The organism is Devosia faecipullorum, assembly GCF_015158295.1.
In the GTDB taxonomy this organism is placed as follows: Bacteria; Pseudomonadota; Alphaproteobacteria; order Rhizobiales; family Devosiaceae; genus Devosia; species Devosia faecipullorum.
Map to the genome: position 1 here is coordinate 1 of NZ_JACDXV010000002.1, position 55742 is coordinate 55742.

Here is a 55742-nt window from a genome sequence, read left to right on the forward strand (position 1 = left end):
CGGAAAAACCCAGCTGGAAGTTCGAGACGGGTGCAGAACCCGTATTGGTCAGCTCGATCCCATAGCCAAGCGGCTCATGAGCGCTCGCAGGCGACCAGGTGGTGACGAGGGAAAAAGACGGCATGGCAGAAAAGTCCGGTTCTAGCGTGAAGGAAGAAGGGAAGCGCATGGGGCGCGTGGAGGTGTCGAATTTTCCGAACCGGCGGTAATCCTTTTACGGTCCGGTGCTTCAGCGCCGCGCCCGCTCGGCGCTGGCCAGCATGGCCAGGGCGGCGAGCACAGCGTGGAACGGGTAATTGCGACTGGCGACCGGCAGGGGGCCATCGGCGTCGAGGCTACGAATGGCAATCCTGTGGGTCGCCACCGCCGCGAGCGGGGTTTTCGGCGGCGCGATGGCGATGGTCACATTGGAACGGAGCGTCGCGGCCTCGATGGCTTCAAACAGCGCCCCATCGGTGCCGGAGGTGGAAAAGGCAACGATCAACCAATCGGCGGGCCAGTCACGGGCGCGTTGCTGCATCATGCGCCGGTCGACGCAGACGCTGACCGCAAAGCCGAGGCGATAAAAGCGGCTGGTGGCTTCCATGGCCAGGGTACCCGAAGCCCCGGCGCTGCCCAGAAAGACGATATGGCGGCTTTCCGCCAGCAGCCGGGCCACCAGGGCGACGCTGTCGAAATCCAGCGCCTCGACGGCGATGGTGATGGATTTCTGGATGGTGGAGGCCACGCCGCGCACCAGATCGGCCACGGCAGCTGGATCATCGAGGATCAGGGCGTCGCTTGTGGCGGGCGGCATCTGCGCCAGCGCCAGCCTGAAGGACTGGAAACTGGCAAAGCCGAGCCGACGGCAGAACCGCGTCACCGTCGGCGGCGACACACCGGCGCGCCCGGCCAGCTCGGTAATGGTCTGGGTGAGAGCGGCCTGCACGTCCTGGAGCACGATCTCGGCGACCGCGCGCTCGGAGCGCGACAGGGACGGCCCCGGCTCGGCAAGAAGGCCGCGCAGATCGGAATACGCCAATGTCGTCCCCCCTGTTTGTTGCATGTTCAAGGGCTCATGCCGGGGCCGGAGACGGGCATCGGAGCCGGTCGAGACGGCGCAGCCCGTCACCCGCCGCAAAAAGGGCGGCGAAGGACAGGCGCCAATCGTCGGAACTGGCCGGCAGCTGGTCCGGCAGCAAAGCGGCGACAAAGCCGGCGGGCAGGCATTCGAGACGGCGCAGGGCGCGGTCCATTTTCTTGTCGCCGCCGAAATAAAGGCCATTGAGCGCGAAAGCGGACTGGATGAGGCCGTTGCGAACCTGATGATGGATCGATGCCAGGTAATAGGCATCGGCGCGGGCCAGGGCAGTTTCGAGATGCATATTGCCCTGCCAGAAATCCTGGGCGGCAAGGCCGGCGGCAAAGATTTTTTGCCGCAAGGGTTCGGGATAGACCGCGATCCGCTCCAGCAGGCGGAGAAAGTCCGGATCGGCACAGGAGAGGATGTCCATAGCCGCCAGATCGGCCAGCACCGTGCTCGGGTAAAAGCCGTTGGGGGTCCAGAGCCGGTCCTGTCGTTCAAAGCCGCCCTGGAGGGTCGCCTCCACTATGGCGCGCGTCGCGCCGCTATCGCGGAACCATATCTCCACGGGCACGCCGTCGAGGGTGAAATCGATCCCCGCTTCGCCCGATCCCGACCAGGTCTTGAGACCGGAAAGATCGGGCAGCAGCGAAACCAGCGCCTCGCGCAATGACTGGATCGGCGGCAGATCAGAGCAAAAAACGTAAAAATCGAGATCGGAAAGGGCGTCAGCCTCGCCCTTGGCATGTGCGCCACCCAGGCCGATGATTGCGTCCCGGACCGGCAGCGCCGCGAAAGCTGCGCCGAGGCGTCGGACCAGGCCCATGGGTGCCGCGATTGCCTTCATGGCCCGGCAATGGCCTGGCGGACGAAATGGCCCGGCTCCACTTCGGCGATAAGAGGCGCCGGCTGGCGGGCAAGCGCGCGGACAGCATCGGCCGCATGGGAAAAGGCCCGGCTGCGGTCGCCGGTGAGCTTTACCGCCGGATCGGGCACCGCCGAGAGCAGGAGGCGCGTATAGGGGTGCTGAGGATTGGCGATCACCCGGTCGGGGCGGCCCCATTCCACGATCTGGCCCGCATACATGATGGCGATCTGGTCGGCGATGAATTGCGCCGTGGCAATGTCATGGGTGATGTAGAGAAAGGCGATGGACCGCGTTTCCTTCATGCGGCGCATGAGATCAAGCACCGAGCGGCGAATGGACACGTCGAGCATGGACGTGGGCTCATCGGCGATGATCAGCTCGGCCCCCACGGCCAGGGCGCGCGCCAGATTGACGCGCTGGCGCTGACCCCCGGAGAGCTCATGGGGATATTTGTGCAGCGTCACCGCCGGGTCGAGTTCCACATCGGCCAGGATGCCGGCCAGGGCCGAAGCCAGCGCCGCGCCATGCAGGTTCCTGTGCAGCATCAGGGGCCGCTCGAGATGGTGCTGGATGGTATGGGCGGGATTGAGCGCGGAGAAGGGATCCTGGAACACCATCTGCACGCTGCGCAGATAATCGAGCCTTTCGGCGCGCGAACGCAGCAGGGCAATGTCCTTGCCCTTGAAACTGATCCGGCCCGAGCTCAGCGGAAACAGCCGGGTCACGGCGCGGCCGAGCGTCGATTTGCCGGAGCCGCTCTCCCCCACCACGGCCAGCGCCTTGCCGGCCTCAAGGCCGATCGTGATGTCGCTGAGCGCCACCACCTCGTGGGAGGCTCCGAACATCGGGCGGACATGGAAGGACTTGCTGGCGCCCTCGATGCTGAGAAGTTCGCTTGACGTGCTCATGGCCTAGCTCCGCGCCAGCAGCGGCATGGAGGCCCATAGCCGCTTGGTATAATCGTGTTGGGGATGGGCGATCAGCTCGGCCGAGGGCGCCACTTCCACCAGCCGGCCTTCCAGCATGATGGCGATGCGGTCGGCAAACTGGCCCATCAGCGCCAGGTCATGGGTGATGAACAGGATGGCGAAGCCGAATTTTTCCTTGAGCGCCACGATCTCCTCGAGGATTTCGCGCTGCACCACCACGTCGAGGGCGGTGGTCGGCTCGTCCATGATGATGAGCTTGGGATCGAGCACCAGGGCGATGGCCAGCACGACGCGCTGGCGCATGCCGCCCGACAACTGGTGCGGATAATCGTCGAGCCGGCTGGGCGAGATGCCGATCATGGTCAGCAATTGCTCGGCCCGCTCGCGCGCCTGCTGCCGGGTCTTGCCGGTATGCTGCATGATGACGTCGCGGAATTGCTCGAAAATGGTCAGCACCGGATTGAGCGAATTCATGGCGCTCTGAAACACCATGGAGACGCTCGACCAGCGCCATTGGCGCAGGCGCTGTTCGGGCATGGCCAGGACGTCCTCGCCATCGATGACGATGCTGCCCTCCGAAATGATGGCCGGCGGGCGGTGCAGGCGCATCAGCGCCAGGGCGATGGTGCTCTTGCCCGAGCCCGATTCCCCGGCAAGGCCCAGCACTTCGCCGCGCCCGATGCTGAAATCGACGCCCTTGACGGCGGTGAACAGACCCTTGGCGGTGAGAAAATCGACCTTGAGGCCGCGCACCTCGACCAATGGCTTGGCGGAAGAAGAGGTCATGGATTGGTCTCCGCCAGCCGCTGCTGGTCGAGTTTTTTCTGCGCGCGCACGGCGGCGGCCACCGTGCCCAGGGTGCGCAGGCGGGGATTGGAAATCTCGTCGACGCCGAAATTGAGCAGGGACAGGCCCACCCCGATCCCGGCCACGGCCAGAGCCGGCACCAGCACTTCCCACCAGGCGCCGATGGCGATCGCCGAGGTATTCTGGGCGTGATAGAGCATGGTGCCCCAGGACACCGACATCGGATTGCCCAGGCCGAGGAATTCCAGCGTCGCCTGGGTGATGATCGTATAGGTCACCGAGCCGATGAAATTGAAGCCGATGATCGAGAGCAGGTTGGGCAGAAGCTCGACGAAGATCATGCGGATCGGGCGCTCCCCGATCAGTTCGGAGGCAAGGATATATTCGCGATTGCGCAGGGTGAGGGTCTGCGCGCGGGTGACGCGCGCGCCCCAGGCCCAGGAGGTCATGCCGATGATGATGGCGATGACGGCCGGGCTGGTCTGGCCCATGAAGGCGGCGATGACCAGCAGCAGCGGCAATTGCGGGATCACCAGCACCACATTGGTGAAGAAGGTGATGACTTCGTCGATCCAGCCGCCGAAATAGCCGGCGGCGATGCCGAGGCAGGTGCCGATCAAGACGATGATGATGCCGGCAAAGAACCCCACGGCCAGCGAGGTGCGGGTGCCATAGATCACCTGGGCGAAGACGTCGCGGCCCATCCTGGTGGTGCCGAACCATTCATCCGGGCTCGGCGGCTGATGCGGGCGGCCGACGCGCTGCATCGGGTCCAGATTGAGCAGCATGGGACCGAAGACGGCCACGGCGACATAGAGCAGCACGATGACAAGCCCGATGAGGGCCTTGCGATTGCGCAAGAAGACTTTGAGGGTTCCGAGCATGGATCAGGCCTTTCGCAGGCGAGGATCGAGGAACACATAGAGCAGATCCACCGCCAGGTTCGCGAGCAGGGTCGCGAAGGTCATGATCAGCAGCTGTCCCTGGATGAGGGGATAATCGCGGGTGACGATGCCCAGATAGAGCGTCTGGCCGAGGCCGGGATAGTTGAACACCACTTCAGTGACGAGCGAGCCGCCCAGAATGGCGCCCAGGGTCAGGCCGAGCGAGGTGACGGAGGGCAGAAGCGCATTGCGCGCGGCATAGTTGAACTGCACCCGCCGGTCGGTCAGGCCCTTGGCCAGGCCCATGGTGACGTGGTCCTCGCCCAATTGGCCGATCATGTTGTTGCGCATGGTGACGAGATAGCCGCCGACAAAGACGATCATCAGCGAGAAGATCGGCATGAGGCCATGCACGAAGACGCTGCTGATATAGGTCCAGGTCCAGCCCGGATCGAGCGAGGGATTGAAGGCATAGCCGGTGGGCAGCCAGCGCAAGGCCACGCCGAAGATGAACAGCGCGGTCAGCGCGATCACCACGGCCGGCGTCGCCTGCAAGGCCAGCGACAGCGGGGTGGCGACGGCGTCGAGCAGGCCGCCGCGGCGCCATGCGGCATAGGTGCCGACGATCGAGCCGATGCAGAAGGCGAGGAGGGTGGCGGTACCAGCGAGCAGCAGGGTCCAGGGAAAGGCATAGGCCAAAACCTGATTCACCTTCTGGGGATAAAAGCGGATGGAATAGCCCAGATCGCCGGTGAACACCGATTTCATATAGTCGAAAAACTGCAGATGCAGCGGGCCGGAGGCGAAGCCGAAGGTCTCGATCAATGCCTGGCGCGCCTCGGCGGGCAGGGTGGTCGCCTGCTGGGCAAACAGCACGTCGATCGGATTGCCCGGCATCAGGCGGGGCAGGATGAAATTGATCGTGGCGGCAACAAGGAATGCCACGAGATAAAAGGCGACACGGCGAATGATGAAGCTCATCCCACTCCCTCCCAGAAAAACGAGAGGGGCGGCGCGATCGGAAGACCGCGCCGCCCCATTAGCGGTGGATCATTCCACCGGGGAGAGGGCCAGCAGGTGCAGGAGGCGTTCCGGCACGCCGGCATAGACGACCGGGCGGGCTTCAGGATTGTCGGCATTGAAGAAGCCGGTGAAGCGGGACGTGTTGTATTCGTACCAGAGCGGGTTGTTGAACACGTTGATCAGGGGCATGTCGGCCGCGATCAGAGCGAGGATTTCGCTCATCGCTGCGCGCTGTGCCGCTTCGTCGGTGGTCGCGTTGAAATTATCCAGCGCGGCATCGAGCGCGGCATTCTCATAGCGGGCAGAAGCGAAGCGGTTCTGGCCGATATGGCGGGAATGCAGCGACAGGTCGAGGAAGAAATGCGGGCTGACGCCGGTGGTGACCGAGTTGATCGCCGCCTTGTAATTGCCCGACATCAGCGCATCGGTCCAGGCCGGGCTTTCCGGTGTCGCCATGCTGGCATTGATGCCGATCTCGGAGAGACCTTCAACGGCCAGCTGCACGGTGTTGACCCAGTCGGTCCAGCCATTGGGCACGATGATGTCGAAGGCGATCGCCGCGCCGCTCGGGCTTTCGACGAAACCGTCGCCATCGGTGTCGGCATAGCCGGCCTCCGCCAGCAGGGCCTTGGCAGCGTCGATGTCGAACTGGGCGAACTGGCCGAATTCGGCCTCGGCTTCGGCATTGTTCCACACGTCATAGGCCTGACCCAGGCCCGAAGCATATTCGTTGGCGGTGGGATAGCCGTAGCCGGCAATGTCCACCATGGCCTGACGGTCCATAGCCATGGAGAAGGCGCGGCGGAAATCGACGTCGTTGAAGGCTTCGTTGAGGCCGGGATCCTCGCTCGCCATGTTCAGCGAGAAATAGACCGGCGAACCGGCGGGGAACCAATAGCCGCGATGGTCCGGATCACCGGCGAGATAGGTGCGCTCGATGTCGGGAATGAACGAGCCGAACCAATCCAGTTCGCCGTTCGAGGCCATGGTGAGAACCTGGTCGTTATTGGAGACCTGCGGCATGCGCATGCAGTCCACTTCCAGTTCCGCGGCGTCCCAATATTTGGGATTGCGGCACTGGATATATTCCTGCGGCGTGAAGCGGCGGATTTCGGTCAGCGGACCGGAGCCGACCGGATTGGGATTGGTGAAGGTCACCGGATCCTCGACGCCTTCCCAGACATGCTTGGGAACCACATAGGTCTGCACGATCTGGTAGATGAGGCCGGCATTGACCTCCTTGTACTTGAAGCGGACCTGGCTGTCGTCGATGGCCTCGACGCTTTCCAGACCCGGCCAGACGGCGCGCAGGTCGAGCGCCGGATGCTCCTTGACCATGTTGAAGGTGAAGGCCACGTCCTGGGCGGTCAGCGGCGTGCCATCGGACCAGGTGACGCCGGGGCGCATGACGAAGGTCAGCTCGAGCTGATCGTCCGAATAGGAATATTCGCTTGCCAGCCGGTAACTGGCCTCGCCGCCCTTGAGCGCGTTGAAGATGACCAGCGGCTCATAAAGGAAATCCTGAACCGTGGGCAGCACGGTCGTGGCGTTCATCGGATTGTAGTTTTCGACCCAGGCGGTCAGCTGCTGCGGCACCGCAGTCAGCACCGCCTCCTGATCCTGGGCTACGACACCCGACAGGGTGCTCGCGCTGGCCAGCAGCACAAGGGCAGTCTTTTTCAAGCTCATTCGGCTTCCTCCCGATTGTTCCTCCGCACGGGCCACAAAGACCGCGTGCATCGCACGAGTTGCGATTGGTATGTAATTGGCACTAGAATACGAGTGGAGTCAGGACGGCAAAACCGTCAAATTCGCCAGTAAAACCGTAAAAAGCCGACCAATTCGGGGTCAGGTGGTATCATATTGGCATCGCCGCCACATGGCGGGAGGAGGGGGATATGACCGGCTTGCGGTTTTGGCCGTCGACGTTTCGCGGGCGTTTGTTCGTCATCTTCCTGCTGGTCATGGCGCTGCCGCTGTCACTGATCTTCACGGCCCTCATCGTGACGCAGACCTCCAGCCTGCGGGACGAGACCTTCGCCCAATTGCGCTTCGTCAAGGACGCCAAGCAGGCCGAGATCGCGCAATATCTTGAATTCTCGGTACGGCAGGCGGAATCGCTGACCAAATCCAATACGGTGCGCTATTCGATCGGAGATTTCTACGGCTTCTCCCATGGCTTCCGCATGATCGATGCGAGCCCGGACGTGGCGCGCCAGACCTTGCAGGACATTTTCGCCGGGGGCGACGCCTTCGACCCCGCCGGACAGATGGGAGGCCCGCTGCTGCGCAAGGCGCTCGATTATGCCAATGCCCATAACCGCTTCCACGAGGATTACCTCGCCTTCGTGCGCGATTCCGAATTCGACAATGTCTATCTGATCAACCGCGACGGGCGCGTCGTCTATTCGGCCGGCAAGGATGCCTATCTAGGCGCCGACCTGACCGGCACCTTCGCTTCCCCCACCCCCCTGGGCATGCTGGCCAACACCATTTTGGCGACCACGACCCGCTCGGACACCATTTTGAAGGACTTCGCCTTCGATCCGGTGACCGGCACCTTCGCCGCCTATGTGGCGGTGCCGGTGGAATTCCATAACCGCAAGCGCGGCATTGCCGTGTTCCGGCTGCCGGCGGACGCCGTCGGCGCCGTGGTGCAGGGGCAATTCGGCAATCAGGCGGCGGGGCAGCTTTATCTTACCAATGCGGTGGGGCGGGCGATTTCCGGCCCGCCCGGCGAACCCTGGCGTCTGGGCGAGAGGCGGCCCGAAACGGCGGACAAAGCCCTCCCCAAGGGTTCGGAAAGCGCCAGCTATGAGACCGAATCGGCGCTGATCGCTTCAGCGGAACTGCCCTTCGGCCCGCAAAATTGGCAGCTGACCGCCGAAGTGCCCACCAGCCAGGCCTTTGCCAAGATCGAGGCCCTGACCGGGCTGGTGCTGATTCTGGCCGGGATCAGCCTGCCGATGATCTTCTGGACCGCGCTGATGCTGTCGCGCAGCGTCGCCTCCTCGCTCGGCAAATTGACTGATGTGGCCGAAGCCATCGCCGCCGGCAATCTTGACCTCGACGTTCCCAATCTGCGGGGGCCGGCGGAGCTGCGGCGGCTGACCGCCAGTTTCGGGCGGATGCGCAGCGCGCTGCTCGAACAGCTGGCGCTGGTGCGCGACAAGAATGGCGAACTCGAGCAGCAGGTGGCGATCATCGCCGAAAAGAATGCCGAGCTCGAGGAGGCCGACCGGCAGAAGGACGCCTTCGTTGCCAATACCAGCCACGAATTGCGCACGCCGCTCAACGGCATTATCGGGATTTCCGGAACCTTGGCGACCGGGGCGGCGGGCGAATTGACCCCGGCGCAGCGCGGGCAGATGGAAATCATCACCTATTCGGCTCGTCGGTTGTCGCGCCTCGTCGATGACCTGCTTGACCTCTACCGCATCCGCCAGGGCCGTATGCGGCTCGATATTCACGCAGTGCACCTGCCCACCAGTATCCGCAATGTGCTTTCGCTCGCCCAGACGCTGGTCTGGGGCGAGGCGGTCGCCATCAAGGTGGAGCTGGAGGACGACTTGCCCTTTCTCAAGGCCGATCCGGTGCGCCTCGAGCAGATCCTCTACAATCTTTTGGGCAATGCCATCAAATATGCCGGCAATGGCGATATCTGGATCAGCGCCCGGGCGCTGGAGGGGGAAATCGAGATCGCCGTGCACGACAAGGGGACCGGCATCGCCCCGGACAATCTCGAAAGAGTGTTCCAGCCCCTGGAGCGCGCCAGCACCGAAATGGAAGGGTTCGGGCTCGGGCTCACCATTGCCCGGCAGATGGCGCAGGCGATGAATGGGCGGCTCTCGGCCGCCAGTACGCTGGGCGAGGGCTCGACCTTTTGCCTCGTCCTGCCGATGGCGGACGCCGAAACCGAGCGCGTGCCGATGGAATTGCTCGCCGAGCGGGCCAGCGGCCCCATCACGCTGGGCGCGCCCGAGCTGGCCGAGGACAAAAGCCAGGACGACCGGGTGCATGTGCTGGTGGTCGATGACGAGCCGGTCAATATCCAGGTGCTGCGCAATGTGCTGGTGCCGCTCGGCTATTTCGTCGAAGCGGCGCGCAACGGGCATGAAGCGCTCGAACTGATCGGCCGCAACAGGCCCAATCTGGTCATTCTCGACGTGATGATGCCGGGGATGAGCGGGTTCGAAGTGGCGCGGCGGCTGCGCGAGCGCCATTCGCTCTATCAATTGCCGATCATCATGCTGACGGCGCGCAGCCGCACCCGCGATCTGCTGGCTGGCTTCGAGAGCGGGGCCAATGATTATGTGTGCAAGCCCTTCGTCAAGGATGAGCTTCTGGCCCGCATCACCACGCTGCTGGCGGCCTCGCAGGCGCAGCGCCAGGCGACCGAAAACGTCGAATTGCGCGAGGAAATCGAGCGGCGAGCGCTGGTCGAAGATGCGCTGCGCCTCTCCCAGCAACGCATGTCGCGCCTGCTCGACACCGTGGCCCCGGGGGTGATCTGCGCCACCGATGCCGGAAGGGTCATTTTCCGCAACCGCGCCGCCGCGGACCTGCTGGGCATGGAGATCCGCACCGGGGAAAGCCAGATCGACCAGATCCTGCCGCCGGCGCTGATGCGCTCCATCCGCGAAGACATCCGCCTCGCCGGCGAGGCCAATCTCACCGATGTGGTGCTGCCCGCCGCGCCGGGCGAAACGCTGATGATCAGCGGCTTCGAGCTCGAACCGCAGGCCGGGGGCGGCATCGCGCTGGTACTTGACCGGGATTCGGCGGCGGCCCGCTCGGCCGCCTCGACGCTCAACCGCTCGATCCGCGACGTGCTGGACACGGTGGGATCGCGCCTGGCGGCTGCATCGGCAATCGAGGGGGGCGAGGCGGCAGCGGATGCGGACCAGGAGGATTACCGCCGGACCATGGTCGCGGTGATGACGGAAAGCCTGCGGCTCTGGCGGGCGGCGACGGGAAGCTCGAAATACGATCTGGCCGAGCAGAGCGGTATCTGGCGGGTGACGCTCGACCGCTCCTCGCTGCAATCGCGCACTCTCGACAAATATCTGGTGCTCGAAACCCTGCCGAGCCAGCCGCGCTGGCGGGACGTCGTCGGCACCGCCGAATTCGTCATGGACAAGCTGCCCGAAAATCTCGACAGCGTGGCGCTTGCCGCCAATCTCGATCTGCTCAAGCAACTCATCCGCAGGGAACGCCAGGCGGGCGAAAAACTGCGCGGCGCCGAGCGGCAGGACAAAAGGCTGTCCGAAGACCGGGCGCAGGATTGAGCGGGCGATCGGCGCGCTGGGTCGCCCTCAGAGCCTTTCAATGCTTGTTTTGTGGGGTTTCCGAACCGGAAAACCGCCATGCACTGGTTCTCGAAACGCCCTATGGGCTCAGGCGGCCAGATCGGCCACGACGGCGTCGAGCACCGGAAATCCCTTGTCGGTGACGCGGATATTGCCGTTGGGCAGGGTTTCGACAAAACCATAGCCCTTGAGCGCATCGATCTGCCGGGCGGAAATGGCCCGGCCGGAAATGGACATGAAGCGGGAGGGCGAGATGCCTTCCTTGAGCCGCAGGCCCATGACGAGGAATTCGTCGCCCTGCTCTTCCCAGGTGAGCACGTCGTCGGTGATCATGCCATGGCCGGTTTCACTGACGCGCTGCAGCCAGTCGAAGGGCAGCTTTTCGGTGGCAGTGGCGTGGCGCTGATGGTTGACCATGAGCCGTCCATGGGCGCCGGGACCGATGCCGGCATATTCGCCATAGCGCCAATAGAGCATGTTGTGGCGGCTTTCCTGGCCGGGCACGGCATGGTTGGAAATCTCATAGGCCGGCATGCCGGCCTCGCGGGTCAATTCCTGGGTCAATTCGTAGAAATCGGCGGCCAGATCCTCGCCGGGCAAGGTCAGCTTGCCCGCTTGTTGCAGGTCGAAATAGCGCGTGCCCTGCTCGATGGTCAGTTGGTAGAGGCTGAGATGGCCGCGCGCCATCCACAGGGCCTCCTTGAGTTCATCTTCCCAATCTTCCAGCGTCTGGCGGGGACGGGCATAGATGAGATCGAAACTGGAGCGCTCGAACACCGATTGGGCGATGCGCACGGCGGCCATTGCTTCCTCGACGGAATGGCGGCGGCCCAGTTCGGCCAGGGGGCCGGGGCGCAGCGATTGCACGCCGAGCGAGACGCGATTGATGCCGGCGGCGCGAAACCCGCGAAAACGCTCGACTTCAACCGAAGTGGGATTGGCCTCGAGGGTGATTTCGGCATTGCCGTCGACCTGCCAGGCTTCGGCAATGGCGTCAAGAATGGTGGAGACGGCACGGGGCGACATCAGCGAGGGCGTGCCGCCGCCAAAAAAGATCGATTGCACCAGCCTCCCGGGCGTGAGCGCCGCCATATGGGCGATCTCGCGCTTATAGCCGGCCACGAAGGCGTCCTCGTCGAAGGTGCCGCGATAGACGTGGGAATTGAAGTCGCAATAGGGGCATTTGGCGGCACAGAAAGGCCAATGCACATAGATGCCGAACAGGTCGTTGGGATTGGTCATGGCGCAGATTTCCCAAAGCTCGTCACCACCGGGTCGGGCCCGGTGGTCCATGGCCCAGCCAGATGGATTGCCCGGACAGGCCGGGCAATGACGGTCACGACAATATCGGGGCCACGCCGCAAAACCTCACCCATGATCGATCTGGTTCTCCACGAATTGGGCAAAGGCCCGCGCGCGGTGGGAGAGGCCGGTCTGGCCGGGGGACCAGGAATGCTTGGTTTCGGGCGGCATTTCGCCAAAGGTGATGTCATAGCCATCGGGCATGAACATGGGGTCATAGCCGTGGCCCATATCGCCGCGCGGCGGCCAGACCAAAGTGCCTTCGCATTTGCCCGCATAGAGCACGTCGCGGCCATCGGGATGGGCGAGGCACAAAGTGGCGTTGAAGGCGGCCCGGCGCTGGGACGGCGAGCTGGCGCCCGCCGCCTGCAAGGCATCCTCGACCCGCTTCATGGCGCGGGTGAAATCGCGCGGCACCCCGGCCCAGTCCGCCGTATAGACGCCCGGCTCGCCATTGAGCGCATCGACGCAAATGCCGCTATCGTCGGACAGCGCCAGCATATTGGCGCCACGCGCCGCCGCATGCGCCTTGGTGCGGGCATTTTCGGCAAAAGTGGTGCCGGTTTCCTCGGGCTCGGGCAGGCCAAGCTCACCGGCGGAGACCAGTTCGAGCCCGAACGGCTCGAACAGCTCACGGAATTCCTTGAGCTTGCCGGCATTGTGGGTGGCGATGCAGAGGCGCGTGCCGGGGCGGAGACGGGGAATGGCGCTCATGTGCGGGCTCCACCAAGAACACGTCGAATATCGTTCCAGAGGGGGGAATTGTGTTCGCGAAAAGCCCCTTGGCCCGGCCGCTGTGCCATCGACCCCTTAACGAGGCGAGATAGAAGGCCAAACGAGCGGGCTTTTTTCTCCAGAGAAATCATGCGCGCAAAGCCGCCTGTTGCATGAGGCTCAATTCGCCAATGCCCTTTTCGGCCAGACCCATCAGCGCATCCAACTCGGCCCGGTCGAACGGCGCGCCTTCGGCCGTGCCCTGGATTTCGACGAATTTGCCGGAGCCGGTCATAACGAAATTGGCGTCGGTCTCGGCCTCGACATCTTCGAGATAATCCAGATCGAGCACCGGGCTGCCGCGATAGATGCCGCAGGAAATGGCGGCGACGCTGTCGCGCAGCGCTGTGCCCTTGGTCAGCTTGCGGGTTTCCATCCAGGCGATGGCGTCGGCTAGGGCGACATAAGCCCCGGTGATTGCGGCGGTGCGGGTGCCGCCATCGGCTTCGAGCACGTCGCAATCGAGCGTTACCTGCACTTCGCCCAGGGCTTCGAGATCGACCACGGCGCGCAGCGAACGGCCGATCAGCCGCTGGATTTCCTGGGTGCGGCCCGATTGCTTGCCGGTAGTGGCCTCGCGGCGGGTGCGGCTGCCGGTGGCGCGGGGCAGCATGCCATATTCGGCGGTGACCCAGCCCTTGCCCTTGCCGCGCAGCCAGCCCGGAACCGAGGTTTCCACCGAAGCGGTGCACAGAACCCTGGTATTGCCGAAGGCGACGAGGCAGGAGCCCTCCGCCTTCATGGCCACGTTTCGCTCAAGGGTCACTGCCCGCATATCGGAGGGCTGACGTCCGGATGGCCGCATCGTAATTCCAGTTGGTTTTCTACGTTAACCGCGTCTTAACCCTCATCGCAGCGCCCCACAAGCGCCCGACGCTTGGCGGTTGGGGAGGAAGTGCTTAAATGAGAGACCAAGGTTAAAGCGGACGTTTTTAGTCAAACCCAAATGACCAGACCTGCCGAAGACTTTCTTTCCGTCCTCAATTCCCGCAGCCAGGAGATTTTCCGGCGGCTGGTGGAGCGCTATCTCGATACCGGCCTTCCGGTGGGTTCGCGCGACCTGTCGCGCCTGTTGCAGGTGGAACTCTCGCCTGCCTCGGTGCGCAATGTGATGGCCGATCTCGAGGATCTGGGGCTGATCGCGGCGCCCCATACTTCGGCCGGGCGCGCCCCGACCCAGCAGGGTCTCCGCTTCTTCGTCGATGCCATGCTGGAAATGGGGAGCGTCGATGAAACAGAGCGCCAGCAGATTTCCCGCCATATCGAGGGCAATGCCGGCCATGGACAGGTGGAAGACCTGCTCACCGAAGCCTCATCGCTGCTATCGGGACTGAGTCAGGGCGCGGGCGTCGTCATCGCCGCCAAGGCCGACATGGTGCTCAAGCATATCGAATTCGTGCGGCTCGATGCCAGCCGCGCCATGGCCATCCTTGTGGGTGAGGACGGGCAGGTGGAAAACCGCATTCTCGACCTGCCCCCGGGCTATACGGCCAGCGCCCTCGGCCAGGCCGGCAATTACCTGGCCCATTACGTGGTGGGGCGGACGCTTTCGGAAGCGCGGCGGGTCTTGCAGGAAAGGCGGGCCGAGCAGCGGGCGGAATTGGACGAGCTGACGCAAAAACTGGTGGATGCCGGGATCGCCACCCTCACCGGCAATAGCGGTGCCGGCGCCCCCACCATCATCGTGCGCGGCCGCGCCAATCTCATCAACGACGCCATGGCGAGCGATGAATTGATGCGGATGCGCCAGCTTTTCGACGCGCTGGAAAGCAAGGACGGGCTGCTTGACCTTCTGGGCGACGCCGAGCGCGCCCAGGGCGTGCGTATCTTTATCGGCTCGGAAAACAAGCTGTTTTCGCTTTCGGGTTCATCGGTAATCCTCAGCCCCTATAAGGATGCCAATGACAAAATCGTCGGCGTCCTGGGGGTGATTGGGCCGACGCGGCTCAATTATGCGCGCATCGTGCCGGTGGTGGATTATACCGCCAATGTGATTTCAGCGATGATGGCGCGCAAGCGGAGCACTTGAATTGCGGCCAGCCTTGGCCGATATGGCGGGCAAGAGATTTTACCTTTTGACGGAAGAAGACGACATGAGCGACGAAAACGCCGCCCAGGGCGAAATGCCGGAAAATGCTGTGCCGGAAGTCGAGACCCCCGAAGTCGATCCCATCGAGGCGCTGCAGGGCGAGAATGCCGACCTCAAGGACCGGCTGCTGCGCAGCGTCGCCGAGATGGAAAACCTGCGCAAGCGCACCGAGCGCGACGTCGCCGATACCCGCGCCTATGCCATTGCCGGTTTTGCCCGCGACATGCTCTCGGCCACCGATGCGCTGGGCCGGGCGCTGGTGATGATCCCCGCCGAGGTGCGCGAAGGCGCCGATGGCACGCTCAAGAGCCTGATCGAGGGAATCGAGCTGGCCGAGCGGGAAATGCAGCGCCTCCTGGCCAAGCATGGGGTGACCAAGATCGAGGCGGCGGGGCAGAAATTCGATCCGCACAAGCATCAGGCCATGTTTGAAGTGCCCAATCCCAATGTGCCCGAGGGGATCGTGGTGCAGGTGGTGCAGGAAGGCTTTGCCATTGGCGAGCGCGTCTTGCGCCCGGCCATGGTCGGCGTCGCCAAGGGCGGCGGCGCTGCGCCAGCAGCGCCCGCCGACGGCGATGGCATCGACAAAAGCGCGTGACCAATTCTCGCGGTGCAGATGAAAAAAGGACGCCGGGCGGCGTCCTTTTTGTTTGGGGAGCGGCTTAACCCAGAATGTCCCGGCTCTGGATGCGCAGCACGCCGGCCTCCTCCATATCCGCCCAGGCTTTTTCCAGGGAGCCATCGGCATCGATGGCGCGGGTGGCGTCTTCGATGACGGTGACGTCGAAACCGCCCGCCGCCCCGTCAATGGCGGTCCAGGCGACGCAGAAATCGGTGGCGAGGCCGGTGATATAAAGCCGGCCGAGATCGCGCTCCCCCAGATAGCCGGCCAGGCCGGTCAGGGTTTCGCGGTCGGCCTCCTGGAGCCCGGAATAGGAATCAATGGCACGATTGAAGCCCTTGCGGATGATCATCTGCGCATGGGGCACTTTGAGGTCGCGGGAAATCTCGGCGCCGTGGCTCTCCCAGACGCAATGGTCGGGCCAGAGCACCTGCGGCCCATAGTCGAGCTCGACGCTTTCGAAGGGCGCCTTGCCTGCATGCTGGCTGGCAAAGGAAATGTGGTCGGCCGGATGCCAGTCCTGGGTGAGGATGACATGGGTAAATCTGGTGGCCAGCTTGTTGATCAGCGGCACGATCTCGTCGCCCCCCGCCACCGCCAGATTGCCGCCGGGCAGGAAGTCATATTGCATATCGACGATGATGAGGACGTCATCGGGGGCGATTTCAAGCATGTTCGTCATTCCTGATCCATTCGGCCCGGATGAGGCCGCGTAAAGAATTGCCGAGAAAGATTGCCTCGGCAGCGTCGAGATCGGCAAGGGTCAGCACGGCTTCCCTCGCCTCGCCCCGGCCGAGCAATTCGGCGCGCAGCGTGCCGGGCAAGAGGCCCGATGACAGCGCCGGCGTGAGCAAGGCGCCGTTGCGTTGGATGAAGAGATTGGTGAAGGAGCCTTCGGTCAATTCGCCGCGCTCATTGCAAAAGACCACTTCATCGAGGCCGCGTTCGGCATGGGCGCGATGGCGGGGCTGATCGTAAAAGCCGCGATTTGTCGTCTTGTGGGCCAACCAGAGAGAGGTCGAATCGAGCCGTTCCGCCGCGATGGCGAAGCGGAATATTTCGGGACTGGGCGGCAGCGCTACCGCGCTCAGCTCGGGCCCGGTCGCAGAAAGGGTGAGGCGGACGCGCATGGGTTCGTCCCAGGCCCGGGCCGCATTGGTGAGATAATCGGCGACGCCCTCCCTGGTCATGGGCAGAGCAAAATAGGCCGCCGAAGCTGCCAGCCGGTCGAGATGGCGCCCCAAAAGGACATAGCCCTCCTCCGGCGTCCATTTGAAAGTCTCGATCAGGGTGACCGGGGGGGCCGGATCGGCGAGAAATTTCAGCTTGAGCAGGGCTTCCTCATATTCGGCCCTGGCGGTGGAATCGGCGACGATGCCGCCGCCAATGCCGATATTGCCATTGCCGGTAGCGTCGATGATCGCGGTGCGAATGGCGACGTTGAAGCTGAAATCGCCGTTGGGAGCGATATAGCCGATGGAGCCGGTATAGAGCCCGCGCGGCCCGGCCTCGACCGCATGGATGATTTCCATGGCGCGCAATTTCGGCGCCCCGGTGATCGAGCCGCAGGGAAAGAGATTTTCCAGCACCTCGAGAATGCCGATACCGGGCCTTCGCGTCGCCTCGATGCCGGACGTCATGGTATGCAGGCTCCGATAGGTCTCCACCGTGAAGAGGTCGGTGACGCGAACCGTACCGATTTCGCCGATGCGACCGAGATCGTTGCGCAGCAAATCCACGATCATCAGATTTTCGGCGCGGTTTTTTGCGTCCCGGGCGAGGGCGAGGCGGTCGGCCTCGTCGTCGGCCAGATGAATACTGCGCTTCAGCGTGCCCTTCATCGGGCGAGCCTTGAGAGCATCGCCCTGGGCGGACACGAACAATTCGGGCGAGCGGGAGAGAACATGATGGTCGCCCGCATCAACATAGGCGCCATAGGCGACGGGCTGGCTGGCGGCGAGCCGTGCATAAAGCCCCAGCGGATCGCCCTCGAGCGAGAAGCGCGCCTGCAAGGTCAGGTTGACCTGATAGGCGTCGCCCGCCCCGATCAATTCCTTGACCCGATCGAAGGCGGCTTCATAGGCCGGCAGATCGAGGCTGGGATGAAGGTTCACCGCGGCGCCATGCCCGGCCCCCGCCAGCATGGCCGCTATCTCCGCAGCCGCCAGAGAACGCGGAGACTCGTAGAGGCCGAACCAGAGCAGTGGGGTCTTGGTGCGCGGCGGCAGCAAAGGCGCCAGCCGCTCCTCGAACAGAAAACCCAGTTCATAGGCGAGATAGCCGGCGGCCCAGAGCCCTTGCGAACCGGCCTCGGCCAGGCGGTGGAGCGCGGCGCGCGCCGAGGCGGCGTCATGAGCGACCAGCACCTCGCGCGGAGCGGCAAAGAGCAGGCTTTGCCCTTGCGGGTTCTGGTTGTCATGCAGGAGAACGGCGCCGGGCGTGAGCATAGCGGCGTTCTAGGCCGAGACCCGGCCGATGAAAAGAGGTGGGCGGCGCGCAAATACATCTTGGCGGCCGCCAGCGGCAATGGCAGAAACGCCGCGCCGGCGCCAGGGGCCCGGTTTGAGGGATTTTTCCATGCATAAAACTATTGCGGGCGGCCTTGCTGCCCTGACGCTGCTGGCCGGTATTCTGCCCGCGGCCGCCCAGACCGTGGAATTCACGGTCATCAATGACAGCTCCTATGACCTGCATTATTTCTTCACCACGCCCAGCAATGAGGATCGGTGGGGCGAAGACCTGTTGGGCGATAGCGGCATTCTGGAGGCCGGATACCAGGCGACGGCCACGATCGGGGATGGCTCGGACCAGTGTCTCTATGATTTCAAGTTCGTGATGGACACTGGCGCCGAGCTGATCGAACCCCAGATCGACATCTGCGAACTCGACAGCTACACGATCACCGACTGAGGTTTCGCGCCGCCCGGTCCGCCGGGCGGCATCGCTTTGCGCCGCATCGGGAAAATCTCCTTCCCTGCGCGCTTGAAGCCCTTGTCCCACCCCCCTATATACGCCCCGAGGCCCGGCAACGGGCGGTATCAATCCTACGAGGGACCCGGCCCGTCAGGGACGAAAAGCTGCTGCAAGGGGCTTTTAGGCGGGTTCGCTGAAAGAGAGGCTGAGTAATGGCTAAAGTTATCGGTATCGACCTCGGTACGACCAATAGCTGCGTCGCGGTTATGGACGGCAGCAATCCCAAAGTGATCGAAAATGCGGAAGGCGCGCGCACCACGCCCTCCATGGTCGCCTTCTCCAAGGATGGCGAGCGCCTGGTTGGCCAGCCGGCCAAGCGACAGGCCGTGACCAATCCGGAAGGCACGCTGTTCGCCGTCAAGCGCCTGATCGGGCGCCGCTATGACGACAAGGTCGTGGCCAAGGACAAAAATCTCGTCCCCTTCAAGATCGTGGCCGCCGATAATGGCGACGCCTGGGTCGAAGCGTCGGGCGACAAATATTCGCCGAGCCAGGTCTCGGCGATGATCCTGCAGAAGATGAAGGAAACCGCCGAAGCCTATCTCGGCGAGAATGTCACCCAGGCGGTGATCACCGTTCCGGCCTATTTCAACGACAGCCAGCGTCAGGCGACCAAGGATGCGGGCAAGATTGCCGGCCTTGAAGTTCTGCGCATCATCAACGAGCCGACCGCGGCAGCGCTCGCCTATGGCCTCGACAAGAAGAATAACGGCACGATCGCGGTCTATGACCTGGGCGGCGGCACGTTCGACGTCTCCATCCTCGAAATCGGCGATGGCGTGTTCGAGGTGAAGTCCACCAATGGCGACACCTTCCTGGGTGGCGAAGACTTTGACATGCGTCTGGTCGACTACCTGGCCGACGAGTTCAAGAAAGAGCAGGGCATCGACCTGCGCAATGACAAGCTGGCTCTGCAGCGCCTCAAGGAAGCTGCGGAAAAGGCCAAGATCGAACTTTCGAGCGCCACGCAGACCGAAATCAACCTGCCCTTCATCACCGCCGACGCTTCGGGCCCGAAACACCTGACGCTCAAGCTCAGCCGCTCCAAGCTCGAAAGCCTGGTCGATGATCTGATTTCCCGCACCATCGAGCCTTGCAAGCAGGCGATGAAGGATGCCGGGCTCTCGGCCAGCCAGATCGACGAAGTCGTCCTGGTCGGCGGCATGAGCCGCATGCCCAAGGTGCAGGAAGCGGTCAAGCAATTGTTCGGCAAGGAGCCGCACAAGGGCGTCAACCCGGACGAAGTGGTGGCGCTGGGCGCAGCCATTCAGGGCGGCGTGCTGCAGGGCGACGTCAAGGACGTGCTGTTGCTCGACGTGACCCCCTTGAGCCTGGGTATCGAAACCCTGGGCGGCGTCTTTACCCGCCTCATCGACCGCAATACCACGATCCCGACCAAGAAGGGCCAGACCTTCTCCACCGCCGAGGACAACCAGAGCGCCGTGACCATCCGCGTGTTCCAGGGTGAACGCGAAATGGCGGCGGACAACAAGCTGCTGGGCAATTTCGACCTCAGCGGCATTCCACCGGCGCCGCGCGGCGTGCCGCAGATCGAAGTGACCTTCGACATCGACGCCAATGGCATCGTCAATGTCTCGGCCAAGGACAAAGGCACCGGCAAGGAGCAGCAGATCCGCATCCAGGCCTCGGGCGGCCTCAGCGACGCCGACATCGAAAAGATGGTCAAGGACGCCGAAGCCAATGCCGAAACCGACAAGCGCAAGCGCGAGGCGGTGGAAGCCCGGAACCAGGGCGAATCGCTGATCCACTCCACCGAAAAGTCGGTGAAGGATTACGGCGACAAGGTTCCGGCCGAAGACAAGGCCGCAATCGAGACGGCGATTGCCGATCTCAAGAGCGTGCTGGATGGCGACGATGCCGAGGCGATCAAGGAAAAGACCGCCACGCTGGCCGAAGTCTCGATGAAGCTGGGTGAGGCCATGTACAAGGCCAGCCAGGAAGAAGCCGAGGCCAAGGCCAATGGCAGTGCCGACGAGGATGACGACGACGTGGTCGATGCCGATTTCGAAGAAGTCCGGGATGGCGACGACGACGACAAGAAGTCGGCCTAATCCGGCTTACTGAACAGACGGGCCCCGGTGGAAACGCCGGGGCTTTTTTGTGGGGGCGGGGATGGATTGCCCGGACAAGCCGGGCAATGACGGTGTGGTGGCACCTGTTTTTGTCGGTCGTCACCTGCCGGTGGTCCATGGCCTGGTCGATGCGGGCGCTACCATTCGAGCTTAGCTCTCATGGCCTTCTCGACTAAAATCAGTCCGCCGGACGGATTTTGCGGCACAGCCGCCGTCTCGAAGAGTTTCACGTGAATCGTTGATCCCTCGAAGTCCCCTTGCTAATAGCTTTGCGCCTGCCCATATGCGGGTGAACGGGCCGGCCATGCCGGCTTTTGCTTATTGCCATAGGCGCGACGACCAGACCGGCGCGATCCGAATAAAGAGAGTTGACCTTGTCCAAACGCGATTTCTACGAGGTGCTCGGCTGCCAGAAGGGCGCCGATGAAGGCGCCCTCAAGAGCGCTTACCGCAAGCTCGCCATGCAGTTTCACCCGGACCGTAATCCGGGAAATGCCGAGGCGGAATCCAAGTTCAAGGATATCAACGAAGCCTATGACACACTGAAGGATCCGCAAAAGCGCGCCGCCTATGACCGCTTCGGTCACGCCGCCTTCGAAAATGGCGGCGGGCGCGGCCCGGGCGGATTCGGGCCGGAATTCACCTCCTCGATGTCCGATATTTTCGAGGACATCTTTGGCGATTTCATGGGCGGCGGCCGGCGCAATGGCGGCGGCGGGGCGGCGCGGATGCGCGGCAGCGACCTGCGCTATAATCTTGAAATCGACCTCGAGGAGAGTTTTGAGGGCAGCACGGTCGAGATCGACGTGCCCAGCCTTGCCTCCTGCGACACCTGCGAGGGCTCCGGGGCCAAGCCCGGCACCGGCACCCATACCTGCCGGCAGTGCAATGGCCATGGCAAGGTCAGGGCGGCGCAGGGATTCTTCACCATCGAACGCACCTGCCCGGTCTGTCAGGGACGCGGCCAGATGATGGACCAGCCCTGCACCGATTGCGGCGGCCAGGGACGCCGGCAGCAGAATCGCAAGCTCTCGGTGGATATTCCCCAGGGCATCGAGGACGGCACCCGCATCCGCCTCGCCAATGAAGGGGAAGCCGGATTGCGCGGCGGCCCGCCGGGCGATCTTTATATTTTCGTCTCCATCCGGCCGCATCAATTGTTCCAGCGCGACGGCGCCGATCTTTACGCACGCGTGCCCATCTCGATGACCACCGCCGCCCTGGGTGGCGAATTCGAGGTGCCGACACTCGATGCCACCCGGGCCAAGGTAAAAGTGCCCACCGGCACCCAGCCGGGCCAGCGCGTGCGGCTCAAGGGCAAGGGCATGCCGGTCCTGCGCAGCAAGGATGTGGGCGATCTCTATGTGCAGCTCGACATCGAGACGCCACAAAATCTCTCTAAACGCCAGCGCGAGCTGCTGGAAGAATTCGCCCGGCTGGAAACGGCCGAGACCAGCCCCAATTCCGGCGGTTTCTTCGACAAGCTCAAGAAAATGTTCGAGGCTTGAGCCAGACGCTTGGCACGAAATCGCTCCGATGGAGCGATTTCAGGACTCAAAGCCATGAGAGCCATGCTCGAATGGCTGGGCCATGCGTTTTATCGCGTTTCCGAACCGGAAAGCCGGTATCCACTTTTCCTGGAAACGCCCCAAGACCTTACCTCATCGTCATTGCCCGGCTGGTCCGGGCAATCCAGTTTTAGCGGCTGGTGAATGGACCACCGGGACAAGCCCGGCGGTGAGGGTCGTGGTGGGGGCGGTGCACAGCTCTACGCGCTCGGCATGCCGCTCATGTCCATCCAGACATATTCCCAGACATGGCCGTCAAGATCGGCGATGGCGCGGGAATACATGAAACCCATGTCCTGGGCATCGCGCACTTCGCGCCCGCCCGCCTTGAGCCCGGCATCGGCAATGGCGTCCACCGCCTCGCGGCTGTCACGCGACAGGGCGTAGAGCGCCTGGGTCTGCTGCTGCGGATCGGGAATGGGCAGGGGCGAGAATTGCTTGAACTTGTCGTGGGTCAGCACCATCAGGAAAATTGTGTCGCTGATGACGATGCAGGCGGCAGTCTCGTCGGTGAAGTCGGGATTGTGCTCGAAACCCAGTGCCTTGTAATAGGCCATGGAGGCGGCGAGGTCGCGGATCGGAACGTTGACGAAAATCATCGGCGGCATGTTTGGTTCCTTCCCTTTTGGGCAATGATTGAACTTTGGGCCATTGCGCTTGTGGCGGCAATGGTCACAATTCCGACGAGCGGGCCTGACCCGCTTCGACACGTTCCGGTTCCATGGAGGCAAAATGAAGACCGCGCTGACCCTGTCGGGGTCCATCCGCAAGGGTTCGGAAAATTCCAAACTGGCCCTGCATCTGGGCCGCAAATTGCGCGAAGCGGGGGTGAGCGTCACCGATCTCGATCTCGCCGATTTCGACATGCCGATCTTCAACGAGGATCTCGAGCCTGATAATGTGCCCGAAGCGGCGGGCAGGCTGGCCGAACTCTGGCGCCAGGCCGATATCATCTTCATCGCCACGCCCGAATATAATGGCGGCCTGCCGCCACTGCTGGTCAACACGCTGGCCTGGCTCTCCCGGCAGAAACCCAGCCCCTTCCGCCACGCCGTCTTCGGCATTGGCGGGGTCAGCTCCGGCAAATATGGAACCATCTGGGCGCTGAGCCATCTCCATGACAGCCTGGGCAAGATCGGCGGGCTGGTAGTGCCGGGCCTGCTCGGCATCGGCCCGGCCGAGGGCGCCTTCGACGCGAATAGCGAATTGCTCGACAAAACGGCAATCCGCAAGGTCGAAACCATGGTGCACGATCTCACCCATATCAGCCGGGGCTAGGTTTGCGCGTGCGCTATCTCGCCCATCGCCGGGTCATTCTGGACGCCGCCAGGGTGGTGCCGCTTGCCGGAACCAATGATTTGGTCTAGCGAGGCCGGATCAGAGACATCGCGGGAGCAAATAGAATGGGCAGCCAGTTGATTGTGGGCCTCGACGTTTCCACGCGCGCCCGCGCCGAGGAGATTGTCGCGGCGCTCGGCGATGCGGTGGATTTCTACAAGATCGGCTATCAATGCTTTTATGGCGCGGATGGCTATAGTCTGGGTAAGGCGCTGCTGGCGGCGGGCAAGAAGGTGTTTTTCGACCTCAAGCTGCTCGACATCGACAATACGGTCGAAAAGGGCGTCGCCGCCATCGCCGAGACCGGGGCGACCATGCTGACCGTCCATGCCTATCCCAAGACGATGCGCGCAGCCCAGAAGGCGGCTTCCGGTTCAGGGCTCTGCGTGCTGGGCGTGACAGTCTTGACCTCGATGGATGACCAGGACGTCAAGGATGCCGGCTATGAACGCGACGCGGCGGGCCTTGTGGCGCTGCGGGCGCAGCAGGCCCGGGAAGCGGGCATTGGCGGCATCGTCGCCTCGCCGCATGAAGCCGAAATGGTGCGCACCATTATCGGCCCCAAAATGGCGCTGGTGACGCCTGGCATCCGCCCGGCAGGTAGCGCCAGGGGCGATCAGAAGCGGGTGATGGGCCCAGCCGAAGCGCTGGCCGCCGGCGCCAGCCATCTGGTGGTGGCGCGGCCGATCATCGAGGCGGCAGACCCGGCAGCGGCGGCGCGGGCCATATTGGCGGAAATGGACGGCAAGCGGGTGAGTCTCGCCTGAAGCCGTTAGGGCAGTTCAGCCCGCCAGGCCATGGCGGCGGCTCAAGGCCTCCAAATCCACCAGCGGCCTCGCCCCGATATGGGAGATGACCTCGGAAGCCGCAAGGCACCCGGTCTTGAGGGCGGAATCGATGGTCTGGCCGCGCGCCAGACCGAGCAGGAAGCCCGAGGCGAAGAGGTCGCCGGCCCCGGTGGCGTCCACCACCTTGTCCACGGGAAAGGCCGGGACCGAAATCACTTCGCCATTGAATATGGCCATGGCCCCGTCCGCGCCCATGGTGATGGCGGCGATTTCGGCGTCCTTGGCGATTTCGCGCACCGCTTCGCCCAGATCGTCGGTCTGGTAGAGCGATTTCAGCTCATGCACATTGGCAAAGACGTAATCGATGGTCTTGCTGCGGATCAGGTCGAGGAATTCGGCGCGGTAGCGGTCGACGCAAAAGGGGTCGGAGAGGGTGAAGGCGGCGGCGCGCTCGTGCTTATGGGCATAATGGGCGGCGCGCACGAAAGCCTTCTTGGCTTCGACCGGATCCCACAAAAACCCTTCCATATAGGTGATGGCGGCGCTGCCGATCATTTCGGCATCGATGTCGCGCTCGGTCAATTCGTGGCAGGCGCCGAGATAGGTGTTCATGGTCCGCTCGCCATCCTCGGAAACGAAGATCATGCAGCGGGCGGTCAGCGCCCCGTTCTTGAGGCGCGAGGTGGCGTAGTGGACGCCGACATCGTTCATGTCGGTGTCGAAGACATCGCCCAGTTCATCATCGGCCACCTTGCCCACGAAGGCGGCACGGCCGCCGAGCGAGGCGACGCCCGCCGCGGTATTGGCGGCCGAACCGCCCGAGCTCTGCTGGCGGCCGGGCGGCATCTTGCCGTAAAGATCCCCGGCCCTGTCGGAATCGATCAGGTGCATGATCCCTTCCTGCATGCCCTCGCGCTCGATGAAGCCGGGCTCTATCGGCGCGATGATGTCGACAATCGCATTGCCGATGGTCAGGACGTCAAAGCGGGTCTGGGTCATTGGGGGGTCCGGCATAGATTGGGAAATGGCCGATAGCCCGTTTAGAGCATCACATCACAAGGGGCAATCATTTCAAGCCCAGGGGGGGAGGCGGCAGGTTCAGAGCCCACCGATAATGGCGGCGACAAGCGCCTCGCTGTCCTCGCCGGCGCGCATGGCGATCTGGCCATCGAGCAGCAAGATGGCGAGGCCGTGCACCTTGGCCCAGGCCGCCAGCGTCCTGACCCGCCCGGCCTTCTCATCGCCGCCGACAAGCAGGTGCAGCGATTCGAGGCCAGTGTCGGCCGCCATGCGCAGGCCGGGCCGGGCCTGCACGAGCGGAGAAAACATCAGGCGGAAGAGATTGGGGTTTTGCAGGGCAAAGACCATATAGGTCTTGCCCATGGCCGAAACAGGGTCGGCGGGCTCGCTGGCCGCGACCGCCTGCATGCGGGCGGCAAAGCGCTGGAAACCGGTGACGGCGAGCGCTTCGAGCAAAGCGGCGCGGCTGTCGAAATGCCGATAGGGCGCGGCCGACGATACCCCTGTCGCCCGGGCCAGATCGCGCAGGCCAAGGCCCGCTTCTCCCTGCTGTTCGAGAATCACCAAGGCGGTTTCGAGCAGCGCCTGGCGCAGATTGCCGTGATGATAGGGTGCGTTTGGCGCTGATGTTGTCATCGCTCACATATGCAGAATTGATGTGAGCGCTGTCAACTTCATGCTGTTGCTCAGGCTTTGCCAGGCCAGGGCGTCTTGGGCTCGAAACGGCAGAATTGCGCGATCGGGCAGCGCCAGCATTCGGGCTTGCGGGCCTTGCAGATATAGCGGCCATGCAGGATCAGCCAATGATGGGCATGGAGCATGAACCGCGCCGGCACCTGTTTGTGCAGGGCTTTTTCAACGGCGAGCGGGGTCTTACCGGGGGCAAGGCCGGTGCGGTTGCCGACGCGGAAGAGATGGGTATCCACGGCAATGGTCGGCTGTTTGAACCAGATATTGAGCACGACATTGGCGGTCTTGCGGCCAACGCCGGGCAAGGCTTCGAGCGCTTCGCGATCGCCCGGCACCTCTCCCCCATGCCTTTCGATAAGGATCTGGCTGAGCGCGAAGACATTCTTGGCCTTGCCGCGATAAAGACCGATGGTCTTGATCTGGTCTTCGATGGCCTCGACGCCCAGCGCCACCATGGTAGCAGGGGAAGGGGCCAGCTCGAACAGGCGTTTCGTCGCCTTGTTGACGCCGATATCGGTGGCCTGGGCGGACAGCACCACCGCCACCAAGAGGGTGAAGGCGTTGATATAGTCGAGTTCGCCCTTGGGCTCGGGATCGATTTCGTGGAAGCGGGTGAAGATCGCTTCGGCCTCCGCCCGGCTCAGAGCCTTCACTTTTTTTGCCGCTGCCATTCTCTCGCCCTCGATTCTCTGCCAGTATTTCGGGCAAGAGAGTTTTCGATGCAAGCCACCACCACGACGCCCCTGTTTGCCGCGACCTTGCGTCCGGGCCGATCCTACGGAACGGCCGGCGGCTGGCTCGGCCTGGTTCTCGCCGGCATTGTCGGGGCGCCGCTGCTGATCGCCATTCCCCAATTCGTCTTGCCGGGCCTGCTGGCCTTTGGGCTCGCCGGGGGCGGCCTGGCGGCTTTTTCCATGCGGCAGGCCAGAAAGGGCAGGCAATATCAGCAGGTCAACCTCTGGCCGGACCAGCTCGAAGTGGTCGATGTGTCCTCTAGGCAATCCCGGGTGATGCAGCGCTTCGTGCCTTCGCAGGTGCGGCTGCGGCTGGTTCGGGACCATTTCGAGCGAACCGAGGCGATCTTTCTCAGCCATGAAAAAGGCGAAGTGGAACTGGGCCAGTTTCTCTCTCGCGATGAAAAGGCGAGCTTTGCGCGCGCTTTCGGCACAGCCTTGCGCCAGGCGCGGCGTGGGGCGTGAGGCCGGTCAAATCCGGGTCGCCAAACCGTCGCTTCGGGCCTAGTCAGGCGCCGATGCGCGAGAAGGATCCGATCATGAACCAGATGCAGCCCCTTGCCCCCGATGACGATTACGACATCATCCGCGCCGCCATCCGCTATCTCAGCGAGACCGGGCCGGATGAAATTGATCTCGGCAATTTTGCGCGGGGCCTGGGGCTGACCGAACGGCAATTGACCGATTTGTTCCGCCGCTGGTGCGGTCTTTCGCCAAAAAGTTTCGCCCAGGCAGTGGCGCTCGACCATGCCAAGAGCCTGTTGCGCGAACAGGCCAGCGTCCTGGACGCGACCTATGAAGTGGGGCTTTCCTCGACATCGCGGCTCCACGATCTGTTTGTGACCCACGAGGCCATGCCGCCCGGCATCTTTCGAGCCGGAGGGGCGGGGATCGACATGGTCTGGGGTGCGGCGCCGTCGCCTTTCGGCATGGCCGTGGTGACCGCCACCGATTACGGTATTTCCGGGCTCGGCTTTGCCGATGCCGAGACCAGCATCGAGGCCGCCTTCGCGGATCTGGCCAATCGCTGGCCCCGGGCCCGGTTCGTGCGCGACGACGAAAAGATCGCGCCGCTAGTGGCCCAGATATTCGAACCGGGACGCTGGAGCGCCGAACAGCCGGTGCGCGTGGTACTGATCGGCACTGATTTCGAGGTGCAGGTCTGGGAGACATTGCTCAAGATCCCCGTGGGCCGCGTCACCACCTATGCCAGCGTCGCCCAGCAGATCGGGCGGCCCAAGGCGGCGCGGGCCGTCGGCGCCGCCGTGGGGAAAAATCCGGTCAGCTTCGTCGTGCCCTGTCACCGCGTCGTCGGCACGTCGGGCGCCCTGACCGGATATCATTGGGGGGTGCCGCGCAAACGGGCGATCCTCGGCTGGGAAAGCGGAATGGCCGGCTTGAAGGGGTGAAGCGACCCGGCCAGAAGGCTCCGAGAAGGCCGACTGAGTTTCACGTGAATCGCCCAGGGGCTGGAAATTCGCTCCGCGTCATGCGTTAGTCATCCGGCGACCATTGCGGAGGATCCATGACCAGCAGCACACGTGCCATCGTCACCGGCGTCCTGCTTATCGCCATCCTGGCCCTGGCCTGGCAGGTTTCGACTCCAATATTGCTGATCTTTGCCGGTATCCTCATCGCCTGCGTCCTCGACGCCGCCGTGCGCATGCTGGGGCGGGTGGCACCCTGGCCGCGACCGGTGCTTCTGGTCCTTGTCAGCCTGTCGATCCTCATCGTGCTGATTTCGGCGCTGTCGCTGGGCGGGCTGAGCCTCTGGCGCAATATCCAGGACCTGTTCCGGCTGCTGATCGGGGAAATCACCCGCATTTACGGCGAATTGCAGGAACTGGGCCTGGTCCAGAATATCAGCCGCTCGGACATCGAGACCATGGTGGCGACCTTCTTTCCCGATCCCGGCGGGCTGTTCAATCAGGCGTCATCGCTGTTCGGCTCGACAATGGGCATTGTCAGCAACGGGGTGATCATCATCTTTCTGGGTCTGTTCTTTGCCATCAACCCCAAAGCCTATCGCGACGGATTCCTGTTGCTGCTGCCGAAAGCCCAGCGACCGCGCGTCTCCGCCGCTTTGGGGGATACGGGCGAAGCGCTGCGCGGCTGGATGGTCACGCAATTGGCGATGATGGTGCTGATCGGCAGCCTGGTCTTCCTGCTGCTCTGGGGCCTGGGCGTGCCCAATGCGCCGGTCCTGGGCCTTCTGGCCGGAGCGCTGAATTTCATCCCGTTTCTGGGGCCGATCTTTTCGGCGGTGCCGGTGCTGCTGACGCTGGCGGCGCAGGACAGCAATGTGCTGATCCTGGGAGCGATCGGCCTGTTCCTGGTCCAGAACCTGGAAGGCTATATCCTCACACCCATGCTGCAACAGCGCATCATCCGGCTGTCGCCGGCCTGGTCGCTCAGCATTATGACGATATTGGGCACATTGTTCGGGATCATGGGCATCGCGCTGGCGACGCCCATCTATGCGGTGGGTCGGATGCTGACCCTGAGGCTCTATATCGAGCCGAAAGAGCAGGGGGACGACAAGGCCATCCCCCTCACGATCAAAGAATGACGCGCTCGACCAGCTTGCCGTCGGGGCCGATCCGGTAGAGGGTCGGTTCGCCAGTGGCGATCTCGCGGGCGAGGATTTCGTCGGGGGTCAGTCCCTCGATGGCCATGACCAGGGCGCGCAGCGAATTGCCATGGGCCGCGACCAGCACCGTCTTGCCGGCCTTGAGCCGGGGCAGAATTTCGGCTTCGTAATAGGGCAGGGTGCGCGCCGCAGTGTCCTTGAGGCTTTCGCCGCCGGGCGGGGGCACGTCATAGGACCGGCGCCAGACCAGCACCTGCTCCTCGCCCCATTTCTGGCGGGCATCATCCTTGTTGAGGCCGGAGAGGTCGCCGTAATCGCGCTCGTTGAGCGCGATATTGCGGGTGATGGTGACGTTGAGAATGCCCATCTCTTCCAGCATCAGGTCGAGCGTGTGCTGGGCCCGGCGCAGGGCCGAGGTGTAATAGAGGTCGGGCTCGATGCCCGCCGCCTTGAGCGCCTTGCCGGTGGCGCGGGCCTCGCCCTCGCCCTGGGCGGTCAGGTTCGGATTACGCCAGCCGGTGAAGAGATTTTGCAGGTTCCATTCGCTCTGGCCGTGGCGGACCAGGATCAGCGTGCCGGTCATGATGTCGTTCCCTTGCTGTCATGCTTTTGGTCAAGTGGGCGGCCTTGGAAGGTCTCTGAACGCTTCCGGTCCGCCCTAGTCGTTGAGGCCGAGCACATCGGCCATGGAATAAAGTCCCGGCTTCTGGCCGGAAGCCCAGAGCACGGCGCGCACAGCCCCATTGGCATAGATGGTGCGGTCCTGCGCCCGATGATTGAGCTCGATCCGTTCCGAAGGTCCGGCCAGGATCACCATGTGATCACCGATGACATTGCCGCCCCGCAGGGTGGCAAAGCCGATCGTGCCGGCCTCGCGCGGGCCGGTATGGCCGTCGCGCACCCGCACCGAATGCTCCTTGAGCGCGATATGGCGGCCCTTGGCCGCCGCCTCGCCCAGCATCAGGGCGGTGCCGGAAGGCGCGTCGACCTTGAGATTGTGGTGCATTTCGAGCACTTCGACATCGTAATCGGGCAAAGCCGCCGCGGCCTTTTCGACCAGAACTGCCAGGGCGACCATGCCGGGGGAGAAATTGCCGGATTTGACGATACGCGCGCCCTCGGCGCCCGCCCGGGCAATGGCCGCGTCTTCTGCTTCGAGGCACCCGGTCGTGCCGATGACATGGACCAGACCGCGCCGTGCCGCCAGCCCGGCCAGCGCCACGCTGGCCGAAGGCGCGCTGAAATCGATGATGGCATCGGCCCGTTCAACCAGCGCTTCGGCATTGTCGGAGACCGTGACGCCTAGCGGCTCGATGCCGGCCAGGCCGCCGGCATCCTTGCCAAGCGCAGCAGCGCCGGGCCGATCCAGCGCCCCCACCAGTTCAAGGCCGGGATGAGCGGCGACGGCGCGGATATTGGCCTGGCCCATGCGCCCACCGGCGCCGGCAATGATGATGCGCAGCCTGCTCATGCCGCTAACTCCCTGGCAAATTGCCTCTGGCCTATAGCAGCGTCACGAGGCGCCGCCAACCATGCTGCCGCTTGACGCCGCACTGTGCTACGATTCGGTCGAGCAAGCGGAGAAAAGGACGTCCATGAGCCTCACCAATGTGCTGGCCGGCGTGGCGGTGGAAGACCTGGGCAATTCCCTGGTCTGGTACGAATATCTGTTCGGTCGCCCCGCCGATGCGCGCCCCATGGCCGACGTGGCCGAATGGAAACTGCCCGGTGGCGGCTGGGTGGATGTGATGAGCGACGCCGATCGGGCGGGCGCCAGCGTCATCACCCTCATCGTCGACGACATCGCCGAGGAACTGGCGCGGCTGGAAATGCACGGCATCAAGCCGGTGGCCAAGGCGATCGGGGATTTTTTCAAGACCGCGAAACTGCGCGACCCCGATGGCAATCTCATCATCTTGAGCCAGCCGCAGCCGGGGACGTATTAGCCCGCCGCTTGCCGTAGCGAGTGGAGAGCCTGGCCATAACGGGCTGCGCTTGCATCGGGTCTTTTTGACAATCGTCACCACCCCGCTTGTCCGGGTGGTTCAGCGTTAATTGCTACAGCCGCTTGAGGCTGACCGCTTCGACGCGGTGGTCCTTGCCCTTTTTGAGGATCAGATCGGCGCGGCCGCGGGTCGGCAACACGTTTTCAAGCAGATTGGGCAGGTTGATGCTTTCCCAGACCTGCCGGCCGAAAGCCCCGGCTTCTTCCTCGCTCATTTCCGAGAATTTGCGGAAGAAGGAGGTGGGATCACGGAAGGCCGTGTCGCGCAGGCGGAAGAAGCGGGTGATGTACCATTCCCGCAAATCCTCGACATCGGCGTCGATATAGATCGAAAAATCGATGAAGTCGGAGGCGAAAAGGATGGGCGAACCGTCCCGGGGCAAGTCGCCGGGCTGAAGGATATTGAGCCCCTCGACGATGAGGATGTCGGGCCGGTCGATGATGACCTCTTCTCCGGGCACCACGTCATAGACCAGATGCGAATAGACCGGCACCGCCACCTTGGCCTTGCCCGATTTGATGTCGGCGAGAAAATTGACGAAGCGGGGCCGGTCATAGCTTTCGGGGAAACCCTTGCGCTGCATCATGTCGCGCTCTTCCAGCACCCGATTGGGATGAAGAAAGCCGTCCGTGGTGACCAGATCGACCTTGGGGCTGGAAGGCCAGCGGGAGAGCAGGGCCTGAAGGATGCGCGAAGTGGTGGATTTGCCCACCGCCACCGAACCGGCGACGCCGATGATGAAGGGGACCTTGTCGCCGGGCGTATTGAGAAAGCGGGTCGCAACGGCGTTGAGGCCCTGAATGGCCTCGACGTAATAGGCGAGGAGCCGCGACAAGGGCAGGTAGATTTCCTCCGCCTCGGCCAGCGAGATCGGGTCGGTGAGGGCGCGAAGCCGCTTGATATCCGGCTCGGTCAGCGTCATCGGCTGGCCGTTGCGCAGATCGCTCCATTGCTCTTTGGTGAAATGGCGATAGGGATCGAGAACGGGGGGGCGCTTGGCCATCTAGGGCTGATCCTTCCGTGCGGCCTTTTCAGCAAGGCCCGATTGGGCCGTGCGCCGGTCCAGTTCCGTCATCACTTCGGCGAGCGGCACATCCGCCGCCCGAAGCACGACGAGCAGGTGATAAAGCAGATCGGCGCTTTCCTTGACCAGTTCGGCCCGGTCATTGGCGATGGCGGCGATGACCGCTTCAACCGCCTCTTCGCCCAGCTTCTGAGCCGCCTTGTTCATGCCGCGGGCGATGAGGCTCGCCGTATAGCTCTGGTCGGGCGCGGCCGCGGCGCGCATGGCGATGCGGATTTCGAGTTCTTCGAGAGTCATTGACTGGGAAGGCTCCTCATCTTCGCCGGGGTGACAGCGTGTGTTTGAACAGGCTAGAGCAAAAAACGGAACGCCGTCACTAAAACCTAAGCTAAGCTTTGCGGACCGCCCGCGCGGTCAAGCCGCATGGCGATGCCATGGCTGGCCATATAGGCCTTGGCCTCGGGAATGGTGAAGGTGCCGAAATGGAAGATCGAGGCGGCAAGCACGGCGCTGGCATGGCCTTCGATGACGCCCTCGACCAGATGCTGCAAGGTGCCGACGCCGCCCGAGGCGATGACCGGCACTTCAACGCTGTCGGCAATGGCGCGGGTCAGCTTCAGATCGAAACCGGACCTGGTGCCGTCGCGATCCATGGAGGTGACGAGGAGTTCGCCGGCGCCACGCTCGACCATGCGCGCCGCAAATTCCACCGCATCGATGCCGGTGGGCTTGCGGCCGCCATGGGTATGGATTTCCCAACCCTCACCGCCATCGCTCCGCTGCTTGGCGTCGACCGAGACGACGATGCATTGATTGCCGAACTTGTCGGCGGCCCGGGCGATGAAATCGGGATCGTTCACGGCGGCGGAATTGATCGCCACCTTGTCGGCCCCGGCAAGCAGGAGCTTTCTGATATCCTCGATGGAGCGGACGCCACCGCCCACCGTCACCGGCATGAAGCAATGCTCGGCCGTGCGCGCCACCACATCGAAAATGGTGTCGCGGCCCTCATGGCTGGCCGTGATGTCGAGAAAGGTCAGTTCGTCGGCGCCGGCCGCGTCATAGGCCCTGGCCGCTTCCACCGGATCGCCGGCATCGACCAGATCGACGAATTGCACGCCTTTGACCACGCGGCCGCCGGCCACGTCGAGGCAGGGAATGATACGGGTTTTGAGGCTCACAGGCCGCTTCCTTCTTGGTTTCGCGCGTCCGGACGAGCCATGGCGGGATTCTCGCACATCATGGCCGTTTGACTTTCTGCATCTGGCCCCAGCCGATGCGGTGAATGATCAGGGATGCCAGCCAGACCAGCAGCGCCCCGCCGCCCAGCGGCAGCGTCGCCAGCATGAACCAGCCCATGACGCCGGCGCCATAGAGCAAGCCGCCCCAATCCATGCCCCAGACGATGCAGGGCTGCACCGAGGCTTCGTTGACCACGCAATTATTGGCGTCGGCGATCAGATAGGTGAGATAGACCGAAGCGATCGGCCAGAGCGCGAAGACGAGAATGGCGAACAGCGCCAGTCCATAGGCCCAATAGGGAAATCTATCGGGCCGCGCGGCGCTCATGACGCCCTCAACAGGTCCAGTGCTTCACGTGAATCAATGCGCCCGTCATAGAGGGCGCGGCCGGAAATTGCGCCTTCCAGAACCCGGTATTCGGGCCGGGTCATGCGCTCGATATCGGCCATGGAGGCCAGACCGCCCGAAGCGATGACCGGGATTTTGGTGGCGCGGGCCAGTTCCAGCGTCGAATCCCAATTGATGCCGGCGAGTACGCCGTCGCGATCGATATCGGTATAGATGATGGCGGCGACGCCGGCGCCTTCGAAGCGCCGCGCCAGTTCGATCACGGCCAGTTCGGAGGTTTCCGCCCAGCCCTCGACCGCCACCATGCCGCCACGGGCGTCGATGCCGACAGCCACCTGACCCGGCCATTTTTTGGCTGCCTCTTTCACCAAGGCCGGGTCGCGCACCGCCACGGTGCCGAGAATGACCCGCGCCAGGCCCTTGTCGAGCCAGGATTCGATATGGTCGAGTGTGCGGATGCCGCCGCCGAGCTGGACCGGAAAGCGCACCGCCTTGAGAATGGCCTCCACCGCCGCGCCATTGACGCTTTCGCCGGCAAAGGCGCCGTTGAGATCAACGACATGGAGATATTCAAAACCCTGATCCTCGAAGCTTTTGGCCTGAGCGGCGGGATCGTCATTGAAGACCGTCGCCTGCGCCATGTCGCCCAGCTTGAGGCGCACGCATTCACCGTCCTTGAGGTCGATGGCGGGGAAAAGGATCATGGCGTCCAGTCCAAAAAGTTCTCGATCAGCTTCAGGCCCAGCGCCTGGCTCTTTTCCGGGTGGAACTGGGTGCCGAAAATATTGTCGCGGCCGACACAGGCGGTCAGCTTGCCGCCATAATCGGTGGTAGCGACGAGCTGGGTCGGATCGTCGGTGCGCAGGTGATAGGAATGGACGAAATAGGCGTGCAGCCCGTCCGGCCCGAGCTCGATATCGGCGAGCAGGGGATGGGATTTGCTGGCTTCTATCGTGTTCCAGCCCATATGCGGGATCTTGAGCGCCCCATCTTCGGGGACGATTTTTTCGACGGCGCCGGCAATCCAGCCCAGACCTTTGGTCACGGTCTTTTCGCGGCCTTCGCTCGCCAGCAATTGCATGCCGACGCAAACGCCGAGGAACGGCGTGCCAGCCTTGATCACCTTCTCGTCCAGCACCTCGATCATGCCGGACACGGCCTGCAATCCCGCCATGCAATCGGCAAAGGCGCCGACGCCCGGCAGCATGATGCGGTCGGCCTTGCGCACGATGTCGGGATCGGCGGTCACGGCAATGCTGTCGCCCCGGCCCATGTCATGAGCCACGCGCTCGAAGGCCTTGGCGGCCGAGCGCAGATTGCCCGCGCCGTAATCGATGATGGCGATGATGCTCATGGGCGCATTCTCCACGATCCCGACGTCAACCCGGCAAATGCCGGGCTCCGGTTCAAGATCTCAGGCTGAGCCCCGGCCGGGCCGGGGTGGCAGGCATTGGTCTGGGCTCACTTAGTGCAAAAGCACCCGAAGCGAAAGCCTCAGAGCGTGCCCTTGGTGCTGGGAACGGCATCGCGCATGCGCGGATCGATCTCGACTGCCACGCGCAGGGCGCGCGCCACGGCCTTGAACATGGATTCGGCCAGATGGTGATTGTTGTCGAAATAGAAGTTCTCGATATGCAGCGTAATACCGGCATTGACCGCAAAAGCCTGGAAGAATTCCCGGAGCAGCTCGGTATCGATGTCGCCGATCTTGTTCTGGCTGAACTCGGCCTTGAAGACCAGGAAGGCGCGGCCCGACACGTCGAGCGCCGCACGGGTCAGCGTGCCGTCCATGGGCAGATCGGACGAGGCATAGCGGTTGATGCCCTTCTTGTCGCCAAGGGCCTGTTTGAGGGCCTGGCCGAGCGCAATGCCGACATCTTCCACGCTGTGGTGAAAATCGATGTGCAGGTCGCCCTTGCAGCGCACCTCCATGTCGATCAGCGAATGGCGCGCCAGCTGGTCCAGCATGTGGTCGAAAAAGCCGATGCCGGTCTGCATGGCGTGATTGCCTGTGCCGTCGAGATTGATCGAGACGGAGATCTCGGTTTCATTGGTCTTGCGGGCGATTATTGCTGTGCGCATGGCTGTCTCCGGCGTTTTGGCCTCCTCTAGCAGATCGACAACGGCGCGTGAAGATCGCGCCGTGGCCGCCATTGGTTGCAATCGCCGTGGCGGGCCCTAAATATCATGCAACAGTTCGGAGTAATTCCCCCAATGAGTGAGCACACAAATCCCGGCTGGCACGGGACCACCATCGTTTCCGTGCGCAAGGGCAACAAGGTCGTGGTGGCCGGCGACGGCCAGGTTTCCATGGGCCAGACGGTGATGAAGCACACCGCCAGGAAGGTGCGGCGGCTGGCCGGCGGCACGGTGATCGGCGGCTTTGCCGGCTCCACCGCCGATGCCTTTACCCTGTTCGAGCGGCTCGAAGGCAAGCTCGAGCAATATCCCGACCAATTGATGCGCGCCGCCGTGGAACTGGCCAAGGACTGGCGCACCGACCGCTATCTCAGGAAGCTCGAAGCCATGATGATCGTGGCCGACAAGACCGATACGCTGGTCCTGACCGGCAATGGCGACGTGCTGACGCCAGACCACGGGGTCATCGCCATCGGCTCGGGCGGCAATTATGCCCATTCGGCGGCCCTGGCGCTGCATCAGGCGACCGAGCTCGATGCCGAGGACATTGCCCGCCGCGCCATGAAAATCGCCGAGGAAATCTGCGTCTATACCAATGGTAATGTGACGCTCGAAACCATCGAGTTGTGCGCGTGAGCTTTTCGATCCGCCAGTTGAGCGTCGATGATGCGATGGCCTATCGCGCCATCAGGCTCGAAGCACTGGTCAACCATCCTGAAGCCTTCCTCTCCTCCGCCGAGGCCTTTGCGCAGAAGTCGGACGACGACATCAGGGAGACGCTCAGGGCCCTGACGATCTTTGGGGCTTTTCTGCCGGACGGATCGCTTGGGGGCATCAATGCCTTTCTGGGCAATGAGGGTCACAAGGAAAGCCATCGCGGCTGGATGATCCAGGTCTACGTCAAGCCGGATCATCGCGGTTCCGGCATGTCCACGGCGCTGGTGCAGCACTTGCTCGACTACGCCAGGGACAGGGTGATCCAGGTTCATCTGGGCGTCTGGACGGAAAATGAGGCGGCGATCCGGCTCTACAAAAAACTGGGCTTTGCCACCTATGGGACCGAGCCCCGCTATCTCTTCGTGAACGGTCGATATCTCGACGAACACCTGATGGTGCGCTTCCTCGATGAGGCACCAGGAGACCAAAATGAGTGAAACAAACTTTTCCCCGCGCGAGATCGTCTCCGAACTGGACCGCCATATTGTCGGCCAGGCCGATGCCAAGCGCGCCGTCGCCGTGGCCTTGCGCAATCGCTGGCGGCGCCAGCAATTGCCGACCGAACTGCGCCGCGAGGTCAGTCCCAAAAATATCCTGATGATCGGGCCGACCGGGGTGGGCAAGACTGAGATTTCGCGTCGCCTGGCGCGGCTGGCGCAGGCCCCCTTCGTCAAAGTGGAGGCCACCAAATTCACCGAAGTGGGCTATGTCGGCCGCGACGTCGAGCAGATCGTGCGCGATCTGGTGGAGGCGGGCATTACCGTTCTGCGCGACAAGCGTCGCCGCGACGTGCAGGCCCAAGCCCATCACAATGCCGAGGAACGGGTGCTCGATGCGCTGGTGGGGACGTCCGCCACCCCCTCGACCCGCGACAATTTCCGCACCAAGCTGCGCAATAACGAACTCGACGACAAGGAGATCGAGATCGAAATGCAGCCCAATCCGGGCACCGGCGGGTTCGAAATTCCCGGCATGCCCAATGGCGGCATCGGCATGATCAATCTTTCCGACATGTTCAAGCAGGCCATGGGCGGGCGCGGGGTCAAGCGCAAGATCAGGGTCAAGGATGCCTATGAGCCGCTGATCGCCGAGGAAGCCGACAAGCTGCTCGACCAGGACCAGCTCAAGAGCGAAGCCATCGAATTGGTGGAAAATCACGGCATCGTCTTCATCGACGAGATCGACAAGGTCGCGGCCCGCGAAGGCGGGGTCCAGGGTGGTCCCTCGCGCGAAGGGGTGCAGCGCGATCTGCTGCCGCTGATCGAGGGCACGACGGTCGCCACCAAATATGGGCCAGTCAAGACCGACCATATCCTGTTCATCGCCTCGGGCGCCTTCCATGTGTCCAAGCCCAGCGACCTATTGCCCGAATTGCAGGGCCGGCTGCCGATCCGGGTGGAACTCAAGGCGCTGACCCGCGAGGATTTCATCGGCATTCTCAACGACACCGAAGCCAGCCTCATCAAGCAATATGTGGCGCTGATGGGCACGGAAGGGCTGACGCTGGAAGTCACCCAGGACGCTATCGAGGCCATTGCCGACGCGGCGGTCAAGGTCAATTCATCAGTCGAGAATATCGGCGCCCGCCGTTTGCAGACGGTGATGGAGCGGCTGGTCGAGGAAATTTCCTTCGACGCGCCGGACCGTGCCGGACAGAGTGTCAAGATCGACGCGGCCTTCGTGCGCCAAAAGGTCGGCGTGCTGGCCGGGGATACCGATCTGAGCAAGTTCGTGCTGTAGGTGCAGGTGGCCCACAGGACCAAGAGATGGATTGCCCGGACAGGCCGGGCAATGACGGCGAAGAGGGTTTAGCGCCTGCGGCCCACAGATTTCTCAGCTTTTCGTCATCACCCGGCACGTCCGGGTGATCCAGGCCCGGCGCAACGGGCGTTCTGTCGAGCGCCAACCACCGCTCCAATCGCTTGTTTGGCATTGGAGGGTCCGAAAACCGGGAATACCCTTTTCGGTCCGCTGCTTCAGCGCTTGCGGCTCGCCCGCTTCACCATTTCATCACGCAGGAATTTCAGATCCTCGGCCTCCAGCCGGCCGATGGAATCGCGCAGGCGATTGGTCAATTCGGTCGCCTCGGGCACAAGGCCGCCGGTATCGATGGTCACCTTGGGGTCGGAAATCTCCGCCAGGCGCTGCAATTCCTCGGCCTCATCCCAGATGATGTTGAAAAAGGCAATGATGCGGTGAAGGAGGAAACTGGTCGGCTGGCCACGCCGTCCATGCTCCAGCGCCGAGAGATAGGCCGAGGAGACATTGAGCGCCGCCGCCATTTCCTTGAGCGAAATGCCGCGCGCTTCGCGCATGGCGCGCAATTTGGCACCCAAGGGGGTCATTGCCGCCGCAGGCGCACATAAAAGGCGCCCTCCCCACCATGGCCGCGCGCCGCCATGCTCCAGCCTGAAATGACATGCGCCAGGCCCGGCTCGGACAGCCAGAGCGGCAGCATATTGCGCAGGATGCCGCGCTCGGTCATGGCGGCGATGAAATCATTGTCGGTCCGCGCCCCCTTGCCGGTGATCACCAGAATGGTGCGGTCTCCGCGCGCTGCGCGGGCGCCGATATAGCGGCGCAGCGCCTCCCGGGCCTCCGATTGAGTCATGCCATGCAGATCGATGGTGCCGTCGATATCGATGCGGCCGCGCCGAACCTTTTTGTGGATGGCCGGGTCGACGCTTTTTTCCACCCGTGGCGCGCCGGGCGAGGGCGCCTGATAATCGGGCAGGAAAGGCTTTCCTTGCCCCAATTTGGCCGGTGGCCGGCGCAAGGGCGGCGGCGCTTCCGGCTCGGGAACAGGCAGGGGTCCGGCGCCCAGTTTCAAAAGCCCCTTGCGACGCAACGGCTCAACGGTCGCGGCCACATGGGTCCACAAATGGAAGTCATGCGGCAGGCGCCTGAACTCGCGCTTGGACATGGTCGAGGCTCTGCCGCAAGGATCAATCGAGCTGGCTGGTGGTCACGACCTTCCAATTGGGATCGCGCGATTTCGGATTGCGGGCAAAGGTCCACTCATCGGCAATGATCTGCACCTGATCGGCATTGCCCTCCACCAAATTGCCGTCGTTGTCGCGAGTGGCCGACACCACTTCGGCATGAAAATCCACCGTCACGGCAATATTCTTCTTGTCATATTCGGCATCGACAATGGCGATGCGCGGCAGGCCGACAAAGGTGAAATCAACCTTGTGGCCGGCGGCCTCGCGCTCCGCTATGGCGCGCTGGAAACCGTCGAAAACCTCCTTGTCGAGGAGGTTGCGCAAGGTCTGCCGATCACCCTCGGCAAAGCCGGTGACCACCATTTCATAGGCCTGCTTGGCACCATCGAGGAAGGATTTGGGGGTAAAGGTGGGATCGGCTTCGGCCACTTCGCGCAGGCCCTCGGCCAATTGCGCATTGCCGGCGGCTGCCTGCTCGATTTCCGCTTCCAGCTTGCGGGCGCGGCGCTCGTCATCGAGGTCCGGCTGGGCAATTGTGGGGCGCGGGCGCAGCGGCACCACAGTGTCGTCGGCATTGGCATTCTTTTCGGCCGGGGTGGAGCGGCTGCGATCGACGGGCGGGCGCTCATTGCCGGTGCGGGTTCCCAGAACCGAGCGGAGCCGGAACAGCACGAATATGGCCACGACAATGGCAATGAGGGTCGGCAGGTCGAGAAATTCGTCCATCAAGAGGCACCTTGCGCAGGAGGCGTCGATAAAATCGCGTTGTGGCGCTCGTTTCGCGCCGATGTGGTCTTATATATAAGCAATGCTTTAGCTCAAAACCAGTTCACGTTGGGGCGAGTTGCATTTTGCCGCTGCCATAATTGCCAACAAGACAAGGATCAGCCCTTGGCCCGCTTTTTCGCCTTCGGATTTCTGGCGCTGCCGCTACTGGAAATCGCCCTTTTCATCGTGGTCGGCCGCGCGATTGGCCTCCTGCCGACCTTGGCGCTGGTGATCCTCTCGGCACTGGCGGGTGGATTGGTGCTGCGCCGGCAGGGGCTGGACGTGGTCGCGAGACTACGCAGCAATGTCAGCGCCGGCACCATTCCCGGACGGGCCGTCTTCGATACGATGCTGATCGGACTGGCCGGATTGCTGCTTTTCCTGCCGGGTTTTTTCAGTGACGTTTTGGGGTTGGGCCTGCTGTTGCCACCTTTGCGGGACTGGATGTTTTCGGCGTTGGCCGGCAGGGTGCGGGTGGTGGAAACCACGGCGAGCTATCGGCGCTATGGCAATCCTCATACGGGCGGGGGTGAAGCGCCGCTCATCATCGACGCCAGCAATGACGACTGGCGGGACGAGCGGAAATAGCGGGCTCGGCTTGTTCAGCCGGGCCAAAAATGCTAGCCAGCGCGCCAGAATTGCTTGAATTTTCGCATCAAGAAGGACCAATCAATGGCCGACGACAATCAGGGCGCGGCAGCGCCGCAGCCCGCCAACGCGCCCAGCATGAACCTGGTGGGTCAATATATCCGCGATCTTTCCTTCGAAAATCCGGGCGCACCGGCCACCCTGCTCGCCGGTGGCGGCAATCCGGCCTTCAACGTCTCCATCGCCGTGGGCGTCAAGAAACAGAACGAGGAAATCTTCGCAGTGGAGCTGACGCTCAATGCCAAGGCCAATCGCGAAGACACGCTCCTGTTCAATGTCGAACTGGTCTATGGCGGCATTTTCCGCCTCAAGAACGTGCCCGAAGCCCAATTGTCGCCGCTGCTGATGGTGGAATGCCCGCGTCTGGTCTTCCCCTTCGCGCGTCAGGTTCTGGCCAATGTCACCCAGCAGGGCGGTTTCCCGCCGCTGATGATGGAGCCGGTGGATTTTGCCGCCATCTATCGTCAGAATCTGGCCAAGCTCGCCGCCCAGCAGGGCGCCGCGCCTGCCCCCGCCAATGGCGAAGGCGAAAAGCTCAACTGAGCCCTGCGCCTATCATTGAATGAAAAGCCCCGGTCACGCCGGGGTTTTTTATTGGGTGGCGTCGCCGGTCTCATATTGAGACCAGATGGCGCTGTCGCCCATCCTGCCGACAAAGGCCGAATGCGCTTCGGCTTCGGCGGCGGTGATGCGGGAGGGCAGCGGAAGGGGGCGCTGGCGGGCAGCGATTTTTTCAGCCATGACACCGGCACCTCCGGCATCTTCTTCGGCGGTGAGCGCGAGACTGACCTGTTTGCCGCCAATGAGTTCGAGATAGACTTCGGCGAGGATTTCGCTGTCGAGCAGGGCCCCGTGCAGGGTACGGCGGGAATTGTCGATGCCGTAATGCTTGCACAGCGCATCGAGGCTAACGCGGGCGCCGGGATGTTTCTGCCGCGCCAGCATGACCGTATCGATCACATCATTGGTGAGCCGGGCCAATCCGGCTCCTTCGAGCTCGGCATTGAGAAAGCCCATATCGAAGGGGGCGTTGTGGATGACCAGCGTCGCCTCGCCGATAAAAGCGCGAAAAGCTTCGGCCACGCTGTTGAAGAGCGGCTTGTCGGCCAGAAAATCGTCACCCAGGCCATGCACCCGAAAGGCCTCCTCGGGCATGGAGCGCTGGGGATTGATGTAGACGTGGAAGTGCTTGCCGGTCGGAATATGGTTGATCAGCTCGACGCAGCCGATTTCCACCAGCCTGTCGCCACTCTGGGGCGAGAGGCCCGTGGTTTCGGTATCGAGGACGATTTCCCTGATCATGGCGTTTTCGCTTCTGCCCGTATGGTCGCGACCAGTTCGGCGACCTCGGTCTCGATGTCGTCACGAGGCCGCGCTGTATCGAAGAGCCAGCTGGCTCTTGCCATCTTCTCGGCCTGCGGCCATTGCCGGGCAAGCAGGGTCTGCATCTTTTCCACATTCATGCCTGGACGGGCCAGGATGCGCTGGTGCTGGATTGCCGGATCGACATGGGTGACGGCAATGGTATCGAAACCGTAATCGTAGCCGCTTTCAAAGAGCAGCGGCACTTCCACCACGGCCAGTTCATGCCCTTGCTGCTCCGCCTCGTTGAGAAAGCTGGCGATACGAGCCCGGACCAGCGGGTGAATGACCGCTTCAAGCCGGGCAAAACCGGACGGATCGGCGGCAAGGCGTTTTCCTAAGTCCTGGCGATCGATCGCGCCGTCGCGAACAATGCCGGGAAAAAGGGCTTCGACCGGGGCGATGGCCTCGCCCGCATAGAGTTCGGCAACCAGGGCATCGGCGGAAAGAACCGGTACGCCCGTCCGGGCAAAGGCCGCCAATAGGGTGGACTTGCCGGTGGCGATGGAGCCGGTGATACCGATGCGGCGCATTTCAGGGCTCCAGCGTGGCGAGGATCTTGGCGCGCAATTGCGGGGTCACCTGCGGCGTCACCCCGAACCAGGCAGCAAAGCCGGGCACGGCCTGATGCAGCAGCATGCCCAATCCATCCACCGTCCTCAGCCCCTGTGCTGCCGCATCTGCCAATAACGGGGTGATCAGCGGGGTATAGACAATGTCGGTCACCAAGGCTGTTTTGGGGAGCAGTGACAGGTCGAGCCACTCGAAGCGGCTGTTATGCATGCCGATGGAAGAGGTATTGACGACCAGGCCAAGGCGCGGCGCCAGATCGGGGAATGCTGCGAAATCATGGGCAAGAAAGGGGCCCTCGATCTCGGAGAGCAGCGCCTCGGCATTGGCCAAAGTGCGGTTGAGCACATGCACGCGTTTGCCATAGCGCTCGCGCAGGGCGACCAGCACCGCGCGCGCCGCGCCGCCGGCGCCGATGACCAGGGCCTCGCCATCATGATCGGCCCAACCGGGCGCATTGGCGTCAAGATTGCCGAGAAACCCGAGATAGTCGCTATTGGCGCCGTGCACCTTGCCGTTCCCGGTCACCAGCGTATTGACCGCGCCGATGGTTCGGGCCAACGCATCGACGCTGTCGCACAGCGCAAAGACCGCTTCTTTGTGGGGAATGGTGACATTGCCGCCGGCAAAGTCACCGGCACGCAGCCGCTCGAAAAAACCCGGCAGCGCATCGGGCGCTATATCGATGGCTTCATAAGAGCCGTCGACGCCGTGTTCGCGCAACCAGGTGCTGTGAATGAGCGGCGAGCGGGAATGGGCAATGGGATGCCCGATGACGAAAGCCTTGATGGTCAAGTTCAATCCCGGATCTGGAGAAGCTGGGGCGCAAGCTCGCGCAAGGCCGAGAGCAGCGGCAAGAGCGGCAGGCCCAATATGGTGAAATAATCGCCGCTCACCTCTGAAAACAGGCGAATGGATGGGCCTTCGAGCCGGTAGGAACCGACCGAGCCAAGAATGGCGTCGCCCTCGAGGTCCAATATGGCATCGCGCTCCTCGGGCGAAAATTCGCGCATGGTGAGTTCTGCGCTTTCGAGGTCCGACCAGAGCAGCGTCCCGGCGCGCACCAGTGTCACCGCTGCGTGGAGGCGATGGGTCTTGCCGCGCAGATGATCGAGCTGGGCGGCGGCGTCCCGTCGGCTGGCCGGCTTGTGCAAAAGCTCGGGGCCCAGCGTCAGGGTCTGGTCGGCCCCGATCACCCAGGCGTCGGGATGAAGACGGGAAACAGTTTCGGCCTTGGCCTGGGCCAGCAGCAACGCCAGGTCGCGGCCATCGGCACCCGCGGCAAGTGCTTGGCCTTCGAGGCTGCGCTCATCCAGCGCTGCCGGAATGGTGGTAAAGCGCAGTCCGGCCTTGTCCAGCAGGGCTTTGCGGGTGGAACTGGCAGAGGCAAGGATCAGCATGAGGCCATGTTTTCCACACACTCATCCCCAGCTCAAGCCCGATCTGTGGGCAAAACCAGCAAGTCCGGCAATGGCGCCGACTTGTTCGACATAGCTAATAATTCATTAACAGCCTGGCCCCGGGCCTCGTATGGCGGGGGCTGGGGACAGATCTGGGGAAAAGCCCGAAGCGCCCCACCATGCGCTTGCGCGCGCGATTCACAGCCGGAATCGAATCATTGACTCGGCAGCGGCCCGGTTAAGCTTTTGTTAATGAATTGGGCGGCGGGGCGGCAGAGCAGCACGTGACGGAAATTAACACCCAATTAACCATGATGCTGCGCGCAAGTGTCACCGCCTCCCCCGATTGTGGACGCGGCTGAATTGCAGCAAAACACCGCTATGAAGATAATGATACTAAGACAGAAAGATTCTTTTAGGGATTTGGAAGGGACCAAGACATGAGTCCGGTGACAGACAGAAAGCTTCTGGCGACGGTATTGGGCCTGCGCCAGGAGCGCCCCCCCGTCTGGATCATGCGTCAGGCCGGCCGCTACCTGCCTGAATATCGCGAGACGCGCAAAGCGGCGGGTGGTTTCCTTGAACTCTGCTATACGCCCGAACTGGCGGTGGAAGTGACGCTGCAACCGCTGCGTCGCTTCGATCTGGATGCGGCAATCCTGTTTTCCGACATTCTCGTCATTCCCGATGCCTTGGGACAGAAGGTGCGCTTCGAAGTGGGCGAGGGTCCATTGCTCGAACCGCTGGACGCCGAAGGCATCGACAGGCTGGATAAGAGCCGGGTGCTGGAGCATCTGGCGCCGGTGCTGGAAACCGTACGGCGCCTCAGGGCCCAATTGCCCGACGACAAGACGTTGATCGGCTTTTGCGGGGCGCCCTGGACCGTGGCGACCTATATGCTCAATGGCCGCGGCTCGCCCGATCAATGGACAGCGCGGCGCTTTGCGCTGGAACAGCCCGAAGCATTCCAGCGGCTGATGGACATCCTGGTCGAGGTCAGCATCGATTATCTGGCGGCCCAATTGCAGGCCGGCGCCGATGTGGTGCAGATCTTTGAAAGCTGGGCGCTCAATCTCGATGATGCCGCCTTTGCCCGACAGGTGAACGAGCCGAACAAGCGCATCGTGGCCGGCCTGCGCCAGCGCATCCCCGATGCGCCGGTGATTGGCTTTCCGCGCGGCGCTGCCGGCAATATCGCCGGCTATGCCGCTGCGACCGGCGTCAATGCGCTGGGCATCGATTATGCCGCCCCGCTGGATTTCGTTCGCAATACGCTGCCCAAGCACCTGCCGGTACAAGGTAATCTCGATCCCTTGCGGCTGGTGATCGGCGGCGCGGCCATGGACAATCAGGTGCGGGCGATTCTTGCCGCCTTCGCCGATCGGCCGCATATTTTCAATCTTGGACACGGCATCGTGCCGGAAACGCCCATCGCACATGTCGAGCGGCTGATCGAATTGATCAAACAGGGTTAGGAGCGATTGGCATGATTGAATGGTTCAAGGCGCTGCATGTCATCTCGGTGATCGCTTGGATGGCCGGCCTGCTCTATCTGCCACGGCTTTTCGTCTATCATTCGGTGGCGGAAATCGGCTCGGTGCAATCGGAGACCTTCAAGGTGATGGAGCGGCGGCTGTTTCGCGCCATCACCACTCCGGCCATGATCGCCACCTGGCTGTTTGGCCTCGCCATGGTGGGCCATGGCATCATCGATTGGAGCGCGATCTGGCCCTGGGTCAAGGCGGGTCTGGTGCTGGTTCTGAGCGGATATCACGGTTTGTTGGCGCGCCACCTCAAGGCCTTTGCCAGCGACCGAAATGACAAGTCGCAGAAATATTTCCGCTTGATCAACGAAGTGCCAACCCTGTTGATGATCGTCATCGTCATCATGGTGATCGTCCGCCCCTTCTGACAATCTGAAGAGGGGAAGGCACCGGAGAGGGTTTCACGTGAATCCTCTCTCGTCGGGGCAGAGCCGGCCCTTGCTGCGGCGAAAAATGGTCCAGCCGGTGGGATTTTCTCACCGGCGGGCGGCTGACGAAATGATTAAATCTTGAAATTGATGCCGGATCGCGCTAGATGGGGCCAAGGTATCCCCTTTGGCGCGACCGCCCGGTTGCTGCGTGATGCCGAACATTTCCCCTTCTTGCCTTCCCTCTATCGATCTCCCTCAAGGGTCCATCGCATACATGCAGAATATCAAGCTCAGCGAGCTCAAGGCCAAGTCGCCGGCCGAACTCTTGGCCTTTGCCGAGGAATCGGAGGTGGAAAACGCCTCCACCATGCGCAAACAGGAATTGATGTTTGCCATCCTCAAGGAATTGGCGGCCCAGGACATCAATATTGTCGGCGAGGGCGTGGTCGAGGTTCTGCCTGATGGCTTTGGCTTCCTGCGCTCGCCCGACGCCAATTATCTGCCCGGCCCCGACGATATTTATGTCAGTCCCAGCCAGATCCGCCGCTTCGGCCTACGGACCGGCGATACGGTCGAGGGCGAAATCCGCTCTCCCAAGGACGGCGAGCGCTATTTCGCGCTGCTCAAGGTCTCCACCATCAATTTCGAAGACCCTGAGGCGGTCCGCCATAAGGTCAATTTCGACAATCTCACGCCGCTCTATCCCGAGGAGCGGCTGCGCATGGAATTGCCCGATCCGACGCTCAAGGATCGTTCGGCGCGCCTGCTCGATCTGGTCGCGCCCCTGGGCAAGGGTCAGCGCGCCTTGATCGTTGCGCCGCCGCGTACCGGTAAGACGGTATTGTTGCAAAATATTGCACAATCGATCGCCACCAATCACCCCGAATGCTATCTGATCGTTCTGTTGATCGATGAGCGTCCCGAAGAAGTGACCGACATGCAGCGCTCGGTGCGCGGCGAGGTGATCTCCTCGACCTTTGACGAGCCGGCATCGCGCCACGTCCAGGTGGCTGAAATGGTCATCGAAAAAGCCAAGCGTCTGGTCGAGCACAAGCGGGACGTCGTCATCCTGCTCGATTCCATCACCCGTCTCGGCCGCGCCTATAACACTGTGGTGCCTAGCTCCGGAAAGGTGCTGACCGGCGGTGTCGATGCCAATGCATTGCAGCGCCCCAAGCGCTTTTTCGGCGCGGCACGCAATATCGAGGATGGTGGTTCGCTCACCATCATTTCCACGGCGCTGATCGATACCGGTAGCCGCATGGACGAAGTGATCTTCGAGGAATTCAAGGGCACCGGCAATTCGGAAATCATCCTCGACCGCAAGGTCGCGGACAAGCGCATCTTCCCGGCTCTGGACATCACCAAGTCCGGCACTCGAAAGGAAGAATTGCTGGTCGAAAGCGACATCCTCAAGAAGATGTATGTGCTGCGCCGCATCCTCAATCCGATGGGGACCATCGATGCCATGGAATTCCTCATGGACAAGGTGCGCCAGACCAAGACCAATTCCGATTTCTTCGATTCGATGAATACCTGATCCAGGCGGCCGGGAGCGTTTCATGCAGGCGGGCGACACGATCATGGCGCTCTCCTCGGGCGCTTTGCCGGCCGGGGTCGCCGTCATCCGGCTATCCGGGCCAGGTGTGCGGGACAGCTTGGATCTGCTCGCCGGTGGCGTGCCACCGGCACGGCAGATGGTGTTGCGGCCCATCGGCTCCGATCGCGTGCTTGATCGGGGCCTGGTGGTCTTCTTCCCCGGGCCGCACAGCTTTACCGGCGAAGATTGCGCCGAATTGCAGGTGCATGGCTCACTGGCCGGGGTCAAGGCGATCCTCGCCAGTCTCGGCGCTGCCGGCTTGCGCCTGGCTGAAGCCGGCGAATTTACTCGCCGCGCCTTCGAAAACGGCAAGCTGGATCTGCTCGCCATCGAAGGCCTGGGCGATCTCTTGGCGGCGGATACCGAGAAACAGCGCCAACAGGCGCTGGCTCGCTATGACGGGAACTTGTCCGCAGAAATTGATTCCTGGCGCGAAACCCTGCTTGATCTGCGGGCGGAAATCGAAGCCAGGCTGGATTTTTCCGATGAGGGGGATGTCAGCGCCGCTTTACCTGCGCACTGGCATGACCAATTGAGCGAACTTGAAATCGCCCTGGCGGGGGCGCTGGCCTCGGTTGAGAGTGGGCGTATCGTCCGCGAGGGTATCCGGGTGGCCTTGGCCGGTGCGCCCAATGCCGGCAAGTCCAGTCTCCTCAACGCCTTGGCCAAGTCCGATATCGCGATCGTTTCCGACGAGGCGGGAACCACCCGCGATGTGCGCGAAATGCCGCTCGATATCGGGGGACAACTTTTTACCCTGATCGACCTGGCCGGCTTGCGCCACGCCGACAGCCGCGCCGAGGCCGAAGGCGTACGGCGCGCGCACCAACAGATCGGCAACGCCGATATTGTCCTCTGGCTACAGGCGCCCGATATTACCAATGGTGCACGACCGGAATCAGCGGCGCGGCTCTTGAGTATCGGCACCAAGGCCGATCTGGGGATGATTGATGGCGTCGATCTGAGCCTTTCGACTGAAACCGGCGCCGGGCTGGATGCTTTGGTGGACCGTCTGGCAGCGATGGGCGACGCCATGGGCGGGGGTGAGCCGGCTTTGGTCAGCCATGAACGCGACCGACAAAATCTCCAACAGTCGCTTGCAGCGTTACAGGAAACGCGCTCCGCCCTGGGTGATTGGGAATTGGCCGCGGAATCGTTGCGCCACGCGTCGGCGTCACTGGAACGGCTGATCGGACGGCTCGATCCAGAACAGGTCTTGGATCGGTTGTTTTCCAGTTTCTGCATCGGCAAATGATTCACGTGAAACACAGCCATGCGAGCGACGCGTCGCAGAATTGATTCACGTGAAACATTGGCCTATGTCAGACGCCTTGGAGACATACCATGACTGACTACGCGATTATCGTCGTGGGTGGCGGCCATGCCGGCACCGAGGCCGCCGCCGCCGCCGCCCGCATGGGCGTGCCCACGGCACTCATCACCCACCGCTTCGCCACGATTGGCGAGATGAGCTGCAACCCGGCCATTGGTGGTCTCGGCAAGGGTCATCTCGTGCGCGAGATCGACGCACTGGACGGGTTGATGGGCCGTGTCGCCGATCAGGCCGGTATCCAGTTCCGGGTGCTCAATCGCCGCAAGGGTCCGGCGGTGCGAGGCCCACGCGCCCAAGCCGACCGCAAGCTCTACCGGCAGGCCATGCAGGCCGCGATTGCCAATCAGGCCAATCTCGACATTATCGAAGGTGAGGTCGACGATCTTGAGGTCAGCAATGGCGTCGTCAGCGGTGTGGTGCTGCTCGATGGCCGCCGCTTCTCCACGCGCGCCGTGGTGCTGACCACCGGCACTTTTCTCCGCGGCTTGATCCATAGCGGCGAGAACAGCCATCCGGCCGGGCGGATCGGCGAGAAGCCAGTTCTGGGCCTGTCCAAGAGGCTCGAAGCCCTCGGTCTGTCGCTGGGCCGGCTCAAGACCGGTACGCCGGCGCGGCTCGACCGGAATTCTATCGACTATTCCATTCTGGACGAGCAGCCGGGTGACGCTGTCCCCGAGCCGTTCTCGATGTTGACCGATGCGATCACGACGCCGCAGGTCTCCTGTCACGTCACCCGTACCACAGTGGACACGCACGCCATCATCGCCGCCAATGTGCATCGCTCGCCCATGTATTCGGGACGCATTCAGAGCCGTGGGCCGCGCTATTGTCCGTCGATCGAAGACAAGATCGTGCGCTTTGCCGATCGCGACAGTCATCAGATCTTTCTTGAACCCGAAGGGCTGGAGGATCGGACTGTCTATCCCAATGGTGTGTCCTCTTCGCTGCCGCCGGAAGTGCAGGATCAGTTTTTGCGCACCATGCCGGGGCTCGAAAATGTACGTATCCTGCAATACGGCTATGCCATCGAATATGATCATGTCGATCCGCGCGAATTGCGGTTGACGCTGGAGCTGAAAAGGCAGCCGGGTCTTTATCTCGCAGGGCAGATCAACGGTACGACCGGCTATGAGGAAGCCGGGGCGCAAGGGCTATTGGCTGGCACCAATGCCGCCCTCGCCGTCAAGGGCAGGGTGCCCTTGATATTGTCGCGAACCGAGAGCTATCTCGGGGTGATGATCGACGATCTGGTGACACGTGGGGTGAGCGAGCCTTATCGCATGTTCACCTCCCGCGCCGAGTTCCGTCTGCATCTGCGCGCCGACAATGCGGATCAGCGCCTGACGCCATCCGGCATCGCCGTGGGTCTCGTGGGCGAGGAACGGGCGGCACTCTTCCGGCGAAAGTCAGAGGCGTTGGAAAGCGGTCGCAATCTGCTGCAAAAGCTCAATGCGTCGCCCAGCGAAGCCCGCAAGGCCGGCCTGGCGGTCAATGAGGATGGCAAGCGTCGCTCTGCCTTTGATCTTCTGTCTTATCCCGATCTTGCCGCCAAGGACTTGATGGCATTGTGGCCGGAGCTGGCGCTGGTCGATGCCAATGTTCTGGACCAGCTGGCGATTGACGCGCAATATGCCGTCTATCTGGATCGGCAGAAGGCCGATATTGCCAGCATGCGCCGGGATGAGCAAAGAGCCATACCCGATGATCTCGACTACACCAACATTCCGGGGCTATCGATGGAACTGCGCCATAAACTCAACCAGGTGCGGCCGCAGACCATCGCCCAGGCCCAGGCGCTCGATGGCATGACGCCGGCCGCGCTTACCCTGTTGCTGGCGATCCTGCGCCGCGGCGATTTGCGCAAGGCCGTTTGACGTGACGCTCGCCGCCATCGAAGCCTATACCGCACACTTTGCCCGCTCCGCGATGGACGTTGTGGCCGACCTGGAATCCTATTCCAATTTGCTGCATCGCTGGCAAAAGGTGCAGAATCTGGTTTCACGTGAAACATTGGCGCAAATCTGGACGCGGCATTTCGCCGATAGTCTGCAAATTCTGCAGCTGACAACGACGGACGATCATCTGTTCCTGGACTTCGGCAGCGGGGGTGGTTTTCCGGCACTGCCGCTGGCAATTGCCAGCAAGGGCAGCGACAGACACTTCATCCTCGTTGAACCCAATGCGCGCAAGGTCAGTTTTCTCCGGACGGTGGCACGCGAACTGGGGCTCAATGTGACGGTCATCGGTCGCCGCAGCGATGAGATTGATTCACGTGAAACAGGCATTCCCGATGTGATCACCTCGCGGGCGTTGGCTCCTTTGCCGCTGCTTTGCGGCTGGATGGCGCCGTTCTGGGGGCCGGAAACTAGGGCCGTGCTGCATAAAGGGCGGGAACATGTTGAAGAGCTCACACAAGCGGATGCGCATTGGCATAAGGATGTGTTAATAAAGCCAAGTGACACCGATCCGGGCGGCGTGATTCTGACAATCACGAATTTGCATCGGAACTCAGTGAGTTAGCGGCTTACGGAGGCCAATTTGGCACCCCGGATTTTGACTTTGGCAAACCAGAAGGGCGGCGTCGGCAAGACTACGACGGCCATCAACCTGGCAACGGCCCTGGCGGCGATCGGCGAGCGGGTTCTCATTGTCGATCTTGACCCGCAGGGTAATGCGTCCACCGGGCTCGGCATTTCGCGCACGGATCGCGCTGTTTCCGCCTATGACGTGCTGGTAGGCGAAGCCAGCGTGCCGCAAGCGGCGATCATGACCAGCGTGCCCAATGTGGCCATCGTGCCTTCGACCATGGACCTGCTGGGCGTGGAACTGACCATTGCGGCCCAGGCGGACCGCGCTTTCAAATTGCGCAATGCCTTCAAGGATCTGAGCGCGCTGCGCATCAATGAGCAGCCGGTCAGCTATATCCTGATCGATTGTCCGCCCTCGCTCAACCTGCTGACGGTCAATTCTTTGGTGGCGGCCGATGCGGTGCTGGTGCCTCTGCAATGCGAGTTTTTCGCGCTGGAAGGGCTCAGCCAATTGCTGCAGACCATCGAGCAGATCCGCTCGACGCTCAATCCGCGCCTCTCCATCCAAGGCGTGGTGATGACCATGTTCGACAAGCGCAACAATCTGTCCGAACAGGTTCTGGCCGACGTGCGCAGCGAAATGGGCGAATTGGTTTATGATACGGTCATTCCGCGCAATGTGCGGCTGAGCGAGGCGCCATCCTATGGCAAGCCGGCTTTGCTTTATGATCTCAAATGTGCCGGCAGCCAGGCCTATCTGCGCCTTGCTACCGAAGTGATCCGCCGCGAGCGGCGGCTGAATGCAGCCTAGGAGCCCGATAATGACCGACAAACCGACGCGATTGGGGCGGGGCCTTGCGGCATTGATCGGCGATATGGCGGTCATGGAAGGCGCCAGGGTCACCGAATCAGCCTCCAGCGGCAAACGCCTGCCGGTGGATTTTATCATCGCCAATCGCGCCAATCCACGCCGCACCTTCGATGCTGAACAGCTCGAAGAGTTGACCAATTCGATCCGGGAAAAGGGCGTCATGTCGCCGCTCCTGGTCCGCCCCACCGACGATCCCAATATTTTCGAGCTGATCGCCGGCGAACGCCGTTGGCGCGCGGCGCAGAAGGCAGGTCTGCATGACGTGCCGGTCATAGTCCGCGAGGTCGATGACAAGGAAGCGCTGGAACTGGCCATTATCGAGAATGTGCAGCGCGCCGATCTCAATCCGCTCGAAGAGGCCATGGGCTATGGCCAATTGATCGAGCAATTCGACTATACCCAGCAAGATCTGGCGCAGGTCATCGGCAAATCGCGCTCGCATGTGGCCAATACGCTGCGCCTCCTGCGCCTGCCTGAAGATGTGCGCGGCATGGTGGCCAGCGGCACCCTGACGGCGGGTCATGCAAGGACGCTGATCACCGTGGAAGACCCGGCGGCTTTGGCGCGCCAGATCGTCGATAAGGGTCTTTCGGTGCGCGAAGCCGAGGCTCTGAGCCAGCAGCGCGATCTGCCCAGGCGCAAGCCGGCAGTGGACGAGAATGGCCCCAAGGACGCCGACAGCGTGGCTCTGGAGCGACGCCTCGCCGATGCGCTGGGCTTGAGCGTGGCGCTCAGCCATTCGGAACGCGGTGGCAAGCTGGAAATCCGCTACAAGACGCTCGAACAATTGGATGAGCTTTGCCTGCGGTTGATGGGTGGAAGCAACTGAGGGCGTGCGCCGGTATCGATGAGGCTTCGTCATTTCCGGGCTCGTCCGGGCATCCATCTTGGAAGACATGGACTGCCCGGACGAGCCCGTTGGTGACAAAAGAGCAGGCAGGTTAAACGCCCTAACCATTTGAATAAAAAGCTGTTCCACGTGAAACCGCGCTTTTGGCGCGTTTTTTTTTGCTTAAAGCGTCGCTGCGAGCATGCACAGCGCCAGCGTGGTGCGGCGGAGGACGGTTTCGGCGAGCACGGGGCGGCGTCTCGTGTCCGATGTCGCCTGCAGGAGCCGCTCCCCGGCATTGGCCAGGGCATTGTCGGTCCAGGTGCGCAATTGCTGCTCCAGCGCGCCGCTACGGGAAAAATGCGGCTTGGGCTTGAGGTTGTCGAGCACGGCGCGGGGCGTTTTTCCGCCATCGACCTCGGTGCGCCAGCGGCGCAGATTGGCGAAGTGATTGGTCAGCATGGCCAGCAATTGCTGGGGATTGATATTGGCGGCCAAGGCCCGGTTCAGCGCCAGTTCCAGCTTCTCGGCGTGGCCAGTGCCGGTGGAATCGAGAATGGCGTCGACAGCCAGCGCGCCATTGTCGGCGCAGAGCAGCAGCACGTCGTCGCGGGTCAGGCTCTTGCTGGCGGCGGCATAGAGGCTGAGCTTTTCCAGTTCCCGTCGCGTGACCTCGCGGTCATTACCCAGGATTTCGCGCAGGGTGGGCACCACGTCGGCATCGGTGCGGATGTCGGCCTGATTGAAAGTTTCCCGCATCAGGGCCATCAGCGTCTCGTCGCTGTCGGGATAACAGGGCAGGGCGCGACCGAGTCTCGCCGCTTCCACCAAGGCGCGCAGCGCGTCGCGGGGCGGCAGATTGTCCGCTTCGAGCACAATGGCAGCGCCGCCGGGATCATCGCGTAACTCGGTCAGCGGCATGACCAAGGCCTTGGTGGCATTGCGGATGCGGATGATGCGCTTGCCGCCAAAGAGCGAGCCGGAGCGTGCCTCGAGCAGCAATTGCGACGGGTCAGAGGCCAGCTCCGGCCCGTCGAAGATCGAAATATTGGCACTGGCAGGGTCGTCGCCGCTCAATTGACGGATCAGCTTCTGCGCGGTTTCACGCACCAAGCCGCCATCCGGCCCATAAGCGAGGAACAATCCCTCGCTGAGATCGGGGCGCACGAGGAAGCGCGCCACTTCATGGGCCCTGAGCGCGGTCATCGTCTAGACGACGAGGTTGACGATGCGGTCGGGCACGATCACCACTTTCTTCGGGCTTTTGCCGTCGAGCGCCTTCTGCACCGCGTCCATGGCCAGGACCAATTGTTCGACCTCGGAGGCCGGCGTGCCCTTGGCCACGCTGATCTCGCCGCGGCGCTTGCCGTTGATCTGGATGGGCAGAATGACCTCGTCATCGACCAGGAGCGCCGGATCGACCTGCGGCCAATCGGCATCGGCAGCCAAAGTGGTCTTGCCCATGGCTTCCCAGCAGCTTTCGGCCAGATGTGGCATCATCGGATTGATCAAGAGAATGAGATATTCGATCCCCTCGCGCAGGGCCTCCCGCAAGGCGGCGCCAGCAACGCCATCTTTGGCCTTGGCCAGGGCATTGGTCAGCTCATAGATGCGGGCGACGGCACGGTTGAAGCTCAGTGCTTCAATGTCATGGCCGACGCCGGCGACGACCCGGTGGACGATCTTGCGTAGAGCCAGTGCATCAGCGCCGTTTGACGAAACAGTTTTTGAAGATTGTTCGGCAATTTCCAGAATGTCATGCACCAGCCGCCAGACCCGCTGCTGGAAACGGCTCGCGCCTTCCACGCCGGATTCGGTCCATTGCACGTCGCGTTCCGGCGGCGAATCGGAGAGCATGAACCAGCGGGCGGTATCGGCCCCATAGCCGCCGACGATCTCATCGGGATCAACGACGTTCTTCTTGGATTTGCTCATCTTTTCCACCGAGCCGATGCTGATCGGCGCGCCGGTCTGGGCGTGGCGGGCGCGGCGCTGCTCGCCATCGGTTTCAAACACGATCTCGGTGGGTGGCA

General features: G+C 62.8%; 59 protein-coding genes (1 of these 59 running past the window's edge). 25 read left to right on the plus strand and 34 right to left on the minus strand.

Annotated features, from left to right (window positions below):
* Window positions 1–229 precede the first annotated feature (229 nt).
* The 7 genes from H0482_RS05770 to H0482_RS05800 form a co-directional block, all read right to left on the minus strand.
* Complete coding sequence (locus tag H0482_RS05770) at window positions 230–1021, minus strand: MurR/RpiR family transcriptional regulator (protein WP_193729109.1); 792 nt, start codon at window positions 1019–1021, stop codon at window positions 230–232.
* Window positions 1022–1055: 34 nt separating this feature from the next.
* Window positions 1056–1910: a hypothetical protein gene (locus tag H0482_RS05775; RefSeq protein WP_193729110.1), complete on the minus strand. Its 855-nt coding sequence runs from the start codon at window positions 1908–1910 to the stop codon at window positions 1056–1058.
* On the minus strand, window positions 1907–2839 hold the full coding sequence (locus tag H0482_RS05780) for an ABC transporter ATP-binding protein (protein WP_193729111.1): 933 nt from the start codon (window positions 2837–2839) through the stop codon (window positions 1907–1909). The genes H0482_RS05775 and H0482_RS05780 overlap by 4 nt, the downstream gene beginning before the upstream one ends.
* 3 nt (window positions 2840–2842) lie before the next feature.
* Window positions 2843–3646 (minus strand): ABC transporter ATP-binding protein, encoded by an 804-nt coding sequence (locus H0482_RS05785; protein ID WP_193729112.1) that lies wholly within the window; start codon window positions 3644–3646, stop codon window positions 2843–2845.
* A complete protein-coding gene (locus tag H0482_RS05790) occupies window positions 3643–4551 on the minus strand; it encodes an ABC transporter permease (protein WP_193729113.1) in 909 nt (302 codons plus the stop codon). The genes H0482_RS05785 and H0482_RS05790 overlap by 4 nt, the downstream gene beginning before the upstream one ends.
* A 3-nt stretch (window positions 4552–4554) precedes the next feature.
* Entirely contained in the window at window positions 4555–5532 is a 978-nt protein-coding gene (locus tag H0482_RS05795) for an ABC transporter permease (protein WP_193729114.1), read from the minus strand.
* Between the two features lie 69 nt (window positions 5533–5601).
* The gene (locus H0482_RS05800; protein WP_193729115.1) at window positions 5602–7263 is read right to left on the minus strand and encodes an ABC transporter substrate-binding protein; all 1662 of its coding nucleotides are present in this window, start codon (window positions 7261–7263) and stop codon (window positions 5602–5604) included.
* A gap of 209 nt (window positions 7264–7472) precedes the next feature.
* Between H0482_RS05800 and H0482_RS05805 the strand changes: the two genes are divergently transcribed.
* On the plus strand, window positions 7473–10862 hold the full coding sequence (locus H0482_RS05805) for a hybrid sensor histidine kinase/response regulator (RefSeq protein ID WP_193729116.1): 3390 nt from the start codon (window positions 7473–7475) through the stop codon (window positions 10860–10862).
* Between the two features lie 108 nt (window positions 10863–10970).
* Here the strand turns inward: H0482_RS05805 and hemW are convergent, their stop codons facing one another.
* The 3 genes from hemW to rph form a co-directional block, all read right to left on the minus strand.
* On the minus strand, window positions 10971–12125 hold the full coding sequence (gene hemW / locus H0482_RS05810) for a radical SAM family heme chaperone HemW (RefSeq protein WP_193729117.1): 1155 nt from the start codon (window positions 12123–12125) through the stop codon (window positions 10971–10973).
* 126 nt (window positions 12126–12251) lie between these two features.
* Window positions 12252–12899 carry a non-canonical purine NTP pyrophosphatase gene (locus tag H0482_RS05815; protein ID WP_193729118.1) on the minus strand — a complete coding sequence of 216 codons (648 nt, stop codon included), beginning with the start codon at window positions 12897–12899 and terminating at the stop codon, window positions 12252–12254.
* 148 nt (window positions 12900–13047) lie between these two features.
* Window positions 13048–13764, minus strand: a complete 717-nt coding sequence (rph, locus tag H0482_RS05820) for a ribonuclease PH (RefSeq protein WP_193729119.1) — start codon at window positions 13762–13764, stop codon at window positions 13048–13050.
* Window positions 13765–13905: 141 nt separating this feature from the next.
* Here rph and hrcA point away from each other — a divergent pair, with 141 nt between their 5' ends.
* Together hrcA and grpE are read left to right on the plus strand one after the other, a co-directional pair.
* Entirely contained in the window at window positions 13906–14988 is a 1083-nt protein-coding gene (hrcA, locus tag H0482_RS05825) for a heat-inducible transcriptional repressor HrcA (RefSeq protein ID WP_193729120.1), read from the plus strand.
* A 64-nt stretch (window positions 14989–15052) separates the two neighbouring features.
* Window positions 15053–15646, plus strand: coding sequence for a nucleotide exchange factor GrpE (gene grpE, locus H0482_RS05830; protein ID WP_193729121.1), 594 nt, complete (start codon window positions 15053–15055; stop codon window positions 15644–15646).
* A 64-nt stretch (window positions 15647–15710) separates the two neighbouring features.
* Here the strand turns inward: grpE and pncA are convergent, their stop codons facing one another.
* Both pncA and pabB read right to left on the minus strand, forming a co-directional pair.
* A complete protein-coding gene (pncA, locus tag H0482_RS05835) occupies window positions 15711–16352 on the minus strand; it encodes a bifunctional nicotinamidase/pyrazinamidase (RefSeq protein ID WP_210319097.1) in 642 nt (213 codons plus the stop codon).
* Complete coding sequence (pabB, locus tag H0482_RS05840; RefSeq protein WP_193729122.1) at window positions 16336–18117, minus strand: aminodeoxychorismate synthase component I; 1782 nt, start codon at window positions 18115–18117, stop codon at window positions 16336–16338. Before pabB ends, pncA begins: the two co-directional genes overlap by 17 nt.
* Window positions 18118–18247: 130 nt before the next feature.
* Between pabB and H0482_RS05845 the strand changes: the two genes are divergently transcribed.
* From H0482_RS05845 to dnaJ, 3 genes are all read left to right on the plus strand, one after another.
* A complete protein-coding gene (locus H0482_RS05845; protein WP_193729123.1) occupies window positions 18248–18580 on the plus strand; it encodes a hypothetical protein in 333 nt (110 codons plus the stop codon).
* Window positions 18581–18795: 215 nt separating this feature from the next.
* Entirely contained in the window at window positions 18796–20715 is a 1920-nt protein-coding gene (gene dnaK, locus H0482_RS05850; protein WP_193729124.1) for a molecular chaperone DnaK, read from the plus strand.
* Between the two features lie 395 nt (window positions 20716–21110).
* Window positions 21111–22244 (plus strand): molecular chaperone DnaJ, encoded by a 1134-nt coding sequence (gene dnaJ, locus H0482_RS05855; RefSeq protein ID WP_193729125.1) that lies wholly within the window; start codon window positions 21111–21113, stop codon window positions 22242–22244.
* A gap of 260 nt (window positions 22245–22504) precedes the next feature.
* Here dnaJ and H0482_RS05860 read toward each other — a convergent pair whose 3' ends face one another.
* Window positions 22505–22912, minus strand: a complete 408-nt coding sequence (locus H0482_RS05860) for a VOC family protein (RefSeq protein WP_193729126.1) — start codon at window positions 22910–22912, stop codon at window positions 22505–22507.
* A 124-nt stretch (window positions 22913–23036) separates the two neighbouring features.
* On the opposite strand from H0482_RS05860, the gene H0482_RS05865 reads away from it, so the two are divergent.
* Complete coding sequence (locus H0482_RS05865) at window positions 23037–23582, plus strand: NADPH-dependent FMN reductase (RefSeq protein ID WP_193729127.1); 546 nt, start codon at window positions 23037–23039, stop codon at window positions 23580–23582.
* A gap of 125 nt (window positions 23583–23707) precedes the next feature.
* Window positions 23708–24409 (plus strand): orotidine-5'-phosphate decarboxylase, encoded by a 702-nt coding sequence (pyrF, locus tag H0482_RS05870; RefSeq protein WP_193729128.1) that lies wholly within the window; start codon window positions 23708–23710, stop codon window positions 24407–24409.
* 15 nt (window positions 24410–24424) lie between these two features.
* Here the strand turns inward: pyrF and H0482_RS05875 are convergent, their stop codons facing one another.
* The 3 genes from H0482_RS05875 to nth all read right to left on the minus strand — a co-directional run bounded on the left by H0482_RS05875 (window position 24425) and on the right by nth (window position 26811).
* Window positions 24425–25429, minus strand: a complete 1005-nt coding sequence (locus tag H0482_RS05875; protein ID WP_193729129.1) for an adenosine kinase — start codon at window positions 25427–25429, stop codon at window positions 24425–24427.
* A 99-nt stretch (window positions 25430–25528) separates the two neighbouring features.
* Entirely contained in the window at window positions 25529–26086 is a 558-nt protein-coding gene (locus tag H0482_RS05880) for a TetR/AcrR family transcriptional regulator (protein WP_193729130.1), read from the minus strand.
* A gap of 50 nt (window positions 26087–26136) precedes the next feature.
* Window positions 26137–26811: an endonuclease III gene (nth, locus tag H0482_RS05885; protein ID WP_193729131.1), complete on the minus strand. Its 675-nt coding sequence runs from the start codon at window positions 26809–26811 to the stop codon at window positions 26137–26139.
* Between the two features lie 48 nt (window positions 26812–26859).
* On the opposite strand from nth, the gene H0482_RS05890 reads away from it, so the two are divergent.
* The 3 genes from H0482_RS05890 (at window position 26860) to H0482_RS05900 (ending at window position 29443) form a co-directional block, all read left to right on the plus strand.
* On the plus strand, window positions 26860–27339 hold the full coding sequence (locus H0482_RS05890; RefSeq protein WP_193729132.1) for a DUF2244 domain-containing protein: 480 nt from the start codon (window positions 26860–26862) through the stop codon (window positions 27337–27339).
* Between the two features lie 74 nt (window positions 27340–27413).
* Window positions 27414–28283, plus strand: a complete 870-nt coding sequence (locus H0482_RS05895; protein ID WP_193729133.1) for a bifunctional helix-turn-helix domain-containing protein/methylated-DNA--[protein]-cysteine S-methyltransferase — start codon at window positions 27414–27416, stop codon at window positions 28281–28283.
* Between the two features lie 116 nt (window positions 28284–28399).
* Window positions 28400–29443: an AI-2E family transporter gene (locus H0482_RS05900; protein ID WP_193729134.1), complete on the plus strand. Its 1044-nt coding sequence runs from the start codon at window positions 28400–28402 to the stop codon at window positions 29441–29443.
* On the opposite strand, the gene H0482_RS05905 is transcribed toward H0482_RS05900, so the two are convergent.
* Together H0482_RS05905 and dapB are read right to left on the minus strand one after the other, a co-directional pair.
* The gene (locus H0482_RS05905; RefSeq protein ID WP_193729135.1) at window positions 29433–30047 is read right to left on the minus strand and encodes a 2,3-bisphosphoglycerate-dependent phosphoglycerate mutase; all 615 of its coding nucleotides are present in this window, start codon (window positions 30045–30047) and stop codon (window positions 29433–29435) included. The two genes, H0482_RS05900 and H0482_RS05905, sit on opposite strands and share 11 nt — an antisense overlap.
* Window positions 30048–30122: 75 nt before the next feature.
* Window positions 30123–30935 (minus strand): 4-hydroxy-tetrahydrodipicolinate reductase, encoded by an 813-nt coding sequence (gene dapB / locus H0482_RS05910; protein WP_193729136.1) that lies wholly within the window; start codon window positions 30933–30935, stop codon window positions 30123–30125.
* A 61-nt stretch (window positions 30936–30996) separates the two neighbouring features.
* Here dapB and H0482_RS05915 point away from each other — a divergent pair, with 61 nt between their 5' ends.
* A complete protein-coding gene (locus tag H0482_RS05915) occupies window positions 30997–31410 on the plus strand; it encodes a VOC family protein (RefSeq protein ID WP_193729137.1) in 414 nt (137 codons plus the stop codon).
* Window positions 31411–31522: 112 nt separating this feature from the next.
* On the opposite strand, the gene coaA is transcribed toward H0482_RS05915, so the two are convergent.
* The 7 genes from coaA to hisB all read right to left on the minus strand — a co-directional run bounded on the left by coaA (window position 31523) and on the right by hisB (window position 36166).
* Complete coding sequence (gene coaA / locus H0482_RS05920; protein WP_193729138.1) at window positions 31523–32473, minus strand: type I pantothenate kinase; 951 nt, start codon at window positions 32471–32473, stop codon at window positions 31523–31525.
* Window positions 32474–32791, minus strand: a complete 318-nt coding sequence (locus H0482_RS05925; protein ID WP_193729139.1) for a phosphoribosyl-ATP diphosphatase — start codon at window positions 32789–32791, stop codon at window positions 32474–32476. It lies immediately after the preceding gene.
* A gap of 86 nt (window positions 32792–32877) precedes the next feature.
* Window positions 32878–33675, minus strand: a complete 798-nt coding sequence (gene hisF, locus H0482_RS05930) for an imidazole glycerol phosphate synthase subunit HisF (RefSeq protein ID WP_193729140.1) — start codon at window positions 33673–33675, stop codon at window positions 32878–32880.
* 58 nt (window positions 33676–33733) lie between these two features.
* Window positions 33734–34063 carry a hypothetical protein gene (locus tag H0482_RS05935; protein WP_193729141.1) on the minus strand — a complete coding sequence of 110 codons (330 nt, stop codon included), beginning with the start codon at window positions 34061–34063 and terminating at the stop codon, window positions 33734–33736.
* The gene (gene hisA, locus H0482_RS05940) at window positions 34060–34788 is read right to left on the minus strand and encodes a 1-(5-phosphoribosyl)-5-[(5-phosphoribosylamino)methylideneamino]imidazole-4-carboxamide isomerase (protein ID WP_193729142.1); all 729 of its coding nucleotides are present in this window, start codon (window positions 34786–34788) and stop codon (window positions 34060–34062) included. Before hisA ends, H0482_RS05935 begins: the two co-directional genes overlap by 4 nt.
* Window positions 34785–35438, minus strand: coding sequence for an imidazole glycerol phosphate synthase subunit HisH (gene hisH, locus H0482_RS05945; protein WP_193729143.1), 654 nt, complete (start codon window positions 35436–35438; stop codon window positions 34785–34787). Before hisH ends, hisA begins: the two co-directional genes overlap by 4 nt.
* Window positions 35439–35578: 140 nt before the next feature.
* Complete coding sequence (hisB, locus tag H0482_RS05950; protein WP_193729144.1) at window positions 35579–36166, minus strand: imidazoleglycerol-phosphate dehydratase HisB; 588 nt, start codon at window positions 36164–36166, stop codon at window positions 35579–35581.
* Window positions 36167–36298: 132 nt separating this feature from the next.
* Between hisB and hslV the strand changes: the two genes are divergently transcribed.
* The 3 genes from hslV to hslU are packed head-to-tail and all read left to right on the plus strand — an operon-like array spanning window position 36299 to window position 38680.
* Complete coding sequence (hslV, locus tag H0482_RS05955; RefSeq protein WP_193729145.1) at window positions 36299–36859, plus strand: ATP-dependent protease subunit HslV; 561 nt, start codon at window positions 36299–36301, stop codon at window positions 36857–36859.
* A complete protein-coding gene (locus H0482_RS05960) occupies window positions 36856–37377 on the plus strand; it encodes a GNAT family N-acetyltransferase (RefSeq protein ID WP_193729146.1) in 522 nt (173 codons plus the stop codon). Before hslV ends, H0482_RS05960 begins: the two co-directional genes overlap by 4 nt.
* A complete protein-coding gene (gene hslU / locus H0482_RS05965) occupies window positions 37370–38680 on the plus strand; it encodes an ATP-dependent protease ATPase subunit HslU (RefSeq protein ID WP_193729147.1) in 1311 nt (436 codons plus the stop codon). Before H0482_RS05960 ends, hslU begins: the two co-directional genes overlap by 8 nt.
* A 236-nt stretch (window positions 38681–38916) precedes the next feature.
* Here hslU and H0482_RS05970 read toward each other — a convergent pair whose 3' ends face one another.
* The 3 genes from H0482_RS05970 to H0482_RS05980 are packed head-to-tail and all read right to left on the minus strand — an operon-like array spanning window position 38917 to window position 40611.
* On the minus strand, window positions 38917–39285 hold the full coding sequence (locus H0482_RS05970; protein ID WP_193729148.1) for a helix-turn-helix domain-containing protein: 369 nt from the start codon (window positions 39283–39285) through the stop codon (window positions 38917–38919).
* Window positions 39282–39863: a Smr/MutS family protein gene (locus H0482_RS05975; protein ID WP_193729149.1), complete on the minus strand. Its 582-nt coding sequence runs from the start codon at window positions 39861–39863 to the stop codon at window positions 39282–39284. The genes H0482_RS05970 and H0482_RS05975 overlap by 4 nt, the downstream gene beginning before the upstream one ends.
* 22 nt (window positions 39864–39885) lie before the next feature.
* Window positions 39886–40611, minus strand: a complete 726-nt coding sequence (locus H0482_RS05980; protein WP_193729150.1) for a Tim44/TimA family putative adaptor protein — start codon at window positions 40609–40611, stop codon at window positions 39886–39888.
* 165 nt (window positions 40612–40776) lie between these two features.
* Here H0482_RS05980 and H0482_RS05985 point away from each other — a divergent pair, with 165 nt between their 5' ends.
* Window positions 40777–41241 (plus strand): FxsA family protein, encoded by a 465-nt coding sequence (locus H0482_RS05985; protein WP_193729151.1) that lies wholly within the window; start codon window positions 40777–40779, stop codon window positions 41239–41241.
* A gap of 84 nt (window positions 41242–41325) precedes the next feature.
* Window positions 41326–41844 (plus strand): protein-export chaperone SecB, encoded by a 519-nt coding sequence (secB, locus tag H0482_RS05990; RefSeq protein WP_193729152.1) that lies wholly within the window; start codon window positions 41326–41328, stop codon window positions 41842–41844.
* Window positions 41845–41892: 48 nt separating this feature from the next.
* Here the strand turns inward: secB and dnaQ are convergent, their stop codons facing one another.
* Genes dnaQ through H0482_RS06010 form a run of 4 tightly spaced genes read right to left on the minus strand, consistent with a single transcriptional unit; the run spans window position 41893 to window position 44633 of the window.
* Complete coding sequence (dnaQ, locus tag H0482_RS05995) at window positions 41893–42600, minus strand: DNA polymerase III subunit epsilon (RefSeq protein WP_193729733.1); 708 nt, start codon at window positions 42598–42600, stop codon at window positions 41893–41895.
* Window positions 42600–43196, minus strand: a complete 597-nt coding sequence (coaE, locus tag H0482_RS06000; protein WP_193729153.1) for a dephospho-CoA kinase — start codon at window positions 43194–43196, stop codon at window positions 42600–42602. Before coaE ends, dnaQ begins: the two co-directional genes overlap by 1 nt.
* A gap of 1 nt (window position 43197) precedes the next feature.
* Complete coding sequence (locus H0482_RS06005) at window positions 43198–44028, minus strand: shikimate dehydrogenase (protein ID WP_193729154.1); 831 nt, start codon at window positions 44026–44028, stop codon at window positions 43198–43200.
* A gap of 2 nt (window positions 44029–44030) precedes the next feature.
* Window positions 44031–44633: a Maf family protein gene (locus H0482_RS06010; protein WP_193729155.1), complete on the minus strand. Its 603-nt coding sequence runs from the start codon at window positions 44631–44633 to the stop codon at window positions 44031–44033.
* A gap of 440 nt (window positions 44634–45073) precedes the next feature.
* Between H0482_RS06010 and hemE the strand changes: the two genes are divergently transcribed.
* The 8 genes from hemE (at window position 45074) to H0482_RS06050 (ending at window position 53709) form a co-directional block, all read left to right on the plus strand.
* Complete coding sequence (gene hemE / locus H0482_RS06015) at window positions 45074–46108, plus strand: uroporphyrinogen decarboxylase (protein ID WP_193729156.1); 1035 nt, start codon at window positions 45074–45076, stop codon at window positions 46106–46108.
* An 11-nt stretch (window positions 46109–46119) separates the two neighbouring features.
* Complete coding sequence (hemJ, locus tag H0482_RS06020; RefSeq protein WP_193729157.1) at window positions 46120–46545, plus strand: protoporphyrinogen oxidase HemJ; 426 nt, start codon at window positions 46120–46122, stop codon at window positions 46543–46545.
* A 277-nt stretch (window positions 46546–46822) separates the two neighbouring features.
* Complete coding sequence (gene rho, locus H0482_RS06025; RefSeq protein WP_193729158.1) at window positions 46823–48088, plus strand: transcription termination factor Rho; 1266 nt, start codon at window positions 46823–46825, stop codon at window positions 48086–48088.
* A gap of 22 nt (window positions 48089–48110) precedes the next feature.
* Window positions 48111–49403, plus strand: a complete 1293-nt coding sequence (gene mnmE, locus H0482_RS06030) for a tRNA uridine-5-carboxymethylaminomethyl(34) synthesis GTPase MnmE (protein ID WP_193729159.1) — start codon at window positions 48111–48113, stop codon at window positions 49401–49403.
* Window positions 49404–49492: 89 nt separating this feature from the next.
* Window positions 49493–51355 (plus strand): tRNA uridine-5-carboxymethylaminomethyl(34) synthesis enzyme MnmG, encoded by a 1863-nt coding sequence (gene mnmG / locus H0482_RS06035; RefSeq protein ID WP_193729160.1) that lies wholly within the window; start codon window positions 49493–49495, stop codon window positions 51353–51355.
* A gap of 1 nt (window position 51356) precedes the next feature.
* Window positions 51357–52001 carry a 16S rRNA (guanine(527)-N(7))-methyltransferase RsmG gene (gene rsmG, locus H0482_RS06040; RefSeq protein ID WP_193729161.1) on the plus strand — a complete coding sequence of 215 codons (645 nt, stop codon included), beginning with the start codon at window positions 51357–51359 and terminating at the stop codon, window positions 51999–52001.
* An 18-nt stretch (window positions 52002–52019) separates the two neighbouring features.
* Window positions 52020–52820: a ParA family protein gene (locus H0482_RS06045; RefSeq protein WP_193729162.1), complete on the plus strand. Its 801-nt coding sequence runs from the start codon at window positions 52020–52022 to the stop codon at window positions 52818–52820.
* 10 nt (window positions 52821–52830) lie between these two features.
* Complete coding sequence (locus H0482_RS06050) at window positions 52831–53709, plus strand: ParB/RepB/Spo0J family partition protein (RefSeq protein ID WP_193729163.1); 879 nt, start codon at window positions 52831–52833, stop codon at window positions 53707–53709.
* Between the two features lie 183 nt (window positions 53710–53892).
* Here the strand turns inward: H0482_RS06050 and holA are convergent, their stop codons facing one another.
* Window positions 53893–54915 (minus strand): DNA polymerase III subunit delta, encoded by a 1023-nt coding sequence (gene holA, locus H0482_RS06055; protein WP_193729164.1) that lies wholly within the window; start codon window positions 54913–54915, stop codon window positions 53893–53895.
* Between the two features lie 3 nt (window positions 54916–54918).
* Window positions 54919–55742 carry the 3' end of a leucine--tRNA ligase gene (gene leuS / locus H0482_RS06060; RefSeq protein ID WP_193729165.1) on the minus strand. It continues 1786 nt past the right edge of the window, so 824 of the gene's 2610 nt are visible here — the last part of the coding sequence; its start codon lies beyond the right edge, outside the window; its stop codon occupies window positions 54919–54921.

Bases quoted from the DNA above. Each gene is read 5' to 3' on its own strand.
- H0482_RS05775 (WP_193729110.1), bottom strand. From the start codon at position 1,910: ATGAAGGCAATCGCGGCACCCATGGGCCTGGTCCGACGCCTCGGCGCA.
- H0482_RS05780 (WP_193729111.1), bottom strand. From the start codon at position 2,839: ATGAGCACGTCAAGCGAACTTCTCAGCATCGAGGGCGCCAGCAAGTCC.
- H0482_RS05785 (WP_193729112.1), bottom strand. From the start codon at position 3,646: ATGACCTCTTCTTCCGCCAAGCCATTGGTCGAGGTGCGCGGCCTCAAG.
- H0482_RS05790 (WP_193729113.1), bottom strand. From the start codon at position 4,551: ATGCTCGGAACCCTCAAAGTCTTCTTGCGCAATCGCAAGGCCCTCATC.
- H0482_RS05795 (WP_193729114.1), bottom strand. From the start codon at position 5,532: ATGAGCTTCATCATTCGCCGTGTCGCCTTTTATCTCGTGGCATTCCTT.
- H0482_RS05800 (WP_193729115.1), bottom strand. From the start codon at position 7,263: ATGAGCTTGAAAAAGACTGCCCTTGTGCTGCTGGCCAGCGCGAGCACC.
- H0482_RS05805 (WP_193729116.1), top strand. From the start codon at position 7,473: ATGACCGGCTTGCGGTTTTGGCCGTCGACGTTTCGCGGGCGTTTGTTC.
- hemW (WP_193729117.1), bottom strand. From the start codon at position 12,125: ATGACCAATCCCAACGACCTGTTCGGCATCTATGTGCATTGGCCTTTC.
- H0482_RS05815 (WP_193729118.1), bottom strand. From the start codon at position 12,899: ATGAGCGCCATTCCCCGTCTCCGCCCCGGCACGCGCCTCTGCATCGCC.
- rph (WP_193729119.1), bottom strand. From the start codon at position 13,764: ATGCGGCCATCCGGACGTCAGCCCTCCGATATGCGGGCAGTGACCCTT.
- hrcA (WP_193729120.1), top strand. From the start codon at position 13,906: ATGACCAGACCTGCCGAAGACTTTCTTTCCGTCCTCAATTCCCGCAGC.
- grpE (WP_193729121.1), top strand. From the start codon at position 15,053: ATGAGCGACGAAAACGCCGCCCAGGGCGAAATGCCGGAAAATGCTGTG.
- pncA (WP_210319097.1), bottom strand. From the start codon at position 16,352: ATGACGAACATGCTTGAAATCGCCCCCGATGACGTCCTCATCATCGTC.
- pabB (WP_193729122.1), bottom strand. From the start codon at position 18,117: ATGCTCACGCCCGGCGCCGTTCTCCTGCATGACAACCAGAACCCGCAA.
- H0482_RS05845 (WP_193729123.1), top strand. From the start codon at position 18,248: ATGCATAAAACTATTGCGGGCGGCCTTGCTGCCCTGACGCTGCTGGCC.
- dnaK (WP_193729124.1), top strand. From the start codon at position 18,796: ATGGCTAAAGTTATCGGTATCGACCTCGGTACGACCAATAGCTGCGTC.
- H0482_RS05860 (WP_193729126.1), bottom strand. From the start codon at position 22,912: ATGCCGCCGATGATTTTCGTCAACGTTCCGATCCGCGACCTCGCCGCC.
- H0482_RS05865 (WP_193729127.1), top strand. From the start codon at position 23,037: ATGAAGACCGCGCTGACCCTGTCGGGGTCCATCCGCAAGGGTTCGGAA.
- pyrF (WP_193729128.1), top strand. From the start codon at position 23,708: ATGGGCAGCCAGTTGATTGTGGGCCTCGACGTTTCCACGCGCGCCCGC.
- H0482_RS05875 (WP_193729129.1), bottom strand. From the start codon at position 25,429: ATGACCCAGACCCGCTTTGACGTCCTGACCATCGGCAATGCGATTGTC.
- H0482_RS05880 (WP_193729130.1), bottom strand. From the start codon at position 26,086: ATGACAACATCAGCGCCAAACGCACCCTATCATCACGGCAATCTGCGC.
- nth (WP_193729131.1), bottom strand. From the start codon at position 26,811: ATGGCAGCGGCAAAAAAAGTGAAGGCTCTGAGCCGGGCGGAGGCCGAA.
- H0482_RS05890 (WP_193729132.1), top strand. From the start codon at position 26,860: ATGCAAGCCACCACCACGACGCCCCTGTTTGCCGCGACCTTGCGTCCG.
- H0482_RS05895 (WP_193729133.1), top strand. From the start codon at position 27,414: ATGAACCAGATGCAGCCCCTTGCCCCCGATGACGATTACGACATCATC.
- H0482_RS05900 (WP_193729134.1), top strand. From the start codon at position 28,400: ATGACCAGCAGCACACGTGCCATCGTCACCGGCGTCCTGCTTATCGCC.
- H0482_RS05905 (WP_193729135.1), bottom strand. From the start codon at position 30,047: ATGACCGGCACGCTGATCCTGGTCCGCCACGGCCAGAGCGAATGGAAC.
- dapB (WP_193729136.1), bottom strand. From the start codon at position 30,935: ATGAGCAGGCTGCGCATCATCATTGCCGGCGCCGGTGGGCGCATGGGC.
- H0482_RS05915 (WP_193729137.1), top strand. From the start codon at position 30,997: ATGCTGCCGCTTGACGCCGCACTGTGCTACGATTCGGTCGAGCAAGCG.
- coaA (WP_193729138.1), bottom strand. From the start codon at position 32,473: ATGGCCAAGCGCCCCCCCGTTCTCGATCCCTATCGCCATTTCACCAAA.
- H0482_RS05925 (WP_193729139.1), bottom strand. From the start codon at position 32,791: ATGACTCTCGAAGAACTCGAAATCCGCATCGCCATGCGCGCCGCGGCC.
- H0482_RS05935 (WP_193729141.1), bottom strand. From the start codon at position 34,063: ATGAGCGCCGCGCGGCCCGATAGATTTCCCTATTGGGCCTATGGACTG.
- hisA (WP_193729142.1), bottom strand. From the start codon at position 34,788: ATGATCCTTTTCCCCGCCATCGACCTCAAGGACGGTGAATGCGTGCGC.
- hisH (WP_193729143.1), bottom strand. From the start codon at position 35,438: ATGAGCATCATCGCCATCATCGATTACGGCGCGGGCAATCTGCGCTCG.
- hisB (WP_193729144.1), bottom strand. From the start codon at position 36,166: ATGCGCACAGCAATAATCGCCCGCAAGACCAATGAAACCGAGATCTCC.
- hslV (WP_193729145.1), top strand. From the start codon at position 36,299: ATGAGTGAGCACACAAATCCCGGCTGGCACGGGACCACCATCGTTTCC.
- hslU (WP_193729147.1), top strand. From the start codon at position 37,370: ATGAGTGAAACAAACTTTTCCCCGCGCGAGATCGTCTCCGAACTGGAC.
- H0482_RS05970 (WP_193729148.1), bottom strand. From the start codon at position 39,285: ATGACCCCCTTGGGTGCCAAATTGCGCGCCATGCGCGAAGCGCGCGGC.
- H0482_RS05975 (WP_193729149.1), bottom strand. From the start codon at position 39,863: ATGTCCAAGCGCGAGTTCAGGCGCCTGCCGCATGACTTCCATTTGTGG.
- H0482_RS05980 (WP_193729150.1), bottom strand. From the start codon at position 40,611: ATGGACGAATTTCTCGACCTGCCGACCCTCATTGCCATTGTCGTGGCC.
- secB (WP_193729152.1), top strand. From the start codon at position 41,326: ATGGCCGACGACAATCAGGGCGCGGCAGCGCCGCAGCCCGCCAACGCG.
- coaE (WP_193729153.1), bottom strand. From the start codon at position 43,196: ATGCGCCGCATCGGTATCACCGGCTCCATCGCCACCGGCAAGTCCACC.
- H0482_RS06010 (WP_193729155.1), bottom strand. From the start codon at position 44,633: ATGCTGATCCTTGCCTCTGCCAGTTCCACCCGCAAAGCCCTGCTGGAC.
- hemE (WP_193729156.1), top strand. From the start codon at position 45,074: ATGAGTCCGGTGACAGACAGAAAGCTTCTGGCGACGGTATTGGGCCTG.
- hemJ (WP_193729157.1), top strand. From the start codon at position 46,120: ATGATTGAATGGTTCAAGGCGCTGCATGTCATCTCGGTGATCGCTTGG.
- rho (WP_193729158.1), top strand. From the start codon at position 46,823: ATGCAGAATATCAAGCTCAGCGAGCTCAAGGCCAAGTCGCCGGCCGAA.
- mnmE (WP_193729159.1), top strand. From the start codon at position 48,111: ATGCAGGCGGGCGACACGATCATGGCGCTCTCCTCGGGCGCTTTGCCG.
- mnmG (WP_193729160.1), top strand. From the start codon at position 49,493: ATGACTGACTACGCGATTATCGTCGTGGGTGGCGGCCATGCCGGCACC.
- H0482_RS06050 (WP_193729163.1), top strand. From the start codon at position 52,831: ATGACCGACAAACCGACGCGATTGGGGCGGGGCCTTGCGGCATTGATC.
- holA (WP_193729164.1), bottom strand. From the start codon at position 54,915: ATGACCGCGCTCAGGGCCCATGAAGTGGCGCGCTTCCTCGTGCGCCCC.